18 protein-coding genes are annotated in these 51,506 nt (G+C 40.9%); 16 read left to right on the top strand and 2 right to left on the bottom strand.

The window, feature by feature from the left end; translation table 11 throughout:
• Positions 1–26: 26 nt before the first annotated feature.
• Together HWQ38_RS35760 and HWQ38_RS35755 are read right to left on the bottom strand one after the other, a co-directional pair.
• Positions 27–1,148, bottom strand: a complete 1,122-nt coding sequence (locus tag HWQ38_RS35760) for a PepSY domain-containing protein (RefSeq protein WP_292803797.1) — start codon at positions 1,146–1,148, stop codon at positions 27–29.
• 31 nt (positions 1,149–1,179) lie between these two features.
• A complete protein-coding gene (locus HWQ38_RS35755) occupies positions 1,180–3,858 on the bottom strand; it encodes a TonB-dependent siderophore receptor (RefSeq protein WP_292803794.1) in 2,679 nt (892 codons plus the stop codon).
• An 803-nt stretch (positions 3,859–4,661) separates the two neighbouring features.
• On the opposite strand from HWQ38_RS35755, the gene HWQ38_RS35750 reads away from it, so the two are divergent.
• From HWQ38_RS35750 to HWQ38_RS35675, 16 genes are all read left to right on the top strand, one after another.
• Positions 4,662–6,767 carry an acylase gene (locus HWQ38_RS35750; RefSeq protein WP_292803790.1) on the top strand — a complete coding sequence of 702 codons (2,106 nt, stop codon included), beginning with the start codon at positions 4,662–4,664 and terminating at the stop codon, positions 6,765–6,767.
• Positions 6,768–7,470: 703 nt separating this feature from the next.
• On the top strand, positions 7,471–14,100 hold the full coding sequence (locus HWQ38_RS35745) for a non-ribosomal peptide synthetase (protein WP_292803787.1): 6,630 nt from the start codon (positions 7,471–7,473) through the stop codon (positions 14,098–14,100).
• A 73-nt stretch (positions 14,101–14,173) separates the two neighbouring features.
• On the top strand, positions 14,174–18,805 hold the full coding sequence (locus tag HWQ38_RS35740) for a type I polyketide synthase (RefSeq protein WP_292803784.1): 4,632 nt from the start codon (positions 14,174–14,176) through the stop codon (positions 18,803–18,805).
• A 69-nt stretch (positions 18,806–18,874) separates the two neighbouring features.
• On the top strand, positions 18,875–20,434 hold the full coding sequence (locus HWQ38_RS35735; RefSeq protein ID WP_292803781.1) for a condensation domain-containing protein: 1,560 nt from the start codon (positions 18,875–18,877) through the stop codon (positions 20,432–20,434).
• A gap of 37 nt (positions 20,435–20,471) precedes the next feature.
• A complete protein-coding gene (locus HWQ38_RS35730; protein ID WP_292803778.1) occupies positions 20,472–21,482 on the top strand; it encodes a TauD/TfdA family dioxygenase in 1,011 nt (336 codons plus the stop codon).
• A 22-nt stretch (positions 21,483–21,504) separates the two neighbouring features.
• A complete protein-coding gene (locus HWQ38_RS35725; RefSeq protein WP_292803775.1) occupies positions 21,505–26,145 on the top strand; it encodes a non-ribosomal peptide synthetase in 4,641 nt (1,546 codons plus the stop codon).
• Positions 26,142–27,548 carry a condensation domain-containing protein gene (locus tag HWQ38_RS35720; RefSeq protein ID WP_292803772.1) on the top strand — a complete coding sequence of 469 codons (1,407 nt, stop codon included), beginning with the start codon at positions 26,142–26,144 and terminating at the stop codon, positions 27,546–27,548. The genes HWQ38_RS35725 and HWQ38_RS35720 overlap by 4 nt, the downstream gene beginning before the upstream one ends.
• A 107-nt stretch (positions 27,549–27,655) precedes the next feature.
• Positions 27,656–28,540, top strand: coding sequence for a cupin-like domain-containing protein (locus HWQ38_RS35715; protein WP_292803769.1), 885 nt, complete (start codon positions 27,656–27,658; stop codon positions 28,538–28,540).
• A 135-nt stretch (positions 28,541–28,675) separates the two neighbouring features.
• The gene (gene ectB / locus HWQ38_RS35710; protein ID WP_292803766.1) at positions 28,676–29,932 is read left to right on the top strand and encodes a diaminobutyrate--2-oxoglutarate transaminase; all 1,257 of its coding nucleotides are present in this window, start codon (positions 28,676–28,678) and stop codon (positions 29,930–29,932) included.
• Between the two features lie 54 nt (positions 29,933–29,986).
• On the top strand, positions 29,987–32,767 hold the full coding sequence (locus HWQ38_RS35705) for an amino acid adenylation domain-containing protein (protein WP_292803763.1): 2,781 nt from the start codon (positions 29,987–29,989) through the stop codon (positions 32,765–32,767).
• A 30-nt stretch (positions 32,768–32,797) separates the two neighbouring features.
• On the top strand, positions 32,798–37,426 hold the full coding sequence (locus HWQ38_RS35700) for a type I polyketide synthase (protein ID WP_292803760.1): 4,629 nt from the start codon (positions 32,798–32,800) through the stop codon (positions 37,424–37,426).
• Between the two features lie 198 nt (positions 37,427–37,624).
• Positions 37,625–38,689, top strand: a complete 1,065-nt coding sequence (locus HWQ38_RS35695; protein ID WP_292803757.1) for an LLM class flavin-dependent oxidoreductase — start codon at positions 37,625–37,627, stop codon at positions 38,687–38,689.
• A 59-nt stretch (positions 38,690–38,748) separates the two neighbouring features.
• On the top strand, positions 38,749–42,225 hold the full coding sequence (locus HWQ38_RS35690; RefSeq protein ID WP_292803754.1) for an amino acid adenylation domain-containing protein: 3,477 nt from the start codon (positions 38,749–38,751) through the stop codon (positions 42,223–42,225).
• Positions 42,226–42,438: 213 nt separating this feature from the next.
• Positions 42,439–44,082 (top strand): aminotransferase class V-fold PLP-dependent enzyme, encoded by a 1,644-nt coding sequence (locus tag HWQ38_RS35685; protein WP_292803751.1) that lies wholly within the window; start codon positions 42,439–42,441, stop codon positions 44,080–44,082.
• 73 nt (positions 44,083–44,155) lie between these two features.
• A complete protein-coding gene (locus tag HWQ38_RS35680) occupies positions 44,156–48,817 on the top strand; it encodes a type I polyketide synthase (RefSeq protein ID WP_292803748.1) in 4,662 nt (1,553 codons plus the stop codon).
• Positions 48,818–48,846: 29 nt separating this feature from the next.
• A partial coding sequence (locus tag HWQ38_RS35675; RefSeq protein ID WP_292803745.1) for a type I polyketide synthase occupies positions 48,847–51,506 on the top strand: 2,660 nt, incomplete at its 3' end.

Below are 51,506 nucleotides of genomic sequence, written 5' to 3'. Positions count from 1 at the left end.
TATTTGAATTTGCTTCCCAATTCTTATTAGCAATTAAGATGCGTTCGCCCTGGTTTGCCCTGATAGCGGTAGCGATACATCACAAGGCTAGTGATGAACAAAATCAGTGGTGTAAGTCCAACGAAGACGTAGAGAATGCGCGTTGGTAATCCGCCAAAAGTACCAAAGTGCAATGGTGTAAAGGAGTCAAAAATTTGGTCGCCAAGAGATAGCTCCAATGTATTTTTTACTTGCACCAGATCACCTGTATACTGATCCAGCCATAAACGACTGCGACCAAAAGATTCTGCTTCATGGGGTAATTTCTTAGCTATATTAAAAGTTGCCTCTGGGGTCGTGGGCAAGATAATAAAAGTAGTCAGACCATCTGGTAGAGCCGCATCAGCTTTCTCGATAATCTGTCCAAGCTGCAATGGTGTCCGACTAGGCAAAGGTTGAGAAACGGGATCAGGTGGATTGGGAGTTAAGGTAAGTGCATAAATGATCGGTTGTGTGAGATGCTCGAAATTCCAACAGAATCCAGTAAAACCTGTTAATCCCAGGAAGATGGCTGCGATAATACCTATGACTTTATGAATATCAAAATTCACTCGCTTTGGATGTGCCTTCAACTTGATTTTGAAACCAGGTATCAGCTTTTTCCAACCAGGCCACAGCAATATCCCTGTAATACTGAGGAGGAATGAAAGTAGACCCACTATGCCTAGAATTAGCCCTCCGATTTCGCCAGCTAGGAGTTGCTCATGTAATTTTGTGATCAAAGTCCTGAAAGTGTGATCGCGGATGCGACTGCCCATAATCGCACCCGTATAGGGATTAACATTGACCTCTGTAATTTCTCCTTTAGGGGATCTGAGCAAAACTTGATGTGGGGCATTTGCTGCTAATGGGGTGCGAATCACAATAGCTTGAAACTCTGGCCGATCTTTATAAGCCGCCTCCACAGTATATAACTCTGACTCAATGGAAACACGTTGCCCTTGGGGAATTACCTGTCCAATCTGCTGAGAGAGTAGGAAGAGGTCGATTTCATCTGCAAACACCAGCAGACTACCTGTTAAGCCTACAATCACAAGTAGCAGTCCTACAGCTAGACCGATGTAACGGTGTAGCTGAAAAGCAATCTGACGTAATTTGAGTGACCTCATAGAAAATGCTCCCACACTATTCCTGATATGATCAGAACTCCCAGGAAACCGTTCCTTGTACCGTCAGGGGATCTCCTGGATAAACGCTGAGGTCACGTTGAGCTGATGCATAATAATCAATATCGAACAGATTTCTAATGTTGAGCGCTACTCGGAAATTATTTCGCTTATAAAAAACAGCAGCATCAGTGCGTAAATAGCTGGGTAACTCGAACGTATTTGCCAAGTCTCCCTGACGATCGCCAACGTAGTATAGTCCTAAACCAAACCCTAAACCCTGCAAGTCACCTTGAGAAATTTTATAGGTCGTCCACAAGGTAAAGGCGTGTTTCGGTACATTATTCAGGATGTTGCCAACAAGCTCAGAGTCGGTATCTTTTGTGACGCTAGCATCAGTGTAGGCATAGCCCCCAATAATGCTCAATCCGGGCAAAATTTCTCCACCAATATTTAGTTCAATTCCTTGACTTTTTTGCTCGCCTGTTTGAATGGAATAGCCAGGATTGTCTGGATCGTCAGTCAGCACGTTAGAACGAGTCAGATTGTAAAACGCTAGTGTTGCCGAGACTTTATCACTCAAATCTGTCTTGATACCTACCTCATATTGAGTGCCTTTTTCTGGCTGGAATAAACTTTTATCAAAGGTTGTACCAATAACTTGTTGAAATGAGCGGCTATAGCTGGCGTAGAGCGAAATTGCGGGGATGGGCTGATACACAATCCCAACGCGAGGACTGAAGGCTTCGTTTTGTTGAAAATCATTATTCGACGAGTCTATAAAGTCTTTATATGTTTGATTAACAATATCGAAACGACCGCCTAGCAGTAACTTGAGATTATTGAAGAGCGCGATTTGGTCTTGAAGATAAAAGCCTAACGAGTCCGATGTCGTTTCATCATTAGATGGGTCCCCAATAATTGCTCCTAGCGTCTGAGTATATACTGGGTTGAACAAATCAAGTGGCGCAATGGAACGATTAATTTGTTGACCCCCAGCAGCCTCCCTAGATAAACTAAAGCCAGCTACTATTTGGTGCTGAATGCTGCCCGTCTTAAACTTGCCAACAACGTAATTATCTAAAGAGTAAGTGTTATCGTAGCCTCCTGCTGGGAACGTTCTCACAGTTCTTGACAATAAGCGGCCATCATCTGACAGAGAGGTGGGAAGGATATATATCCGATTATTGGGGTAGGTCAAAAGCGAAGCTTGAAAAGCATTTCGCACTTGCCAATCTTCGCTAAAGCGATGCTCCAAATTATAACCAACTCGCAAGACATTACGGTTATCCCCTGACTCGGAGACATCAAAAGGTTCTCCAATATTGCGATTCCGGGGAATTTGACCATTCGGATTAGAAAGCACAGTCCCTCTAGCTGGCAAACCTGAATCATCTGGTTGCTGAGTTGCTAAGTATTCAGATTCAAATGATATCTTTGTATTCTGATCAATTTGCCACGTTAAGACGGGTGAAACAAAGTAACGCTGTCTTTCAAAAAAATCGACGAAACTTGCTGAAGTTTCCGCAGCTGCGTTCAGGCGATATAGCAGTTTTTTATCCGAAGTTAATGGCCCAGATAAGTCTAAAGAACTCCGATAAAAATCAAAACTGCCAACTGAAGCTTCCACTGAGTAGTAAGGCGAACTTAGGGGCTGTTTTGTGACTAAATTGACAGTGCCTCCGAGGGAACCTTGACCGTACAGAACCGAAGCAGGCCCTTTGAGAACTTCAATACGCTCTAGGTTGGCAGTCTCAGAAGGAATACGGCTACTTGTTCTTTCACTCAGACCATCCCTCAAAATAGCATCACTGTTAGGGGTAAAGCCTCGGATGATCGGTACATCGAATACATTACGGGTCGTAGCAGCCGGTTCTTGGATACCACTGACGTTTCTTAACGCATCACTGACGCGGGTTATCTGTTGTTCTTCAATCAACTGTCGAGGGATAACTTGAATCGACTGGGGAATATCGCGCAGAGGAGTGTCAGTCTTGGTAGGAGTTGAGGAATCTTCTACACGATATCCATCTTGTTCACCCGTCACTACCAATTCAATTGGCTCATCTGATGGTTTATTTGGCTGTGTCTGACTTGCTGGCTGATTTGGTTGAGGTGTTGGTTGTGCTGATGCTTGGCTAGAAGCAGCCGCACTCGCAACACTAAAAATCAACCCCTCATTCGGACTGTCAAACAACTCAACAGTTGGGACACCCGCTTCACCCGTCACTGTCACGCGGATAGTATTGGCATCAAAATTAGTGACTGTTATCCCAGTAATACCTGCAATTGGTTTGTCTGAGCGAAATGTAAATGCCTCGCCACCGGGTAAACGTAGTTGCGCGTTAGGAATATCAACAATAAAGCTATTAACTGCACTACGATTTGTGATTTGCAACTGTTCCCCAAGGGAAGTTTGTAAAATTACCTCGACACCTTTGTTAGTGGGATTAGCTTTAACTCCGGTAACTTGCACAATCTTTTGAGCCGGTGTTGTCGGTGTTGGTGTCTGCACAAGTATTTGGGCGTTGGGAATCGGACGTTCTATCTTAGGGATTTGCCGAATCTCTGCTGTCGATTTCACGGGCTGTACTCTGTTCGACAGAAATACTTGTTGAGAATAACTTGTGGTAGTACTATCTGGTGTTTGCTTTTGAAATTCCTTTGTTGATATTTCTTCGCTTCTAGTGGGATTTGTGCCGAATGCAACCATTGAACACGTCAGTAATATACTGGAAACAAGCCACTCTAACTTCATTATTTTTCTCTTCAGATCCATCAGACTGTAATTAATTGCGCGAACCCTTAGAAAATTATTGAAAACTATTTACAGTAATTTAGCAAGCCTATTGAAAATAATTAATCAAAAAATCATCCATCCAATTGTTGAGATTATCTTATTTATGGACTAGTGAGGAACTGCGTTGAACGGGTTCCCCATCGTAAGAGGTTAATCGCGGATTTGTCACAAAATGTAACAATAGCTGCTAAAATCATATACAGTAAGTATTTCAGCAGTTATAAAGTATGACCCCAGCAACAACTTTCCCATTTTTGAAAAAAGAATAAAGATACCGTTTTAGCTTTGATATTATTTGTCAACAAAGTGGTATCGTTAGATCAACTTAAATCTGCTTTGTCAAAGTCACTTGCGTGCAGCTTTGCCTTGTTACCGAAAAGGTTACTGGGGACTAGGAACTAGGTACTGGCCATTGGGGGGACATGGAGGACAAAAGGGAATTATTGAAAAATTCACTTTCTGATCTCTTCTCAATCCCCAATCCCTCACTGATGAATGGCACTAAGTTAAAATACAGCCCTTGCCCTGACTGGTTAAGAGCCTGGAGGCTCCGCGTCCTTTTTCTTGACCAGAGGTAGAACCTCTGGGAATACATTCCCAGCCTGGAGGCTAGGAATGAGGGAACACAAGCCTTTGGGCTTTTCTTAGTCCCATTTCCCTGACTGATCAATAGCTGTTTCAGTAACCAAGCGTTACATCTGTAGATGGTGGTGTTAATGAGAATTGATATTTTATTCAGGGTTTACAAAAGAAAATCAATACGCATTTTACCCTTAATACTCAGTTTGATACTGGTTTTGTTTGTAGGCAGCCGCACTATAGCGGTACCAACAAAATCCACAGAGATATTATGGGATAGCTATGGTGTGCCGCACATCTACGGAAAAGATGACCAGAGTACATTTTATGCCTTTGGTTGGGCACAAATGCAAAGTCATGGAGATTTGCTTTTGCGTCTCTATGGTCAAGCACGGGGACGCGCGGCCGAATATTGGGGAGAGAAATACCTGGATTCAGATCGTTGGGTACAGACTGTGGGAGTACCAGAACGCGCTCGTTCTTGGTACAAGGCACAGAGTCCAACTTTTCGCACTTATCTTGATGCTTTTGTTACTGGGATCAATGCTTATGCAAAACAAAATCCTAACTTAATTGATGATGAAGTTGAGGTGGTGCTACCAATCAAGGCAGAAGATGTCATGGCTCACTTACATCGGGTACTCAATTTCACCTTTGTGGTCAATCCTGAGCAAGTATTAGACCTGAGCAAAGAAAAGTTGCAAGCAGGATCTAATGGTTGGGCGATCGCACCAACTCATTCTGCTAGTGGTAAGGCAATGCTGTTGGCAAACCCCCACTTACCTTGGTCAGATTTATTTTTGTGGTATGAAGCCCAAATCACCGCACCAGAAATTGATGCTTATGGAGCAACACTTGTTGGTATTCCCGTATTAGCGATCGCATTTAACAACAACTTAGGTTGGACTCACACCGTTAATACCTATGATGGTTGGGATGCTTATAAACTCACACTCGCAGGTAATGGGTACCGCTTTGATGACAAAGTTCGTAACTTCCAGAACAAAACCCTCTCCTTAAAGGTGAAGCAGAAAGATGGCTCCTTGCAAGAGCAACCATTAGTAGTGAAAAGTTCTGTCCACGGGCCTGTAATCGTCGAGAAAAATGGTAAAACCGTAGCGCTGAGAGTTGCAGGTCTTGACCGACCAGGTGTACTCCAGCAGTGGTGGGATATGGCACGAGCAAAAAACCTTGCCGAGTTTGAAAAGACACTCCAGCGCTTGCAATTGCCAATGTTTACGGTGATGTATGCCGATAGAGAAGGGCATATTATGCACCTATTCAACGGTCAAGTTCCAGTGCGCTCCTTTGGTGACTTTAAATATTGGGAAGGCATCATCCCAGGAAATATATCTAAAACCTTGTGGACAAAAATTCATCCTTACCAAGATTTACCGCGCATAGTTGACCCCAAGAGTGGCTGGTTGCAAAATACAAATGACCCACCTTGGACAACTACATTTCCAGCCGCCATTAAAGCAGATAATTACCCGCCTTACATGGCACCTCATTTGATGAGTTTCCGCTCCCAACGTTCTGTAAGGATGTTGGCTGAAGATAAAAAAATCTCTTTCGATAAAATGGTTGCAGACAAGTACTCTACCCGTATGGAACTGGCTGATCGGATTTTGGATGATTTAATTCCGGCTGCACGCAAGTACGGTGAGAACTTAGGGCAGCAAGCAGCTAATGTCTTAGAAACCTGGGATCGGCAAGCCAATGCAGATAGTCGCGGGGCGGTATTATTTGCCTTTTGGGTACAACAGATGGACTTAGATAAGATGTTTAGTAAACCCTGGAATGAAAAATCTCCACGCACCACACCCGATGGTTTAGCTAATCCTGAAAGCGCAGTTGCAACTCTGCAAGCAGTCGCAGCCCAGGTACAAAAGACTTATGGGGCGCTTGATGTACCGTGGGGCAAGGTTTTTCGGCTACGGTTGGGTGATGTGGATTTATCTGCTAATGGTGGGGATGGCAAGCTGGGAATTTTTCGTGTACTCAATTTTGCCCCAGGGGAAAAGCAAACGTTCCAAGCCGTTGGAGGCGATTCCTATGTGGCTGCAATTGAATTTTCCAACCCTATACGGGCAATGGCACTCACCAGCTATGGTAATGCAACTCAACCTGGATCGCCCCACATTAGCGACCAGTTACAGATGTTGGCCAACAAAAAATTGCGTCCTGTGTGGCGCGATCGCTCAGATATTCTTGCCCATCTAGAAGAACGTAAAATATTCTGAGCTTCGTCTAGTTGAGAAATATAGCAACGGACATTCATCAAAAACTCCACCCACTCAAGGGAATGGAGTTTTTGGGCATGGGGAAGAAGTTACCAATGCCCTATGCCCCAGGGTTGGGGGGAGCAACCTCGACCACCCACGAGGGGATGGAGTTTCCCGCCGCTTTCAATGAATTGCCCCTACAGCGTGTAGTTTTGCGTAAGTCCTATATATATGTAAACTCGGTAAAATACTCGCAAATGATAATTAATACCTATCATTAATTGCTTGTCAAATGCAACTTATTCCTATTAGAGTGACATATATGAGCTAATTAAGAATTATTTGCAAAGTTAATGAAAAAGTTGGATTACCATATATATGTCAGGTGGGTAGGCGTAGCCTAACCCAGGTCTTACCCTGAGCCTGCGCCGAAGGGCATCGCCAAAAAGTAGTTGAGAAATCTAGCCCAAAGCCTTGAAAGGCATACCTGCTATTTTGGCTTTTCTGCCAATGGGTAAGTCCTATATAAAGTCTCCTGAAATGATGGTGAATACTTCTAGAGAATTGACTCACTGAAAATATTGATAGTTTACAGAGACGCAAAGATGGGGAGATTATGAACCACAGAGATTTGATTCTTGCCATTCGCCGGATCAGTCTCAAGATTTAAATATGGTTTAAATTTTGTTTACGTGCAGCTTAAAGATGCTTAAGGCAGAAAATGACTAAAATTTTCAATAGCATACAAGAAATTCCTCAACACTATGCGACTGTCGTTGATCTTCTGCGCGATCGCGCATTGCAACCGGACAAACAAGCATTTACCTTTCTCGAAGATGGAGAAACCCAAGAAGCAACATTCACCTACTATGAGTTGGATCGGCGTTCTAGAGCGATCGCATCTCAACTCCAAGCCCTTGATTTAAGTGGTAAACGCGCCATACTGCTCTATCCTCCTGGATTGGATTACTTGAGTGCTTTTTTTGGTTGTCTCTACGCTGGGGTAGTAGCGGTTCCAGCTTATCCGCCTCAAAATCAACGCAAAATACCCAGACTACAGGCTATTAGCACAGATACACAAGCAAGGGTCGCTCTCACCACAACAGCAATACTGCCCACATTACAATCAATATTTGTTCAAAAAACCAACCTGGGAAATTTAGACTGGCTGACTACCGACAACTTGACACAAGGTATAGAAGATTCTTGGCAACAACCTGTAATCAATGCAGATACCTTAGCCTTTCTGCAATACACGTCAGGTTCAACAGGAACACCAAAGGGAGTCATGCTCAGTCATGGCAATCTGCTGCACAATGCCGCCGTGACTTACCAGTTGATGGAACATTCACCTGAGAGCCAGTTTGTTTCTTGGCTTCCTGTATATCATGACATGGGACTGATTGGTGGAATTTTGCAACCCTTGTATGGTGGTTTTCATTGCGTCTTCATGTCTCCAGCATCTTTTTTGCAAAGTCCATACCGTTGGTTGCAAGCAATTTCTCGCTACAAAGGCACCACGAGCGGTGGCCCCAACTTTGCTTATGAACTATGTATTCAAAGAATTACCCAACAACAAAAAGAAGCGCTTGATTTAAGTAGTTGGAGTGTGGCTTTTAATGGCGCTGAACCAGTCCGGCAGGATACTGTAGAGCGATTTGCCGCAGCCTTTGCTGAGTGTGGCTTTCGTCGTGAAGCCTTTTACCCCTGTTATGGTATGGCAGAAGCAACTTTAATAGTTTCTGGTGGAGTCAAAAAAGCTTTACCTGATATCATAACTATAGAAAAATCTGCTCTCTCAAACAACCAGGTAATAGAAGCTAGTGCTGAGAGTGAACATACCCAGACCTTTGTCAGTTGTGGTCAAGTCGTACCTTTACAACAGATAGCGATCGTCAATCCTGAAACATTAACTCGTTGTCAAGCTAATGAAGTAGGAGAAATTTGGGGATCAGGGCCTAGTATTGGTCAGGGTTATTGGAATCGTCCTCAAGAGACAGAGCAAACATTCCACGCTTACCTCAAAGACATACAGGAAGGTCCATTTCTACGTACTGGTGACTTGGGCTTTTTGCACAATCAAGAACTCTTCATCACAGGTCGAGCCAAAGACTTAATCATTATCCGAGGTCGCAACCTCTACCCACAAGATATAGAGTTAACTACAGAACGTAGCCATTCATCATTACGTTCAGGTAGCGGTGCAGCCTTCTCGGTCGAAGTTGGCAATGAAGAACGACTGGTTGTAGTTCAAGAGTTAGAGTTTCGCGCTAAACCAAATCTTGAGGAAGTCATTGCAGCAATTCGTCAGGCAGTTGCCGAAGAACATGAAGTACAAGTCTATGCAGTGATTCTAATTAAACCAGGTAGTCTTCCGAAAACTTCGAGTGGCAAAATTCAACGCCGTGCAACAAAAGCCGATTTTCTCGCAGATCAACTGAAAATCGTTGGCAGCAGTATTCAGAAAAGTATTGATATTGATATAGATGGAAACGAGAATCGGTTGCAGCGCGAAGCTCTGTTAGCGATCGCTCCCCAAGAGTCTCAGCCGCTATTAGAGTCTTATCTTCAAGAACAGATAGCGCGAGCGTTTGCAATCCTACCAGATGAAATCAACCCTCAACAGCCATTAAGCTCCTTGGGACTCGATTCTCTAAAAGTTTTCCAGTTAAAAAACCGAATTGAAACTGACTTGGAAGTTACCATATCCGTAGCTGACTTTTTTGAAGGATTGAGTTTGCGATCGCTCTCCACCAAGATACTCGCTCAAATCACAGCAGAGGCTTTCACCCCCTCAGAATCTCTTAGTCAAATCCAGCAAGCCGGAATTTATCCCCTATCTCTTGGCCAGCAACGATTATGGTTCCTCGACCGATTGGAACCAGGGAATCCAGCTTACAATATTTCCTTAGCTGTGAATCTTAAAGGTAAGCTTGACGTTCCCTTATTAGAACAAAGTTTAAACGAAATTATCCGGCGACATGAAACTCTTAGAACCACCTTTACCACAGTTAACGGAGAACCGATGCAAATTATTGCTCCTTCTCTAAAATTATCTTTATCAGTAATAGATCATCAAAAAAATATTGAATCACAGGGCGATGCCGCAGTTCGCCAACTCTTGACTCAAGAGAGCCAACGACCTTTTGACCTAACGCAGGGGCCATTGTTACGTACTCAACTTTTGCGGCTAGCAAACCAAGAGCATATTTTTTTGCTTGAGATGCACCACATAATCTCTGATGGCTGGTCTGCTGAGGTATTTTTACAAGAGATAGCATTACTGTACAAAGGATTCTTAACCAGAAGTTCTTCACCTCTGCCGTCAGTCTCTATCCAATACAAAGACTTTGCACACTGGCAGCGACAATGGTTAGAAGGGGAAATTCTGCAAAATCAACTCTCTTATTGGAAGCAACAACTTGAGGGTATGCCACCCGCATTACAACTACCCACTGACCGACCACGGCCGGCGGTGCAAACTTCACACGGCGCTCAACAATCTATCGAGTTGTCCGAAGCAGTCATTAAGCAACTGAAGATGATCGCTCGTCAACAGGGTATAACTTTATTCATGTTGCTATTGGCAGCATTTCAGACTTTTCTCTACCGTTATACAGGACAAGATGATATTGCGATCGGAACACCGATCGCTAACCGTAATCGTGAAGAAGTGAAAGGGTTAATTGGCTTTTTTGTCAATACCTTAGTGTTACGTGCAGATATGAGCGGCAACCCGACTTTTGACGAGTTGCTGACGCGGGTAAAAAAGGTAGCTGTAGAAGCCTATACACATCAAGATTTGCCCTTTGACCAACTGGTAGAAGTAGTGCAACCAGAGCGGGATATGAGTCGTACACCGCTATTTCAAGTCATGTTCAATGTCCAGGATTACTCGCAGTTACCAGAAATGCCTGGTTTGGCATTGAGCCTGTTAAAAATAGAAACCGAAACAGCACAGTTTGATTTGAGCCTGTCTATTGAGATTACAGAGCAAGGAGTGGCGGCATCATATTATTACAATACTGACCTCTTTGATGCTGTCACCATTACCCGAATGCTCAGGCATTTTCAGAATTTGCTCTCAGGCATTGCGGCTAATCCTCAAGCTCGGCTATCCGACTTACCACTTTTGAGCGCAGCAGATCGTCAGGATTTACTAGAACTTAGTCGCAATCAATCCCTAATTCCTTCCCAATCCGAACAATGCATTCATCAACTGTTTGAGTCACAGGTAGAGCAAACACCAGATGCGATCGCAGTGGTATTTCAAAACCAGCATTTAACCTACAGAGAATTAAATCAGCAGGCGAATCGACTAGCACACCACCTCAAAACCCGCAAAGTCGGGCCAGAAGTTTTAGTTGGAATCTGCATAGAGCGCTCTTTAGAGATGGTGATTGGACTCTTGGCGATCCTCAAAGCCGGAGGAGCTTATGTACCTTTAGATCCGGCCTATCCAAAAGAACGTCTGGCTTTAATCTTGAGAGATGCTCAGGTGTCAGTCCTTGTGACTCAGCAATCACTGCTGGCTGTTCTGCCGGCGCTGGAGTCACAAGTCGTGTGCGTTGATACAGACAAGAGCACGATCGCCCAAGAAAGTCAGGAAAATCTTCTCAATCAGACGCAACTAGAAAACCTTGTCTACATTATTTACACCTCTGGTTCGACGGGAACTCCCAAGGGCGTGACGATTCAGCATCGCTCTTTAGCCAGCTATGCCAAAATTGCCTGTTTAGAGTATGGACTACAAGCAAGCGATGCTGTTGGCGGAGCGTCTCGTAGAGAAGGCGGGCAAAGCGATCGCGTGCTGCAATTCGCTTCCATCAGCTTTGATGCTGCTGCTGAAGAAATCTTTCCCTGTCTAATCTGCGGTGCTGCTCTCATCCTGCGTACAGATGAGATGCTAAGTTCGATACCTCGATTTTTACAGCAGTGTCGTGATTGGGGGGTAACTGTCCTTGATTTACCTACCGCCTTTTGGCATCAAGTTACCTCTGAATTAGCAACAGCAAATTTGGCACTTCCCGATTCCTTGCGATTGGTGATTATTGGCGGGGAAAGAGCCGACAGAAAACACCTGACAACGTGGCAGCAGCAAGTTGGTCAACGAGTCCGCCTTGTCAACACCTACGGTCCTACAGAAACAACAATTGTGGCTACATTCTGTGACTTATCAGGATCGACAGCCGAGGAAGTGCCGATTGGCAAACCCATTCCCCAAGTCCAAACTTATGTCCTCGACCCTTCTCTACAACTCGTGCCTGTAGGAACTCCTGGCGAATTGTATATTGGAGGTGTCGGTGTTGCTCGAGGCTACCTCAACCGACCAGACTTAACAGCAGAAAAGTTTATTCCTAACCCCTACAGTTCAAAATCTGGGGAGCGTCTTTACAAGACAGGTGACTTAGTTCGCTACCTAAGTGATGGCAACCTCGAATTTATCGGACGCATTGATCATCAAGTCAAGATTCGGGGTTTCCGCATTGAATTAGGAGAAATAGAAGCCTTACTGAATCAACACCCAGGTGTTCGAGAAGCCGTGGTCGTTGCTCACAGCGATTGCTCAGTCCATCAGCGCTTGATTGCTTATGTCGTTGGGCAATATCAGCCGGAAACAGTAGAAGCCTTAGACACTCAGCAAACCTTGCAGTGGCAAACTGTCTTTGATAGCCTCTATAAAAAGTTTGATGCCACTCAACATTCCGGCTTCTATATCAAAGGTTGGGAAAGCAGCTACACAGGGGCATCTATTCCAGACGAAGAAGTGCGCGAGTGGATGGAGCAAACCACCGGTCGCATCTTGGCTTTGCAGCCTAATCGGGTTTTAGAAATCGGTTGTGGAGGTAGCGGCCTGATGCTTTTGAGTATTGCCCCTCATTGCCAGCAGTACTGGGCAACAGACCCTTCACAAAATGCCCTGCAAGTTCTCCAACAGCAGTTGGACACTCTAGAGCAGCCATTAGCAGGAGTCACACTCAGCCAGAGAAGCGCTTTAGATTTTGAAGATGTGGCAGAGAATAGCTTTGATACGGTGTTAATTGTCTCTGTGGCTCAGTACTTCCCAAGCATTGACTATTTGCTACAGGTTCTGGAAAAGGCAGTCAATGCTGTAGAACCAGGTGGCTTCATTTTTCTAGGAGATGTTCGCAGTCTCCCCTTATTGGAAGCATTCCACGCCTCAGTTCAACTTTATCGGGCATCAGAAACTCTCTCAAAAGAAACCTTGCAACAGCGTGTGCAAAAACAGTTGTTTGGGGAAAAACAATTAGTCATCGATCCCGCTTTCTTTACTGCCCTCAAACAGCATCTACCTAAAATTAGTCATGTTGATATTTTGCTAGAGCGTGGTTGTTCCCAGAATGAATTAACCAAATTCCGTTATGATGTGATTCTGCATGTGGACGATAAAGCAGCTCCGACAACGGAAATCACCTGGCTCGATTGGAACAAAGAAGATTTAACCCTATCCTCAGTCCGGCGCATCTTAGGAGAAACTGCGCCCCAATTTTTAGGTCTTACGGGTGTACCGAATGCCCGTGCGATCGCAGACCTTCAGCTCGTGCAGTGGTTGGCAAATAGTGGGGCAACAGAAACTGTAGGCGAGATCAAGCAGGTTTTAAGCTTTCTTGAAAATCAAGGCGTAGAGCCAGAAGTCTTCTGGGCATTAGAAAAAGACTTCCCTTACTCAGTCCAAATTACTTGGTCAGGTAATGGTGCAGGCGATCGCTATGACGTGATCTTCAAGCGCTCTACACCGAATGCTGCTCGATGTTTCTGTTTGCCTGCTGCTGTACCTCCTTCGTCCCGTCTTTGGCACGATTACGCTAACACTCCTTGGCAAGGAAGTTTAGCGCGTGAACGAGTACCTCAACTCCGAGATTTCCTCAGAGAAAAACTACCTGAATACATGGTGCCAACGGCTTTTATATTCTTAAACGCGCTCCCTTTAACCCCCAATGGCAAAGTCAATCGTCGCGTCTTACCGTTGCCAGAAAGTTACTCTACCCAAAAAAACCTTTATGTGGCTCCCGAAACAGAGCTACAGCAGACCATTGCTAGTACGTGGCAAACAGTACTCAGTATCGAGAAAGTTAGTATTAACGATAACTTCTTCGATCTGGGCGGACATTCTTTACTGATCTCTCAGGTAAACGCGCAACTACGAGAAAAATTACAACGCGATATCTCAGTGGTAGAAATGTTTCAATATCCTAGTATCAGTTTGTTGGCGAAACACCTTAGTCAAGAACAGCAAGAACAACATTCCTTTAAAGAGATTCATCATCGATCTGAAAAACAGAAATTGGCTCTAAACCGACAAAAGCAAACTCATAAGTCACGTAAATAAGTAGAAAGGCACGATATCAACAGCAAAAATTGGCTATCAGCAGACAAAATAAATCGGCATTAAGGATAAATTTATGAGTATTTCAGAAACGCCAAATTCTCTAGAAGGAATAGCAATTATTGGCATATCAGGACGTTTTCCAGGTGCTAACAATATTGAAGATTTTTGGGAAAATTTACGCTCTGGAGTAGAATCAATATCTACTTTCACGAATGAAGAATTAATTGCCTCTGGAATTGATCCAGAATTACTTAGTAATTCTAATTATGTAAAAAAGCTTGCTATATTAAAAAATATAGATTTATTTGATGCTTCATTCTTCGGCTTGAATCCCAAAGAAGCAGAAATTACAGACCCGCAGCATCGTTTATTTTTAGAAAATGCATGGGAAGCATTAGAAAATGCTGGCTATGACTCCCAACGTTGCGAAAGTCGGATTGGAGTTTATGCTGGTTCTAGTTCAAATAATTATTTATCATTGGATTTAAATAGCGAGCGCACTGGATTGGCTAGCATTTTCCAAAAGGGAATTGGCAACGAGAAAGATTTCCTGGCGACTCGCGTTTCCTATAAATTAAATCTGACAGGCCCAAGTCTGACAGTACAAACTGCCTGTTCTACTTCCTTAGTAGCTATTTCTTTAGCTTGCCAAAGTCTATTAAATTACCAATCCGACATCGCTTTAGCAGGTGGAGTATCTATTCACATTCCCCAAAAAACCGGGTATTTGTATGAAGAAGGGGGTATTTTATCACCCGACGGTCACTGTCGTGCCTTTGATGCCAAAGCTAAGGGAACAATTATTGGTAATGGTGTAGGAATTGTGGTTTTAAAGCGGTTGGCTGAGGCGATCGCTGATGGTGACAATATCTATGCTGTAATTAAAGGTAGCGCCATCAATAATGATGGTTCTGGTAAAGTTGGTTACACAGCACCCAGCGTTAACGGACAAGCAGATGCGATCGCAGAAGCACTTGCTTTAGCTGGGCTAGAACCTGAAACAATTAGCTATGTAGAAGCTCACGGGACAGGAACTATCTTAGGCGATCCCATTGAAATTTCTGCTTTAACAAAGGTTTTTCGTGAAAGTACAAATAGAAAGGGCTTTTGTGCCATCGGTTCAGTAAAAACAAATATCGGTCATTTGGACGCAGCTGCTGGGATTGCAGGACTGATTAAAACAGTTCTAGCCCTTAAACATCAGCAGATACCACCCAGCTTAAATTTTGAGCAACCTAATCCCCAAATAGATTTCGCCAATAGTCCTTTTTACGTTAATACAACGCTCACAGAATGGAAAACCGGACTTACCCCTCGTCGGGCTGGAGTCAGTTCCTTGGGTATTGGTGGGACTAATGCTCATGTAATTCTGGAAGAGGCACCAGCGTTACCAGCTTCCAGTTCCTCTCGCCGTTGGCAGTTATTGGTACTTTCTGCCAAAACAGACTCCGCTTTGGAAACTGCAACAGCAAATCTGCTTCAATACCTCAAGCAACATCCCGATATTACCCTGGCGGATGTGGCGCATACGTTGCAAGTAGGACGCAGGGAATTCAATCATCGTTGCGTATTGGTGTGCCAGGATATCGAAGATGCAACCAGCGCCTTACAGCAGCCAGATCCTCAAAGAGTTTTCACTCACTTACTCGAAAGTGGCGATCGCTCCATCGCGTTTATGTTTCCTGGACAGGGCGCTCAATATGTGGATATGGGTAAAGAACTATACCAGACTGAGCCGATTTTTCAAGAACAGGTGGATCTGTGTTGTGAATTGCTTCAACCTGATTTAGGTTTGGATTTGCGATCGCTCATTTATCCGAGCGAGTCTGAGTCAAAAGGCACAGCAGAAAAACTACAACAAACTGATATTACTCAGCCAGCACTATTTGTGATTGAATATGCTCTGGCTCAGTTATGGATGTCATGGGGCATTTCTCCCCAGGCGATGATCGGGCATAGTATTGGGGAATATGTCGCCGCTTGTTTAGCTGGTGTTATGTCTCTTGGCGATGCTTTGGGGCTGGTGGCGGCTCGTGGGCGACTGATGCAACAACTACCATCTGGTGCTATGCTCTCCGTACCACTGCCAGAGGAAGAAGTTATACCTCTGCTGAATGAAAAATTATCCCTCGCTGCCAGCAATGCACCAGCATTGTGTGTGGTTTCGGGAACTGATGATGCTATAGATGCATTTCACAACAAGCTCCAAGATATAGAGTGTCGTCATCTATATACTTCCCATGCTTTTCATTCCCCAATGATGGAATCCATCTTGGAGTTGTTCCAAAATAAAGTTAGTCAAATCAAACTACATCCTCCAAAAATTCCTTTTGTTTCCAACCTCACTGGCACTTGGATCACCGCAGAACAAGCTACAAATCCAAATTACTGGGCAAAGCATTTACGGCAAACAGTTCGCTTTAGCTCAGGTATCTGTGCATTGCTTGAAGAGCCAAATCGCATCCTCCTAGAAGTTGGCCCTGGGCGGACTTTGTGTACTCTGGTTAAACAGCATTCTCATCAAGCCGCAAGACAAGTAGTATTACCTTCTCTACGCCATCCCAACGATAAAAACTCAGATGTAGCCTTCTTACTCAACATTTTAGGACGGCTCTGGTTGGCAGGAGTTTCAGTAAATTGGTTTAATTTTTATGCTCAGGAACGACGTTACCGCGTGCCTTTACCTACTTACCCGTTTGAGCGTCAGCGTTACTGGAAAGAACCGGAAGCACAAGTTGCCGGATTCACTCAAAAGCAAAGCAAACTGGGTAAAAAGTCAAATATTACAGACTGGTTTTATGTTCCTTCTTGGAAAAGAGTTCCTCTAGTCAAAACAAGAGAGATTCCGTCTGGTTGTTACTTGGTATTCCTTGATGAGTGTGGGATAGGTACACAAATTATCCAACGCTTGCGGCAATCTGGACATGATGCGATCGCTATTCAAGTGGGAGAAGAGTTTAACCAACTTGATAGCAATACTTACACTATCAATCAGGCTCGGCAGCAAGACTATAACGCCTTGATTCAAACATTGAAAGAACAAGGTAAAACACCGAATGCGATCGTCCATTTGTGGGGGATTACTCAATCGCCACCTCAGTCATTGGAAACCATCCAAAATCTAAGTTTTGATAGTTTGATTTACTTAGCGCCAGCTTTTGGACAGCAGCTAAGTAATTCTATTCAACTCTTAGTTGTCACTAATCATCTATACGACATCACTGGCGATGAACAGTTATCTCCTGAAAAGGCTATAAGTTTAGGTCCATGTAAAGTTATACCTCAAGAATATAGCCACATTACCTGTCAGCTAGTTGATGTAGTGTTGTCTGAATCAGGAACAAACCAAGTTGTAGAACAGTTGATTGCAGAACTAACAGCATCAGACAACTTAACGATTGCCTACCGTCACAATCATCGCTGGGTTCAAACTTTTGAACCAGTTTCTTTACAAAAAGCTACCACAAGCAAAACACATTTGCAGCAACGGGGAGTTTATCTAATTACAGGTGGGCTGGGAGGTATAGGCTTAGTACTTGCTGAATACCTTGCCAAGACGTTACAAGCCAAGCTGATTCTAGTCGGACGCTCTGGATTACCTGCAAAAGAACAGTGGGAACAATGGCTGACAACTGATGATGCTGATGATACTACTAGCTGTAAGATTCAAAAAGTCCAACAGTTAGAAGCACTAGGGGCTGAAGTACTGGTATTATCTGGTGATGTGACTAATCATGAGCAAATGCGTAGTGCGATCGCTCAATCATTAGAACACTTCGGTGAGATTCATGGTGTTATCCACGCCGCCGGAGTTGCTGGTGGTGGCATGATTCAACTCAAAACACCAGAAATTGTTGAGAGTATTTTTGCGCCCAAAGTCAGAGGGACATCAGTACTAAATGATGTCCTTAAGGATGTAAATTTAGACTTTTTAGTTCTCTGTTCATCCCTGACCTCAATCCAAGGAGGATTAGGACAGGTAGACTATTGTGCTGCTAATGCATTTTTAGATGCTTTTGCTCACCGCAATACTTCTAGAAATGGTCAATTCACAATGTCAATCAACTGGGATGCATGGCAAGAAGTCGGTATGGCGGTGAATACTACCGTTCCTGACGAACTCAAAAAGTGGCGTGAAGAAAATGTTAAAAATGGGCTTTTATCTGTAGAAGCTGTGGATGCTTTTAGCCGAATATTGGAGAATTCGCTCTCTCAAGTCGTAGTCTCAACCCAAGATTTACAAGCCGTCATTGACGAAACTAATAACTTCCTTGTATCAAGTTCTCTTAGCCAACAATCAGAGAATAATAGACAATTATCTGCTACCAGACATCCGCGACCTCTTCAAGGAAATACTTATGTCGCTCCCCGCAATCAGATTGAGCAAAAAATTGTAGATATCTGGCAAGAACTCATAGGCATTGAAAAAGTGGGGATTTACGACAACTTTTTTGAGTTAGGCGGACACTCTTTACTCGCTGTTCAAACTATTTCCCGCCTCCGGGAAACCTTCCAAGTAGAATTGCCCCTACGTTCTTTATTATTTGATAACCCTACTGTTGCTGAACTGACTACTGTCATTCAGGAAAAACAGTTGAAACCAGAACAAATGGATGAGATAATTCAGATGTTAGCAGAGGTAGAAAATCTTTCAGTCGCTGGAATTAAAGAACTGCTTGCTAAAGAATCACAAACAAGTTTTTAGGATCATTTCAAGATATTGTCTATGTAAGTGTTTCTCTCACAACAAAAAGCATGAAAATATCTAACTTTTATGAATGATATTTCTCAAAGAATTGCTGCTCTTTCTCCAGAACAACGCGCACTATTTGAACTGCGTTTGAAACACAAGGGTTTAAGTTCCGTCAATAGTAAATCAATTCCAAAACGACAAGATCCAAGCTGCTTCCCCTTGTCTTTTCATCAGCAACGGCTGTGGATTCTTCACCAATTAGATCCACACAGCCCTGTTTACAATATGCCCATTGCCATATCATTCGAGGGACTCCTGAATGTGAAAGCACTCGAACAAAGCCTTAATCTAATCCAGCAACGACACGAAGTACTGCAAACCTGTTTTAAAACAGTGGGAGGGCAACCCGTGCAGGAGAAAGTTAAAGTTTCGGATTTGATGTTGAGACTGCCTGTGATTGACCTGCGAAAGTTATCAGAAAGTGAGCGGCAGCAGTCGGTACAATATTTTGCAAAGGAAGAAGCCCGACAACCTTTTGACCTGTCACAGGGAATACTATTGCGAGTTAAGCTGCTGCAAATCGCTGAGGCTGAACATGTTCTGTTATTCACGATGCACCACATTATCTGTGATGCCTGGTCTGGTGATGTGATTATTCGAGAACTGACAGCACTTTACGAAGCTTTTTGTCGTGAAAAACCCTCACCACTCAAGGAACTCCCCATCCAGTATGCAGATTTCGCTGTATGGCAACAACAGTGGTTGCAAGGAGAAATACTTGATACTCAGTTGGGCTATTGGAAGCAGCATCTGGACGGTGCTAAGACTGCGCTTTTACCAACAGATCAACCACATTCTCAGGTAGAAAGTTCTGCTGGCAGAAGGCACTTTTTCGCACTTTCTCCAACACTGTCCAAATCCCTCAAATCTCTGAGCCAGCAGCAAGAAGTCACTCTCTTTATGACTTTACTAGCGGCTTTTAATACGTTGTTGTATTGGTACACTGCTCAAGAAGATATTCTTGTCGGTTCTCCCGTTGCTAACCGCAATTTTAGTGAGATAGAAGAGCTAATAGGCTTCTTTGTTAATACCTTAGTATTACGTATTGATCTTTCAAATAACCCCAGCTTTAGAGATTTACTGCAAAGAGTGAGGGAAGTCGCTTTAGCTGCATACGCTCACCAAGATTTACCTTTTGAAAGACTAGTTGCAGAATTACAACCAGAACGGAACCTCAATCACACACCCCTATTTCAGGTATGGTTTGTCCTCCACAATACCCCGATTTCAGTACTGAAGTTTTCCGGACTAAAACTTAGTCTTGTAGAGACTGAAAGCGGAATGGTACGGCATGATTTGAAGCTCGATATTTCAGAAACATCAGAGGAACTAAAAGGTTTCTTTGAGTACAAAACAAACTTGTTTCGTGCTACTACTATCGCTTCTATGTCGGAACTTTTTGAAATTATTTTAGCCACAGTTGTTGCACAGCCTGATATCAAGTTGAGTCAACTGGTGGAAATTCTTAATGAAGCTGAAAAACAACAGCAAATACTTAAAACTCAAGATTTTCAAACAGTGCGTCGTCATAAGTTAGGACAGGTAACGCGCAAAGCAATTACTGGCAATGGTCAGATTTAGAAAAAATAGTTTTAATTACAACTGACGCCGAAAACAAATGAATTTAAAATCAGGTAGACGAAAACCAATCATTGTGTCGCCAGAAGAACTCATAAAAACAGAGTTTATTCTGCCAGAACAGCATTTACCATTAATTATTAAACCTTATGTCAATGGCATAAACTTGATAACCTGGGTAAACAACAATCGGGATTGGCTAGAAGCTCAATTATTCCAATATGGAGGAATTCTTTTTCGTAACTTTAATATCAAAGCCGTTGAGGAATTTGAACAGTTAATTAAAACTATTTCTGGAGAATTAATTGAATATTCTTATGGGTCAACTCCTCGCAGCCAAGTAAGTGGTAATATATATACATCAACTGAATACCCCGCAGAAGAATCAATTCCTTTACACAATGAAATGGCATACGCCCGAAGCTGGCCAAAAAAAATATGTTTTTTTTGTGTAAAGGCGGCAACAGAAGGCGGGGAAACACCAATTGTTGATAGTCGAAAAGTATTTCAACAGCTCGATCCAAAAATCAAAGAGCAATTCATTCTCAAAAAAGTTATGTATGTCCGTAATTACGGACAAGGACTTGATTTACAGTGGCAAAATGTCTTTCAAACCACTAAAAAACTTGAGGTAGAAAGTTATTGTCGTCATGCTAATATCGAGTTTGAGTGGCAAGATGAAACTAATCTCAAAACACGTCAAGTCTGTCAAGCTATTGCTACTCATCCGCGAACTGGTGAAATGGTGTGGTTCAACCAAGCACATTTGTTTCATATTTCCAACTTAAAAACAGCAGTCCGCGATTCTCTACTTTCGGTGCTAAAAGAAGAAGATTTACCACGCAACGCTTTATATGGTGATGGTTCTAAAATTGAAACATCAGTAATCGAAGAAATTAATCAAATATATCAACAAGAATCAGTAACGTTCTCCTGGCAGGAAGGAGATATTTTAATGCTCGACAATATGCTAGCTGCTCATGGACGTAAGCCGTTTATTGGAGATAGAAAAGTGCTTGTAGGTATGGCAGAGCCGTATTGTGCGTCATAAAAATTAGTGATGGATGGTAAATATGCAAAATTCTGCTATAGAAGGATTCCAAATTTCACCTCAACAAAAGCGTTTATGGCTGTTGGCACAAGAAAGCGATCGCCAAGCCTATCTTGTTCAGTGTGCAGTCTTAATTGAAGGAGATATCAAATATTCAATTCTCGAAGTTGCCTTACAAAAAATTGTTGATAGACACGAAATTCTCCGAACTAACTTGCAGGCATTAAAGGAAATGAACATTCCTTTACAGGTTATCCATGAGAATAGTTCGGTATCTATTAATTACTACAATTTTCATGATCGAGACTTAGAAAAACAACAAGGTGAAATTGCTAATTTATTTCAGCTATATAAACAGATAAATTTTGATTGGCAGAATGGTAGTGTTTTAGATATAAGTTTAATTAGTTTCTGTCCAATTAAAAATATTTTAATGCTGGGTCTGCCATCTTTTTGTGCAGATATAATATCAATTAATAATTTGGTGCGAGAAATAAGTGATACTTACACTGCTTGTTTGCATCAACAACAATTACCAAATGAACCTTTGCAATATGCAGATATTTCCGCATGGCAGATTGAATTATTTGAAGGAGAAGATACGGAAATTGCTAGAGAGTATTGGCGCAAGCAGAATATTTCAAATTTGTTGAAAGGAAAGTTACCTAGAGAAAAATCTCTGCCCACCAACATCGGCTTTCAACCCCAATTTATTGATATTCACTTCCATCCAGATATAGTAGATAAGATTCAAGCACTGGCACAGACAAATGCTGTGAGTGTGGCGACAGTCTTAATGGCTTGCTGGCAGATATTAATTTGGCGTTTGCTCGACAAGTCGGAGATGGCGATCGCAATTTGCTGTGACGGCAGAAATTATGAAGAATTAAAGCCAGCAATTGGATTACTGGCCAAATATCTCCCTGTCGCTGCTGATTTCGATGAAAATGCGACATTTGCGGAAATATTGCCACAAATTGAGAAAAAGATTAGCGAGGTTTATCAATGGCAAGAGACTTTTAATTGGGAACAAGTTGTCTCTAGTAATGGGAAGAGTCAAGAATTGTCATTTTTCCCATTTGCTTTTGATTTTGGATTGCAGCCTACTAAGTATTTGGCTGATAATGTCACATTTTCTATTAATAAGCAGTACGGTTGTATTGAGCGATTCCAAGTCAAACTCTCCTGTTTGCATGGGGATGATTCTCTAACAGCAGAGTTACACTATGATGCCAACTTATTTACTCACCAAGATATGGATTGCTTGGCAGCACAATTCAACTCTGTGTTAGCTAGTGCAATTAATAATCCCACAAACAAGATCGCCCAACTAAACATCCTCAGCCCAGATCAGCGCCAGCAACTACTATTTGAATTTAACAAAACCGAAACCAACCACTTCCAACATCAATGCATCCACGAGCTATTTGAACAGCAGGTAGAGCGTTATCCAGAACAGGTAGCTGTTGTTTATGAAAACCAGCAATTGAGTTACGCCCAGCTTAATAGCCGTGCCAATCAACTTGCCCACCATCTACAAACCGTAGGCGTTGGTTGCGAAACAATTGTGGCACTGTGCGTCGAGCGATCGCTGGAAATGATCGTTGGTCTTTTGGGAATTTTGAAAGCGGGTGGAGCCTATCTTGCTTTAGATCCTTTACTACCAGCTGAACGTTTAGCTTTCATGTTGCAAGATGCTGATTCCTCCCTGATTTTGACCCAACAGCACTTAACTCAACTGTTCTCTAAAACACAAGCGCCGATCATCTGTCTAGACACCGATTGGGGTGTAATTGGTCAACAATCAGATGAGAATTTGCAAAAAGTTGCAACTCCAGAAAATTTGGTTTATGTAGTTTACACTTCCGGCTCCACCGGCAAACCCAAGGGTGTGGCTGTTGAGCATCAGCAACTCCTCAACTATTTATATAGTATTCAAGAGAAATTAGATTTGCCTGCTAATGCCAGCTTTGCAACCGTTTCCACCTTTGCTGCTGATTTAGGTAATACAGCGATATTTCCGGCTTTATGTACAGGGGGATGTCTTCACGTCATCTCCCAGGAACGGGCAACTAGTCCAGAGGCTTTAGCAGATTATAGCGATCGCCATCCTATCGACTGTCTTAAAATTGTTCCATCTCACTTAGATGCTTTGTTAAGTGCCTCCCAACCTGAAAAAATCCTACCTAAAAAGCGCTTGATACTAGGTGGAGAGGCGCTAAATTGGAAATTAGCTGTAAAACTCCAGCAATACGCACCAGAGTGTCAAATCTTCAATCACTATGGGCCATCAGAAGCAACTGTGGGGGTTTTAACCTTCATGTTTGAAGGTGAGCCAATGGGGGATAAATCTGATTATGTGCCCATCGGTCGTCCACTCACAAATACCCAGGTCTACATTCTGGACAATTATCTGCAACCTGTACCTCTGGGAGTGTCTGGAGAACTTTATATTGGCGGAAATAGTTTAGCGCGGGGCTATCTTAACCATCCAGAACTGACGAGGGAGCGGTTTATTCCCAACCCCTTCCAAAGAAGCAGAGGAGCCAAAGAAGACAATTGCGATCGCAAAGCGTGTACAAAGTACTCTCGCCTCTACAAGACTGGAGATTTAGCTCGTTATCTCCCTGACGGCAACATTGCATTCTTGGGACGAATCGACGACCAAGTTAAAATTCGTGGCTTCCGCATCGAACTTGCTGAGATTGAGTTAGTATTAAGACAACATCCTGCTATCCAAGAAAGCATTGTATTAGCACGGCCAGACAATTTGGGTAACAAGCGTCTCATCGCTTATTTTGTCTCAAATCAGCAATCTGAATCTGCGGTTAACGACCTGCGGAACTTCCTCAAAGAGAAACTGCCGGAATATATGCTACCGGCTGCTTTTGTGCAGATCAAAGCATTGCCTCTAACCCCCAACGGCAAAGTAGACCGTCAAGCATTGCCTAATCCTGAGAGTGTTAAACCAGAGTTAGCCGGAAAATTTGTCACTCCTCGCAATCCCATTGAAGAAGCGATCGCCAAAATTTGGTCTGGGGTGTTGGAACTTGAGCAGGTAGGAATTTATGACAACTTCTTTGAACTGGGTGGAGATTCGATTATTAGTATTCAAATCATCGCCAAACTCAACCAAGCAGGTTTACAACTAACCCCCAAGCAGTTATTTCAGAACCCGACTATTGCGGGATTGGCTGTGATTGCAGGTACAGCCTTAACTCTAAAAGCTAAACAAGAAACTGTAACAAGTTCATTTCCTCTGACGCCAATTCAGCACTGGTTTTTGGAGCAGCATTTAGACAATCCACACCAATGCAATCAGTCCTTACTACTAGAAGTACCAGCAGAAATTGCCCCAGATATACTGGAGCAAACAATACAGCAATTGCGATCGCACCATGATGCCCTACGCTTGAAGTTTATCCCTGATGAATCAGGTTGGCAGCAAGTGAACGCTGGAGTGGATGAACTTAAAGCCGTACCTTTTTCCTATGCAGACTTATCAGCATTGTCAGTAAGCCAACAAGCGATCGCCTTTGAAACCACTGCTACTCAACTACAGACGAGTCTGAACATTACAGAAGGTTTGCTCATGGGTGTGGCGCTGTTTAACTTCGGTGTCAACCAGCCACAACGCCTGCTGTGGGTTATTCATCATCTAGCGGTGGATGATATTTCTTGGCGAATTTTGCTGGAAGATTTTCAGCAAGTGTATCAGCAGTTGAGTCAGGGAGAGTCAGTTAAGCTACCCGCAAAAACAACCTCCTTTCAGCAATGGTCTAAGTTTCTTCAAGAGTATGCCCAGACAGTTCAGTTTCAGCAAGAGTCAGACTATTGGTTGCAAGCATCTGATGACTCCATTTCACCTGTACCTATAGATGATCCCGACGGTGCTAAAAGTGGGGCATTAAATGATAGTGTATTAGTCTCTTTGAGTATTGCAGAAACTCAAGCATTATTGCAGGATGTACCAGTAGCTTATCATACCCAAATCAACGATGTACTGCTGACGGCATTAGTACAAACTTTTGCCCAGTGGACAGGTAGCAAATCGGTGTTATTAGATTTGGCAGAACCTGGACGAGAGTCCATCACTGAGGATATCAACTACTCACGGACAGTTGGCTGTTTTACAACTATTTTCCCAGTACTATTAACTTTGGCAGGAATTTCCCACTCAGGGGAAGCTCTCAAAGCTATCAAAGAGCAACTTAGGAGCGTCCCTAAGCATAGCATTCGTTATTTGAGCAACTCCTCCGTAACCGCAAAACCGCAAAACCTTCTCCCCACTGCCCAGGTGAGCTTTAATTACCAGGGTCAGGTTGACCAGATTCTCCCCAATGCATCTCTATTTAAAGTTGTCAACCAAAACTTCATTAGCAACCCCAGTCCACAAAGCAATCAACTAAATATCAACAGTTTTGTGCTTGGCTCTCAACTGCAACTCAAGTGGAATTACAGCACAGAAATTTATCAGCGAGCCACGATTGAACAGCTGGCTGCGAAGTTTGTGGAGAAATTACAAGCACTTATTGCCCATTGTCAATCTGCTCAAACCGGAAGTTATACACCTTCTGACTTTCCGAATGCAAACTTCAGTCAAAGTGACCTCGATAAATTGCTAGCAAAAATCAATCGAGAAAATAAAAAAACAAGCAAATGAAAACAGAAAATATTGAAGATATATATGAACTCTCACCCATAGAAAAGGGTATCCTCTTCCATAGTTTATACACTCCTGAATTTGGAATCTATTTTTTCCAGATGCCTTTTGTATTCCGTGGGCATCTAAACCTTACGGCTTTCGAGCAGGCTTGGCAGCAAGTTATCGAGAGACATACCATCTTACGTACTGGCTTTTATTGGGAAGACATTAACAAGCCACAACAAGTAGTGTATCGGCAAGTAAGAGTGCCTCTAGAGCAGCAAGATTGGCGGGACATAGATTTAGAATCACAACAAGAACAATTAAAGTCTTTTCTGGAGAGCGATCGCAAGCGGGGTTTTGATTTGTCTCAAGAATGCCTGATGCGCCTGACTCTCATCTGCCTCAGCGAAGACTTTTACCAATTTATCTGGAGCAGACATTTTCTGATCATAGATGGGTGGTCAGTACCATTAGTGCTGAAAGAGTTTGTTCAACTTTACGAAGGTCTTTGCCAGGGTGAGAATGTATCTTTAGTACCCAGCATTCCTTACAGAAAATATATTGATTGGTTGCAAAAGCAAGACATAGCCAGTGCTGAAACTTTCTGGCGGCAAACACTTAGCGGCTTAAAAACTCCCACTTTCCTAAAGTATCTAGATGTAGAAAATTTGTCTAGCCAGAAAGAAATATATGAAGAACAACGAATTTATTTATCGCCAGCAACCACAGATGCACTGCAATCTTTAGCACGGCAACATCATCTAACTCTGAGTACGCTATTTCAAGGAGCCTGGGCTATACTTCTTAGTCGTTACAGTTGTGAAAACCAAGTCGTTTATGGGTGTACTGTTGCTGGTCGTCCCATAGAATTAGTCACAGAAGAGCCAATTATTGGGCTGTTTGTCAATACTTTACCTGTATGGGTGAATGTGAATCCTGAACAATCTCTACTGGTGTGGCTAAAACAACTTCAAGAACAACTAGTTGAGATGCGTCAGTATGAATGGACTCCATTAGTAGACATTCAAGGATGGAGTGAAGTGCCACGAAGTCTACCCCTGTTCGAGAGTATCTTAGTTTATGAAAATGCACCAATAGATCGGGTTTTAAGAGACTGGCAGGGAAGTCTTGAGGTTGAGAATGCAACGATATTCTCGAATTCAAGTAGCTTTTATAAAACGAATTATCCCATAGCGATCGCTGTATATCCTGGCTCAAATTTTTGTATTGGCATCGACTATGATTTCCGCCGTTTTGACACTGCCACAATTACGGGAATATTGCAGCATTTTGAAATATTGCTCCAAGATATCGTCACTCATCCTGAAGCAAACTTGAAGGACTTGTCTTTACTGACATCAAAGCAACAGCATTTAGCTTCAAAATTAGAAAAAGAAGTTGCCTTTAATTTTGTTTAGAGCAATTACATAACTAAGATTACACTAAAAAAACTTGGAATTCTAAGTGTTGTCAGTTGTCTCTTTTGTTCAGCCTAAATAAAGTTATCAAAAAACCAAAGCAATTTATGATCGTTTCCACCGAAATAGAACGTCGATATAAACTTTCAAATGATGAATTTCAAAGAGAATATGTTCAAAAGGGAAAACCAGTCATTATCTCAGGTGTTATTGAAAGTTGGGATAGCTTTGAGAAATGGTCACTAGAATATTTTAAAAATATTTTTCCTAGTCTGAAAATTTATGCAAAAAAATTTAGTAAGACTGAAGGAATCGACTTAATTAGAGTTACTATAGAAGAATACGCAAAACTTATCAGTTCTTTTGAAAATAATCCTGATAATAATGACTTACCACCTTATTGTCATGATCTACCATTATTTAGTTTAATCCCTGCACTAATAGAAGATGTTCAACCGTTTCCTCTAAATTATTTGCCAAAATGGTATCATTACAAATGGTGGCGTTACTGTCAATTTTTCATAGGTTCCTCTAAAAGCATTACCCCACTACATTTTGATTGCCTTCTGACTAACAATATTTTTTTTCAAATTGTTGGACGAAAACAATTTACTCTACTACAGCCGGAAGATGCAAAATATTGTTATCGTCAAGGTTGGCGATGGTTTCTGATTGATCCAGAAAAGCCAGATTTTAATAAATATCCTCAATACAAATATGCAAGGCCAATTAAATTTATCGTAAATCCTGGCGATATTTTATATATGCCTCCTGGGACACTGCATCATGTTAGAAGTTTAGATACATCGATTTCTTTTAATATTGATTGGCACACCGAAAAAAGTGTCTTAGATGCTCTAGCAGCCAGTATGCGTGGAATGCCAGCAAAAAACTCATATTACAACTTGTTATTACTATTGGGATTAGTCTTTAAAATCCCGCCACAGATGATTTTTAGGTTTTATAAGTCTTATCTCAATTATGTTTCTTAAATAAGTTGAGAATGATTGATTTTAATTCATTAATTCAGACTCACTTTTAGTGGTTGCACAAGAATTTATTCTAGTCAGATCGGATTGAAATTCTTAAAATACTAAGACTAAAGTATCTCCAAGAGAGTAACGATCATGAATATTTTTGAAGAACGTGAATCGAAAGTCAGAAGTTATTGTCGTAATTTCCCTGATATATTTCATCGAGCTAAAGGGTCTATAGTTTATTCGGAATCAGGTAAAGAATATATTGATTTTTTTGCGGGAGCGGGAGCGTTAAATTATGGACATAATAATAACTATATAAAAGAAAAGGTTCTGTCTTATTTAGCTGCCGATGGCATTGCTCATGGTTTGGATATGTATACATCGGCCAAAGAGAAGTTTTTGACTAGGTTTTCTGAGGGAATATTAACTTCAAAAAAACTAGACTATCATATTCAGTTCTGTGGGCCGACTGGAACCAATGCCGTTGAAGCTGCTTTAAAATTAGCTAGAAAAATCAAAAAAAGGCCAGGAATCTTCTCCTTTATGGGGGCTTATCATGGCATGACATTAGGTAGCTTATCGATTACCGGCAATACCGCCATTCGCTCTGGGGCAATTGGTACATCCAATAGTGTCACCTTTATGCCTTATCCTTATGGATTTATGGAAAGCTTTGACACCATAGAATTTATGGAATCGGTATTGAATGACGTAAACTCTGGGATTGAAAAACCAGCAGCCATAATATTTGAAACTGTGCAAGCTGAGGGAGGAATTATTGTAGCACCAATTGAATGGATACAACGACTAAGAAAGTTGTGTGACAAACATGAAATTTTATTAATTTGTGATGATATTCAAGTCGGCTGTGGTCGAACTGGGTCTTTCTTCTCTTTTGAACGAGCAGATATAGTCCCTGATATGATTGTACTTTCAAAATCTATCAGTGGTTACGGGTTTCCAATGTCTCTATTACTAATTAAGCCCGAATTAGATATCTGGGAGCCTGGTGAGCATACTGGCACTTTTAGAGGCAATCAGTTGGCATTTGTGGGGGGAACAGCAGCTTTAGAGTATAGAGAAAGTAGCAATCTTGAACAGGATGTCAAAGTTAAAGAGTCATTTTTAAAACATTTTTTAATAGAGAACATAGCACCAATCAATGAAAATATAAAAATCAGGGGAATTGGAATGATTTGGGGTATTGATGTTGCTAATTTTGGCGATAGTAGTTTTGCTAAAGAGGTGACATCACGTTGCTTTGAACTAGGTTTAATAATTGAGACTGTAGGTAGGAATGATACTGTTATCAAAATTCTGCCTCCTTTGACAATTGAAATGATGACCTTGCAAAAGGGATGTTTAATCATTAAGCAAGCTTTTGAGGACTGTTTGTCAAAATGAATTTTTGATGACTAATTAGATGTGGCAATTCAAAAAAGTCTAAGGTGATAAGTGATGATTTCAACTCAAATTAGAGAGAACTTGATAGCTGAAGATTTATTTACCGAGAAGATTTTTTGGTTAAATCAATTATCTGGAGAACTACCAGAGACAAATTTTATTACAGATTATTTCAGACCTCCTATTTACGCAGGTAATAAAAATTCGCTCAGTTTTGAATTATCAAGTGACTTGTCTCAAGCAATTTTGAGTTTGACTAAAAACTCTAATTTCTCTACCTACTTAGTACTGCTCACGGCAGTTAGTATATTTTTACAAAAGTCTACCAGGAATAATGATGTAATTATCGGCTCACCGATTTATCAACCAGAAGCTAGTGATGAATCTTTAATTAATAAACTGATTCCTCTGCGCTTGAATGTGACTAATCAACTTCTATTTAAAGATTGTCTACTCCAAATTAAAGAAAGAACAATAGAAGCATACATTCATCAAAATTATCCTTTAGATGACTTAATGCAATTGTTAAATATCCCAAACAATCAAAATCGCTGCCCTATTTTTGATATAGTAGTTTTACTAAAAAATATACATCGGTTCCAAAATATAGCAGGTTTAAAAAATGATTTAACATTTGCTTTTGAAATCCAAGGAAATTTAATTAAAGGCCAATTGCATTATAATACGGAGTTGTTTAGAGAACAGAACATTAGAAAAATTATAAATTATTTGACCAATATAATTGAAAATCCAGCTAAAAATTTATATCTAAGAATATCGGAAATCCCGATTTTAAATGAATTTGACAGACAACAACTATTAGAACAGTTTAACGATAATGCTAAAAACTACCCAACAAATCAGACAATTCATACTTTATTTGAAAAACAAGTAGAACAGACACCTGATAATATTGCTGTTGTTTTTGAGCGCACCCACTTCACGTATCGACAACTCAATGAAAAAGCCAATCAACTTGCTAGATTTTTGCGAACATTAGGAGTGAAAAAAGGAGAGTTCATTGGAATTCTAAAAGACCGGGATATCAATTTTGTTATAGGTATACTTGCTATATATAAAGCTGGTGGAGCCTATGTTCCGATTGATAGTACCTATCCGCTAAATAGAATTGAATACATGATAGCTAACAGCGAAGTCAGAGTTATTTTAACCGACTCTTCCTGTTTCACCAGTTTGGCGGGTTTAATTGAAAATTGTCCGCACTTAGAAAGTTTAATTTGTTTAGACATTAAACTTCAGCATCAAGAATTCTTTAACCAAGTCAAATTTAATATTTTTGATCAGCGCGATTTTGATGATTTGTTGAAAGAAAACTTAGGAGATAGTAATGTAGCAACCGACCCAGCTTATATGCTTTACACTTCCGGCTCAACTGGATTTCCTAAAGGGGCAATTGTGAGACATGATGGAGCAATTAATCATATATATGCTCAATTCGATGAGTTAGAATTAACTGAAGAATTTGCTTTTCTACAAAGTGCCCCTTCTTCAACAGATATTTCTGTATGGCAATTTTTAGCACCACTTTTAATTGGTGGTAGGACAGTAATCGTAGATATTGAAACGGTTGCGCTTCCTGAGAAACTGTTTAAAGTCCTTCAAGAACAAAAAATTACTGTTGTTGAGTTAGTACCAGCCTTATTTAAAGGATTATTAGACTATACTTCTCAATTGTCGAATTACCAGAGAGTATTAGCTGACCTTAAGTGGATGATGATAGTTGGAGAACCAGTACCTGTCAGACAGGTAAATCAGTGGTTGAATTTGTATCCATCAATCAGAGTTGCTAATGCTTATGGACCGACTGAGGCTGCGGATGATATTACTCAGTTTATAGTTGACAAGCCTCTACCGGATAATCAAAGAACAGTTCCTATTGGTAAACCCTTAGCAAATTTAAATATTTATATTGTTGATTCAGAAATGAATTTAGTGCCAATTGGTATTCCTGGCGAGATTTGTGTCTCTGGAATTGGCGTAGGTGATGGATATTGGAAAAATGAAGAAAAAACCAACTTCAGCTTTGTTCCCAATCCATTTGCAATTGCTATGAAGATATTGCCAGGAAACCGCAAAGATTTAATCTACAAAACTGGAGATTTAGGAAGGTGGCTACCCGATGGCAATATAGAGTTTTTAGGACGTATTGACCACCAGGTAAAAATTCGCGGTTTCCGCATCGAACTGGGAGAAATTGAGGCACAAATCGCACAACATTCAGCTGTACGGGAAGCAGTGGTTATAGCTTACAAGGAAGAATGGGGTAATCATCAATTAGTTGCTTACGTAGTTGCCAATACAGGACTTACCCTGACCATGAATGAATTACGTAGCTTTTTGACAGAAAAGTTACCTGATTATATGCTACCTTCTGCCTTGGTGATTCTGGAAAATTTACCATTAGCACCTAGCGGCAAAGTAGACCGTAAGGCGTTGCCTAAACCAGATATGCGCTCAGAATTGGAAACTACTTATGTGATGCCTCGAAATGAGGCGGAACGTTTAATTGCTAGTATTTGGCAGCAGGCACTTAATCTAGAGAAGGTAGGTATCCAAGATAATTTCTTTGATCTTGGTGGTCATTCTTTAATCATGATTCAGGTTTTGAGTAAATTACGGGAAATATTGAAAGTGGATTTGGCAATAGTTGACCTGTTTAAATATCCGAGCATCAGTTCTCTATCACAGTATTTAAGTCAAGAAGCAAAAGATGATTTTTTTGCTGACGATAGTAATGAACAAAATGAAAAGCTAGAAGCTGGTAAAGGTCGCTTAAAACAACGCCTAGCACAAAGAAAAAAACAGAATACATAAAATACTATTTTAATAAAAGGGTAAAAAACAATGGATAAATCTGTAGATTTGTTGAGTCAAAAAACAGGGCTAGAAATAGCTATTATAGGCATGAGCGGTTGTTTCCCAAATGCTCAAAATATTGAGCAATTTTGGCAAAACCTTCGAGACGGAATAGAGTCAGTTCATTTCTATAACGATCAAGAACTAAAAGATTTAGGTGTAGACCCAGATTTAATCAGCAATCCTAATTATGTAAAGGCAGAGTGTATAGTCGAAGACATAGACTTGTTTGATGCCTCATTTTTTGGCATCAATCCGAGAGAAGCTGAAATCATGAGTCCCTCGCACCGCTTTTTTTTAGAGTATGCGTGGAAAGCTCTGGAAAATGCGGGCTATAACTCAGAGGTCTACAATAAGCCGATTGGAGTTTACGCTGGTACTAGTGCAGGTAGTTACTTATTTAACATTTATTCTAATTCCGAAATTGTCGCCTCTGCGGGTGATAAACAAATAGAAAAAGGAAATTCTCCTGACTATATCACCACATTTGTTTCTTACAAATTAAACTTGCAAGGGCCAAGTTATGCGGTGCAAACCACTTGCTCAAGTTCTTTAGTTGCTGTACATTTGGCCTGCCAAAGTTTGCTGAGTGGTGAATGTGATATTGCTCTAGCTGGAGGAGATTCAATATCAAATGCTGGTGGTTATTTGTATCAAGAGGGAGGGATTGAATCTCCTGATGGACGTTGCCGTGCCTTTGATGCTAAGGCGCAGGGAACCTTGAAAGGAAAGGGTCTAGGTATTGTAGTTTTGAAACGATTAGAGGAAGCGATCGCAGATCGAGATACGATCCATGCAATCATTAAAGGTTCTGCAATTAATAACGATGGCTCGTCAAAAGTTAGCTATACAGCTCCTAGCATAGATGGTCAAGCGAAGGTAATTAGAGCGGCTCAAGCTATGGCTGAAATTGATTCTGAGACAATTACCTATATTGAAGCTCATGGAACTGGAACTTCTTTGGGAGATCCCATTGAAATTGCCGCCCTAACACAGGCTTTTCGCGCTAGCACTCAGAAAAAAGGATTCTGTGGTATTGGTTCGGTCAAGACTAATATTGGGCATTTAGATGCTGCTGCCGGGGTGACAGGTCTGATTAAAACTGTCCTAGCACTGAAGCATAAACAGATACCTGCTAGCTTGCACTTTCAACAACCAAATCCTCAGATTGATTTTGCCAACAGTCCTTTCTACGTTAATACAAAACTGTCTGAGTGGGATACCAACGGCACTCCTCGTCGAGCAGGAGTCAGTTCTTTCGGTTTTGGTGGGACGAATGCCCATGTAATTCTGGAAGAAGCCCCAATGGTTCAATTTTCTACTCCTTCTCGGTCTTGGCAGTTGTTGTTGTTGTCTGCGAAAACGAGTTCGGCACTGGAAACTGCAACGACAAATCTTGTTAGCCACCTCAAGCAACATCCTGATTTAAATCTAGCTGATGTAGCCTATACTCTTCAGGTGGGTCGGCGAGCATTTGACCATCGCCGAATGCTAATATGTGAGAATTTTGATGATGCAGTAGAAGTTTTAGAAACCTTAGATTCACAACGGCTGTTTACTCACTATCAAGAACCTTGTAACCGACAGATTATATTTATGTTTCCCGGTCAAGGTTCACAGTATGTAGATATGGGTCGAGAATTATACGAGACTGAAACAGTATTTCGGAAACATATCGATGAGTGCTGTGAGATACTCAAATCTCATTTAGGCGTTGATTTACGCACTATTTTATATCCAGACAAAGAACAGGTTGGAGTAGCTGCACAGCAATTACAACAAACTCATATTGCCCAGCCAGCGTTATTTGTTATTGAGTATGCCCTAGCGCAATTGTGGATAGACTGGGGTATATCTGCGGCGGGAATGATTGGTCATAGTATAGGCGAGTATGTAGCAGCAACACTGGCGGGTGTATTTTCTTTAGAAGATGCTTTGGTACTGGTTGCAGGTCGTGGACAACTAATGCAACAACTTCCAACTGGTGCTATGCTTTCCGTTGCGCTTTCTGAGGAGGAAATACAACCTTGGCTGAATCAGGAACTAACTCTTGCCGGAATTAACGCATCATCATTGTGTGTTGTATCAGGTGGTGTAGAAGCGATCGCTAAATTGCAAAGTCGTTTAACACAACAAGCTATAGAGTGTCGTCCATTGCATACTTCCCATGCTTTTCATTCTCCCATGATGGATGCGATCGTGGAACCATTCACCAAGCTTGTGGATAAAGTTAATTTAAATCCTCCGCAAATTCCTTTCATCTCAAACCTGACAGGAACTTGGATTACTGCTGCTGAAGCAACCAATCCTAGCTACTGGGCAAAACATCTGCGATACACCGTGCGCTTTGCTACAGGCATTGCTGAGTTAATTAAAGAACCAGAGCAAATATTGTTGGAAGTTGGGCCTGGGAGAACTTTAAATACTTTTGCCAAACAACAAACTCATGAGTCAATTGTCCTGAGTTCAATGCGCCATCCAAAAGACCAACAATCGGATGTGGCATTTTTACTCAACACCTTGGGGCGTCTTTGGTTAGCAGGAGTACAGGTAGATTGGGATAGGATTTATGCGTTTGAGCAAAGGCAGCGAATTCCATTACCGACATACCCTTTTGAACGCCAGCGTTATTGGATTGAGCCAAACAAAAGCAACGATATCAATCATCGTCCAACTAAACTCAGCAAAAAACCAAATATTTCCGACTGGTTCTATCTTCCTACCTGGAAACAAGTAAAGTTACTTGAACCTTTCCACAAAACAAAGTCAACAAAGCAAAAGCAGTGCTGGCTAGTTTTTCTGGACTCGTGTCAATTGGGTTCACAAATTGCCCAACAGCTAGAGCAACAGGGTCAAGAAGTGATTACTGTAACCGTAGGAGAAGAGTTTAGCCAACTGAGCGATCGCGCCTTCGCAATCAATCCTCAATGCCGACATAACTATGATGCCTTATTTCAAGCACTGCGTGCAATAGAAAAAATTCCACAAACCATTGCTCATTTTTGGGGCATTACCGCTAACATTGAATCAGAAATTTCCAGCTTTGGACAGCATCAAATCGGTTTTTACAGTCTACTTTACATAGCACAAGCACTCAGTAAACAGAACATTACGACCTCTGTTGAAATCATGGTCGTGACTAATAATCTGTATGATGCGATCGGACAAGAGAAATTGATTCCAGAAAAAGGGACAGTACTAGGACCTTGTAAAGTCATTCCCCAAGAATATCCAAATCTTACCTGTCGTAACATTGATATCATCATTCCTGAATCAGGAAACTTCAAAGAAAACCAAATCATAAAGCAACTCATGGTAGAATTCACAGCCCAGTCAAATGACTTGGTTGTTGCTTACCGTAGTAGTCATCGATGGATACAAATTTTTGAGTCTACCCAAATTCCAGAAGTTGTCGAAGAAACAACTAGACTTAAAACAGGAGGAATTTACTTGATTGCGGGCGACTTCGCCGGAAATCTTGGTTTAACCTTTACAGAGTATCTAGCTCAAACAGTACAAGCTAAGTTGATCCTGATTGGGAATATAGCCCTGCCCCAAAGAAATGAATGGTCTGAATGGTTAGTAACTCACAATGAAGAAGATGCAATTAGTAATTACATCAAAAAAATCCTAGCGTTAGAAGAGTTAGGTACAGAATTGCTAATTATTGAGGCTGATGTTGCCAATGTTGAACAAATGCAAGCGGCAATTAATCAATCCTATGAGTACTTTAATCAAATTAATGGAGTGTTTTATGTAACACCAATGGGTAATGAAAAGTCAACTTTCTCTATTCAAGAGATTAGTCAAACTGAAAGTGAATCGCTATTCCACTCCAAAGTTTATGCACTTTATGTACTAGAAAAAGTTTTGCAAGGGAAAGAACTAGATTTTTGTCTGGTGCAATCCTCATTATCTTCTGTGGTGGGAGGACTGGGACTTGTTGCTTATTCTGCTGCTAATCTCTTCACCGATGCCTTTGTTAACAAACTTAATCAGAAAAGCTTTGTTCCGTGGTTCAGTGTCAACTGGGATGCTGTAAAGTATGAACAGGAACCAGAAACAAATATTGCATTTGGAGCAGATTTGAATGAATTGGTAATGACCCCCAAAGAAGCGTGGGATGTTTCTCTCCGTGTTTTATCAATGGGTTCAGCAGGTCAATTCATTGTTTCGCCAGGAGATTTACAAATTAGGCTCAACACATGGCTGAAGCGAGAATCTCTAAAGCATCCAAACAATTCCCAAGATATACTGTCGCAGCATTCCAGACCAAATCTGCAAACAGCATATATAGATTCTAGTAACGAGATTGAGCAAAAGATTGTCAGTATTTGGCAAGAGCTACTTGGTATCGAAAAAGTTGGTGTTAACGATAACTTTTTTGAATTGGGAGGACATTCCTTACTAGCGGTTCAGGTGACTTCACGTTTGCGAGAAATTTTTCAAGTGGAATTGCCCTTACAAAGTATTCTTTTTGATGCTCCAACTGTAGCTGGACTCGCTGTACTCATTGCCACAAAGCAACCCCAACAAGAAGAATTTTCAGAAATTGCAGCTTTATTACAAGAAGTTAAAAACCTGTCGCCCGAAGAAATTCAACAAGAACTAGTATAGCTATCGAGTTGAATAAACTTGAAAAGCTGATGAAATCAACAGTATCTTTTCTGTCTTTTAGCATTAGTAGTATAGCAATCCTATCTGAGTTTTAATAAATAGAATATTTATGGATCATTTAGGATTGCTATATTGAGTGTTGCTAATAACACAATCAAAAGTTTAATATTTTTTTTGCATGAATCGAGGATTTTAATCATGGATTTTAGCTTATTTTATTTTTCTGGTGATGGTCTAACAACTCAAGCAAATAAGTATAACTTATTAATAGAAAGTGCCAAGTATGCAGATAAAAATGGATTTTCAGCAGTTTGGACTCCTGAGCGTCATTTTCATTCATTTGGAGGACTTTACCCCAACCCTTCACTAACCAGTACAGCTTTGGCAATGATTACTAAGCGAATTCAATTACGCTCTGGTAGTCTGGTAATGCCACTGCATAATCCAGCACGAGTTGCAGAAGAGTGGTCTGTAGTTGATAATCTCTCAAATGGTAGAGTTGCTCTTGGTTTTGCTTCTGGTTGGACAGTAGACGATTTTGTACTTTCTGGTGAGAGCCATGCAAACCGCAGAGAAGCAATGTGGCGGGGAATTCAAACAGTCCAGCAGCTTTGGGAAGGTGAACAAGTCGAACTCAAAGATGTTACTGGCAAACTTTTCAAAGTGAAGACATTTCCACGACCAATACAGCATAAGCTACCTATTTGGATTGTGTGTAAATCAAACGCGACATTTGTTGAAGCTGGCAAAATAGGTGCTAACATATTAACCTATTTGTTGGAAGGGACTTTAGAAGAAGTAGCCCTACAAATATCTTTATATCGTCAATCTTTAGCTAAACATGGTCACGATCCTCAAGCTGGGAAAGTAGCAATGATGTTACATACTTTTGTAGGAGAAGACTATAATATGGTAAAAGAAGAAGTGAGAGAACCTTTTTACAATTACTTGAAAGTGCATATTGATCTGCTAGAAAATCTTGCCAAAAATGCTGGTCTGCAAATCAACTTAGAAAAGTTTACAGAAGCAGATATTAATAGCCTTTTACGATTTGCTTATGAAGGTCTGCTCAAAGGCAAAACTCTCATTGGCTCAAAAGAAAGCTGTATGCAAATGATCAAGCAAATACAGCAAGCTGGTGTTGATGAAGTTGCATGTCTGATTGACTTTAATCCCAATTTTGACTCTGTTATGGCGAGTTTGCCTCACCTGAAAGAGTTAAAACATATGTGTAATCAAGAAAAAATGGCATCGTTGAGATAAATCCTTAATTGTTCTGAATAGTCGATTTCTTGAGTATTAGTTAATGTGGATATGTACTAATGAGTAATTTTTATCAACAAATTGCTGCTCTTTCTCCCGAACAAAGAGTATTACTTGAGAAGCGGCTCAAGCAGAGAGGTTTGAGTCCTCTAACAAATCCAGAAATATCTAAAATCGAAATATCTAAAAGAAAAGATTATAATGAGTTGCCTTTGTCCTTTGCTCAACAGCGACTATGGTTTTTTCAGCAATTAAACCCTGATAATAGTGCTTACAATGGGATGAGTGCCTTGGGTCTTAAAGGTCAGATGAATGTAACACTGTTAGAAAAAGTGTTTACTGAAATTGTCAGACGCCATGAAAGCTTAAGGACAACTTTTATTACCAATTCACAAGGACAACCAATTCAGGTAATTGCTTCCAGCCAGCCGATTATATTACCAATAATTGATCTTCAGGGAGCGCCTAATCAAGAAGAGGAAGTTCAAAGACTAGCTAGTGTACACGTTCAGCAACCCTTTGACCTGACTAAGCCATTATTGCGGATAACTCTTCTCAAGTTATCACAGACAGAGTATGTGCTGTTTTTTATAATGCATCACATTATTTCTGATCGTTGGTCTGACGGCGTATTTGTGCGGGAAATGAAAGTCCTTTATGAGGCTTTTGCTAATGAGCAACCTTCACCACTAGCGGAACTACCAATTCAGTACGCAGACTGGGCAATTTGGCAGCAACAATATTTGCAAGGAGAAGTATTAACAACCCAAATAGCTTACTGGAAAAAACAGCTTGCTGATCTTACTGTGTTAGAACTACCCACCGACAGACTTCGGCCATTTATTCCAACTTATCAAGGTGCTATTCAGTCCTTTGAGTTATCTAAAACCCTATCTGATGCACTCAAAACCATGAGTGCGAAAGAAGGGGTGACTTTGTTTATGTTACTACTAGCAGTATTTAAAGTTTTATTGCATAAGTATACTAATCAGAGTGATATTGTTGTTGGCACCGATATTGCTAACCGTAATCGAGTTGAAACAGAAGGGCTAATTGGTTTTTTAATCAACACTTTAGTGTTGCGTACTGACTTATCGGGAAATCCTTGTTTTCGCTCTTTACTCCATCGGGTGCGTGAGGTAACTCTGGGGGCTTATGACCATCAAGACCTCTCGTTTGATAAGCTAGTAGATATTCTGAATCTAGAGCGAAATATAGCCCAAATGGTACCTTTGTTGCAAGTCAAATTTGATCTGCAACTGGCACGCGTAGAACCATTGGAGCTTTCAAATTTAACTGTGAGTCCCTTGAGTTTTAACAATGGAACAGCAAAGTTTGAGCTACGCTTCAACTTGTTGGAAACAGATCAAGGACTAACGGGAAAAGTTGAGTATAGTACTGATTTATTCGATATTGCCACCATTATGCAGATGGTGAAACATTTTCAGACTTTACTGGAGGGCGTTGTTGTTCATCCAGAATATAGACTTTCAGAGTTGTCGCTCTTAACAACAATTGAGCAAGAGAAATTACTTGGAGAGTGGAATAATACTGAGGTTGAATATCCGCAAACCTGTATTCATCAGTTGTTTGCAACTCAGGTGAAGCGCACACCGGAAGCTGTAGCAGTAGTGTGTGAAAATGAGCAGTTAACCTACAAAGAACTCAACGCTAGAGCGAATCAACTAGCACATCACCTGCAAAAGCTAGGTGTAGGAACAGAGGTGTTGGTGGGAATTTGTGTGGAGCGTTCGTCGAAGACGTTGCCGAAGGCATCGCTCCACACGATCATCGGACTATTGGGTATTCTAAAATCAGGTGGTGCATATATACCCCTTGACCCAGCTTATCCCCAAGAGCGTTTAGCTTTCATGTTGCAGGATGCTCAAGTACCAATAATTCTGACTCAACAACATTTGGTAGAGAAACTTCCAGAACATCAAGCACAAGTAGTTTGCTTGGACACTGACTGGGATAATATTGCCCAAAATAGCCCAGAGAACCCTGTCGTAAACTCTCAAGCGAATGACCTAGCATATATTATCTACACCTCTGGTTCGACTGGCAAACCCAAAGGAGTTTGTGCTTCTCATCAAGGTGCAATTAATCGTTTTTACTGGATGTGGCAGACTTATCCATTTACCTCTGAAGATATTTGTTGCCAGAAAACATCCTTAAACTTTGTAGATTCAGTGTGGGAAATTTTTGGAGGCTTACTGCAAGGAATAAAGACAGTAATTATCCCCGATCAAGTCGTGAAAGCCCCAAAAGAATTTGTCACCACTCTTGCTAATAATCACGTCACAAGGTTGGTAGTTGTGCCTTCATTGCTGCGTATATTATTAGATACGTACAACGATTTACAGCTACGACTACCTAAGTTAAAGCTGTGGATAACTAGTGGCGAGGCACTCTCCATTGAACTGTTGCAGCAATTTCGCCAGAACTTGCCGACAAGTACTTTGTTAAATCTTTATGGTTCATCAGAAGTTGCTGCTGATGTTAGTTGCTATTGTATTGAGCCGCAAACGCCAATACCTTTGCGTGTAGCGATTGGTCGGGCGATCGCCAATACAAAAATCTATGTGCTAGATCAGTATCTACAACCTGTACCGATGGGAGTGCCTGGTGAATTGTATATCAGTGGTGCTGGACTAGCTAGAGGTTATTTGAACCAACCAGAGATGACAAAAGAGCGATTTATCGCCAATCCCTTCCCAAAGAATGGGAAAGCGAAAGAAGACCAATCCTGGAATTGCGATCGCAAAGCGTGTACGAAGTACTCTCGCCTTTACAAAACTGGGGATTTAGCTCGTTATCTCCCCGATGGCAACATTGAGTTTCTAGGACGAATCGACGACCAAGTTAAGATTCGCGGTTTCCGCATTGAATTGGGAGAGATTGAAGCAGTACTCGGTCAACATCCAGGGGTGCAAGAAGCCGTAGTTATATCTAGGGAAGATGAACCCGGAAACCAACAACTAGTGGCATATATAGTTTCTCATCTACAGCAAACACTCAGCGTTAGTGAACTTAATCGCTTGCTGAAAGAGAAACTACCTGATTATATGATGCCAAAATCCTTTGTGATGTTGGAAGCTTTACCACTACTGCCAAATGGTAAAATTAATCGTCGGGGATTGCCATTACCTGACCAAATACGTCCCGAATTGGCAGCTACTTATCAGCCACCCCAAACGGAGATTGAACATAGCATTGCTAGTATTTGGCAAGAAGTTCTTCACATCGAGGAGGTAGGAATTAATGACAATTTCTTTGAACTCGGTGGTCATTCATTACTTTTAGTTCAGGTTCATAACAAATTACAAAAAATATTTCAGCAAGAATTTACCTTGTTTGAAATGTTTCACTATCCAACCATTAGCTACTTAGCTCAATATCTTAGTCAGCAGTCAAGTGAACAACAGTCTCTTGCAGAACATTCTCATCGACCTGAAAGTAGGCAAGCTTCCATACATCGCCGAAAACAAGTTAGGCAACAACATCGAACAGTTACAAAGCCAAAAGACACTTAATTTCCATAAAGTGAATCAGATGTATAGTAATCCTAAATGAGTTGTGAAAAATATTTTTTAATCGAACCACAGAGAGATCATAAAGAGAGGTTTTCAGAAATGATTTAGGACTGCTGTAGCAAGTTTATCAATTAGTCATTGATGGTTAAAAAAAATCAATGGTAGTATTCACTAAAAAATGCCATAAAAGACCAAAATAATCTAATTAAAAAAATGACAATAAGCAAACAAGATATCCAAAAACAAAATTACTTTTTTGAAACCGAGCAATCTTTGCAACCTGGAATTGAAGAAGAAATAATCGAATTGTTTACTTCATCTGGGAAAGCAAATCCTCACGATATAGATGGTTTGGTTGATAAAATATCGCAAAACTTTTTAAGCATAAGTGATGCCAACACGGATATTGAAATAGATTCTTTATTAGGTATTTTTTCTAATAGTAAAATACCTGTGAAACCTGCTAATTTTCAAAGGTATCTCAAATACTTAACTAACAATATTATTGAGCATTCAATACATACATCTTCGCCTCGATTTATTGGTCATATGACCTCTGCACTTCCCAGCTTTGTACTTCCTCTTGCCAAACTGATGACGGCAATGAATCAAAATGCTGTTAAAATAGAGACAGCTAAATCCCTCAGCTTCTGTGAACGAGAGGCTTTAGCAATGATGCATCGACTGATTTACAACTTTTCTGATAATTTCTATGCTCAACATATTCAAAATAGCCAGAGTACTTTAGGAATCTTGCTTTCTGGTGGTACAACTGCTAACATTACAGCCCTCTGGTGTGCCAGAAACAATTCTTTGGGAGCAAAAGATAGGTTTGGTGGCGTAGAAAAAGAAGGCTTAACAGCAGCCCTAGATTTCTACGGCTATAAAGGAGCAGTAATTATTGGCTCTGAGTTGATGCATTTCTCTTTTGATAAAGCTGCGGATTTGATGGGCATTGGTATACAAGGTTTGATTAGAATCCCTACTAACTCTAACAATCAAGTTGACATACAAGCACTACGCGAAGCTGTTGTGAAATGTCATGCTCAGAAATTGCTGATTATTGGTATTATAGGCGTTGCCGGCACCACAGACTCAGGTGGAGTAGATGCGATCGCGGAGATTGCAGAGATTGCACAAGCAGCTAAAGTTCATTTTCATGTAGATGCTGCCTGGGGTGGGCCACTGATTTTTTCTGAACAACATCGACATAAACTTGCTGGTATTGAACGCGCTGATTCAGTAACCATTGATGGACATAAACAAATGTATCTGCCGATGGGCATTGGGATGGTTTTTTTCCGCGATCCCGATCTGGCGAAAGCAATCGAAAAGCAAGCAGCCTACACCATGCGTAAAGGGTCATTTGATTTAGGGAAACGTGCTTTAGAAGGTTCTCGACCAGGTATGGCTTTATTCTTACATGCTGGGCTAAATCTGATCGGATTAAAGGGATATGAATTTTTGATTGATGAAGGAATTCGGAAAACTCAATATATGGCAGATAAGATTTGTACTATGCCCGAATTTGAGTTGTTAGCAAAACCTGATACTAATTTACTTATATATCGCTACATTCCAGAGTCATTGAGAGAGCTTGTTGTTAAAAATAATTTGACCGAAATCGATCATCAACTAATTAATCAATTTAATGAAAAGATCCAGAAGATTCAGCGCCAAATTGGTCGGACTTTTATCTCGCGGACAACAAAAACTACTATCTGTTTTGATCAGGAAATTCCGATTATTGCTCTGCGTGCAGTCATCGCTAATCCACTCACTACTAAAGAAGATATTGACGCAGTTTTAAGCGATCAAATTCAGATTGCTGCCGAAATATCAACGGTAAATTTTTAGAGATTTGAGTGAGAAAATAGACCAGTTTTAAAGAATTGAATTGGTAGTTTTTTAGATTCAAGGCTGACGCAAAATGCTAGATAATTTTAACAGCTTAAATGAGCCAGACGAAATAGCTATTATCGGTATGGCAGGACGTTTTCCGGGAGCGAAAAACGTGGATGCGTTTTGGCAAAACATCCGAAATGGTGTAGAGTCTATTTCTTTTTTCACTAATGAGGAATTAGTATCTGCTGGCATAGACTCTACGGTGTTGAATGACCCCAATTATATTAAAGCAAGCGCTGTCATAGAAGACATAGAATTATTTGATGCTGCATTCTTTGGCTTTACTCCTACAGAAGTAGAAATCACAGATCCCCAACATCGTCTTTTCTTAGAATGTGTTTGGGAAGCTCTAGAAAATGCCGGCTATGACTCGGAAACTTACAGTGGTCGAATTGGTCTTTTTGGTGGTGTCGCTGTCAGTACTTATTTATTATCTAATTTATATTCTCACAGCAATTTGTCAGAATCAGTTGACAATTTTCAAATTTCTATTGGAAATGATAAAGATCACCTATCTACACAAATTTCCTACAAATTGAATCTTAAAGGGCCAAGCATCAATGTGCAAACTACCTGTTCTACATCGTTGGTAGCTGTTCATTTGGCTTGTCAAAGTTTGCTGAATGGTGAAAGTGATATTGTTCTAGCTGGTGGCGTAGCAATAAAAGTGCCACAAAAAGTCGGGTATCAATATCAACAAGGAGGGATTAACTCTCCTGATGGACATTGTAGAGCTTTTGATGCTGATGCACAGGGAACTGTTTTTGGTAATGGTTTAGGTGTGGTAGTGCTGAAGCGGCTAGAGGATGCTGTAGCCGATCGCGACTTTATTCATGCGGTAATTAAAGGTTCGGCTGTCAATAACGATGGTTCTCTCAAGGTTGGTTACACAGCTCCCAGTCTTGAAGGTCAAAGAGAAGTCATTTTAGAGGCGCTGGCCTTATCTGGAGTTGAACCGGAAACTATTACATATATAGAAACACATGGGACTGGAACTCCCTTAGGAGATCCGATTGAGATTGCGGCTTTAACACAGGCTTTTCGTGCTAGCACAAACAAAAAAGGCTTTTGTGCGATCGCATCAGTGAAAACTAACATCGGACATTTGAATACTGCTGCTGGTGTAACTGGCTTAATCAAAACCGTCCAAGCCCTGAAGGATAAACAAATACCCCCCAGTTTGCACTTTCAGCAGCCTAATCCCCAAATAGATTTCGCCAACAGCCCCTTCTACGTCAATACCAAGTTATCAGAGTGGAATACTAACGGAACTCCTCGCCGCGCAGGTGTTAGTTCTTTTGGTATTGGTGGGACTAATGCCCATGTTGTTCTAGAAGAAGCTCCAGCTGTTGCACCCGCAAGCGATTCACGCCCTTGGCAATTGTTACTGCTTTCAGCCAAAACTAGTACAGCGCTGGAAACTACCACAGCTAATCTGGCTGCTTATTTCCAGCAACATCCTGATATTATCCTGCCGGATGTCGCTTACACTTTACAAGTGGGTCGTCGAGCTTTTGACCAGCGTCAGATGATAGTTTGTCGTGATTTAGATGATGCAGTCAAAGCGCTGACTACTTTAGATCCAGAAAAAGTTTTCACCCATTACCAAAAACCCAATCATCGTCCCGTCATCTTCATGTTTTCTGGGCAAGGGGCGCAATATGTGGATATGGGGCGAGAACTGTATGAGGTAGAACCGACATTCCGCAAATATGTTGATATCTGTGCCGAAATTCTCCAACCATTGCTCAATCTTGATATTCGCCAGATACTCTTTCCGAAAGCACAAGAAATTGAAGTTGCCACACAACAACTGCAACAAACTGCAATTACCCAACCAGCACTATTTGTGATCGAGTACGCCCTTGCCCAATTATGGATGTCATGGGGAGTGCAACCGATGGCGATGATTGGTCACAGCATCGGGGAATATGTCGCAGCCACAATTGCAGGTGTGTTTTCCCTAGAAGATGCTTTAACGATTGTGGCAAAGCGGGGAAAACTGATGCAACAGTTGCCTCAAGGGAGTATGCTGGCAATTGCATTACCAGCAACAGATGTACAATTTCTTTTAGATGCACAGCCATTGGTGGAACTCGCAGCGATTAACAGTCCATCTGCGTGCGTGGTTTCTGGTACTGTAGAAGCGATCGCTACATTCCAAAACCAATTATCATCACAAGGAATTGAATCTCGCCTGTTGCACACATCTCATGGATTTCATTCTCTGATGATGGCACCGATACTGGAAGCATTCACTTCATTTGTGAACAAAGTCAAACTCAACCTGCCGCAAATTCGCTTTATTTCTAATCTTACTGGTAGTTGGATTACTGATCAGCAAGCTACAAGTCCTAACTACTGGAGTCAACATCTGCGGCAAACTGTGCAATTTTCTGCTGGAATATCGCAACTGTTAGAGCAATTTGAAGGTGTTTTCTTGGAGGTGGGTCCTGGACGGACGTTAAGTACATTAACAACGCAGCATCTCAAACCTGATGCCAAACAACTTGTGCTGAATTGTTTACGCCATGCTAAAGAACAACAATCGGATGTTAGCTTTTTGTTGCACACATTAGGTCGGGTGTGGTTGGCTGGTGTAGAAATAGATTGGTCAGGATTTTATACTCACGAAACACGTTATCGTCTACCTTTACCTACTTATCCCTTTGAACGTCAACGATATTGGATTGAACCCAAAAAACAACGAATTGACGATCATCCTACTCCAATATCACCTAGCAAAAAAAGCGATATTGCTGACTGGTTCTACATCCCTTTCTGGAAACCATCTTTACCACCAGTACAGTTTTCACATGAAGAATTAGCAGTTAACAAATCTTGGACTTTGGTGTTTATCGATGAGTGTGGTTTAGGTAGAAACTTAGTCAAACAACTAGAACAACAAAACCATGATGTCATAACTGTAAATATTGGTGCAGAATTCACAAAGTTAAATGAGTATGAATATATCCTTAATCCTGAAAAACCTGATAATTATGATGCATTAATCAAGGAATTGATCGTACAACAGAAGTTACCCAGAAATATTGTTCATATATGGAGTGTCACACCTACATATGAACAGAAATTAGAACTGGAAGAAGTTGAACAAGCTCAAACAACAGGATTTTATAGTCTGTTATTTCTTGCCCAAACTTTAGGAAGACAGGAAACTATCGAGCAAATAGAAATCACAGTCATTTCTAACAACTTACAACCAGTCACAGGAACTGAAATACTTTGTCCAGAGAAAGCAACTTTACTTGGACCGATTAAAGTTATATCTCAAGAATACTCAAATATTAGTTGTCGTAGTATTGATATTATTCTTCCTATCAGTGAAACTTGGCAAGCCGAAAAACTCATAGAACAATTGCTAACAGAATTGACAGTTGCCACCTCTGACAAAATAATTGCCTACCGAGGGATTAATCGCTGGGTGCAAACTTTTGAACCAGTGCGCTTTGATGCAGCGAAGATAGGAAAACCGCGATTAAAGCAAAGGGGAGTTTATCTAATTACAGGTGGACTTGGAGGTATTGGACTTGTTATAGCAGAATACTTGGCTCGAACTGTACAAGCAAAACTTTTGTTAATAGGACGTTCAGGTTTGCCTAACCGAGACGATTGGGAACAATGGTTGCTGACTCACGATGAAAATGATAATACCAGCCGCAAGATTCAGAAAGTGCAAGCACTGGAACAGTTGGGTGCCCAAGTGTTGGTGGTGAGTGCTGATGTGACTAACAGTGAACAAATGCAAAATGCGATCGCTCAAACTAATTCAAAATTTGGTCAGCTAAATGGTGTTATTCACACTGCTGGAGTTCCTGGAGGCGGTGTGATTCAGCGAAAAACTTACAAAGAAGCTGAAAGTATTCTGGCATCCAAAGTCAAAGGTACATTAATTCTTGATTCTCTTATTAAAGATATCCAATTAGATTTCTTTATCCTAGCATCATCCATGAATTCAATTCTCGGAGGATTTGGACAGGTAGATTATTGTGGAGCGAATGCTTTTCTTGATGCCTTTGCTCAATGTAATACTTCAAAAGATGGCAGATTAATCATAAGTATAAATTGGGGTGCTTGGCAAGAAGTTGGGATGGCAGTGAATACAACAGTGCCACAACAAATCCAAGAGTTGCGTACAGAAAATCTTAAACAAGGAATATTACCTGATGAGGGCATAAATGCGTTAACACGTATTCTAGGAAGTACAATACCCCAAGTTTTAGTATCTCCGTCTGATTTTCTCAATTCACTAGAACAGGACAGTTTTGATCGCAAAACACGCGTACTAGAATTTTTAGAAAATGTCAGTGAATCAAATTCAAAACATCCCCGACCAGATTTGAGTAATGATTATGTTGCACCCAGCAATAAAATTGAGAAAAAGCTTCTTGACATTTGGCAAGCAATTTTGGGAATTGAACGCATAGGAATCTATGATAATTTCTTTGAATTGGGTGGTGATTCACTTATCGGTATTCAAGTTATTTCTCACCTAAATAAAGAATTTGATTTAAATATTTCTGTAACCAAACTTTATGAATGTCCGAATATCTACTCTATGTCCAAAACTTTATTTCCTGAAGAATCTCAGAAAAATACTTTTGAACAAAGGCTAAATCGAGGACAAAAAAGAAGGCAGATAAAACTACAAAATAATCTAGAAGAATAAAATCACCTAAATTAATTTAACAAAAAAATATGACTATCAATACGAAAATTGAACAAAACATAGATTTAGACATAGCATTAGTGGGAATGTCTGGTCGGTTTCCTGGGGCAAAAAATATTGATGATTTTTGGCATAATTTACAAAATGGAGTTGAGTCTGTTTCATTTTTATCCAATGATGATTTACTAGATTTAAATCTTGAAGAGACTGTTTTAAATAACCCAAATTATGTTAAAGCCGCACCTTTACTGGAAGATATTGAGAGTTTTGATGCTAGATTCTTTGGTTTTAGCCCTAAAGAAGCTGAAATAATGGACCCCCAACATCGGCTTTTCATGGAGTGTGCTTGGGAAGCTCTTGAAAAGGCTGGATATGACCCAGAAATTTATCAAGGATTGATTGGTGTTTATGCTGGTATAAGCACAAACTCTTATTTTTTACACAATATTTATCAAAATTATAATTTAACGAATTTAACAAATTTATATTCTCTTAATAAAGATTTTTTGACTACAAATATTTCATATAAATTAAATCTCAAAGGGCCAAGTATCGGTATCCAAACTTACTGCTCTACTTCATTAGTTGCTGTACATTTAGCCTGCAAAAGTCTACTGGATGAAGAGTGTGATATTGCTTTAGCAGGTGGGGTAACAGTCAAAGTTCCACAAAAGTCAGGCTATTTCTATCAAGAAGGGGGAATTTTTTCGCCTGATGGTCATTGTCGGGCTTTTGATGCTAAAGCGCAAGGTACTATTTTTGGCAGTGGGGTGGGAATTGTCGTTTTAAAAAGATTAAAAAATGCGATCGCAGATAGAGACTACATTTATGCAGTTATTAAAGGTTCAGCAATCAACAACGACGGTTCTTTAAAAGTTAGTTATACAGCACCTAGTGTAGATGGTCAAGCAGAAGTAGTCGTAGAGGCTTTAGCAAATGCTGGAATAGATGCTGATGATATCTCGTATATAGAAACTCACGGAACAGGAACAGCTACTGGCGATCCGGTAGAAATCGCAGCGCTAACTAAGGCTTTTCGTAACTTTACTAACAAAAATGGCTTCTGCTCTATCGGTTCAGTAAAACCAAATATCGGACATATAGATACAGCGTCTGGTGTAGCAAGTCTCATCAAGACTGTCTTAGCATTGAAATACAAACAAATACCTCCTAGCATAAATTTTGAAGTTCCGAATCCTCAGATTGATTTTGTTAACAGTCCCTTCTATGTCAATACTAAACTTACCGAATGGAAAACTAAAGACACTCCACGTCGCGCTGGAGTTAGTTCTTTGGGATTTGGTGGAACTAATGCCCATGTCATTCTGGAAGAAGCCCCTGAAATTAAACATTTTGAAGAATCTAGACCTTGGCAAGTGCTGTTATTATCAGCTAAAACTAGTTCGGCACTTGAAACTGCAACTGCAAATCTGGTCGCATATTTAAAACAGCATTTGGATATAAATTTAGCTGATGTGGCTCACACATTACAAGTAGGTCGCAAGGCTTTTAACTATCGCCGAATGTTGGTATGTCGAGATATTATGGATGCAGTAACCACCTTGGAAATACAGGATCAAAAACGGGTTTTTACTGTACACCAAGAGTATAGAGAACAGCCTGTTATCTTCATGTTTTCTGGGCAAGGGGCGCAATATGTGGATATGGGGCGAGAACTGTATGAGGTAGAACCGACATTCCGCAAATATGTTGATATCTGTGCCGAAATTCTCCAACCATTGCTCAATCTTGATATTCGCCAGATACTCTTTCCGAAAGCACAAGAAATTGAAGTTGCCACACAACAACTGCAACAAACTGCAATTACCCAACCAGCACTATTTGTGATCGAGTACGCCCTTGCCCAATTATGGATGTCATGGGGAGTGCAACCGATGGCGATGATTGGTCACAGCATCGGGGAATATGTCGCAGCCACAATTGCAGGTGTGTTTTCCCTAGAAGATGCTTTAACGATTGTGGCAAAGCGGGGAAAACTGATGCAACAGTTGCCTCAAGGGAGTATGCTGGCAATTGCATTACCAGCAACAGATGTACAATTTCTTTTAGATGCACAGCCATTGGTGGAACTCGCAGCGATTAACAGTCCATCTGCGTGCGTGGTTTCTGGTACTGTAGAAGCGATCGCTACATTCCAAAACCAATTATCATCACAAGGAATTGAATCTCGCCTGTTGCACACATCTCATGGATTTCATTCTCTGATGATGGCACCGATACTGGAAGCATTCACTTCATTTGTGAACAAAGTCAAACTCAACCTGCCGCAAATTCGCTTTATTTCTAATCTTACTGGTAGTTGGATTACTGATCAGCAAGCTACAAGTCCTAACTACTGGAGTCAACATCTGCGGCAAACTGTGCAATTTTCTGCTGGAATATCGCAACTGTTAGAGCAATTTGAAGGTGTTTTCTTGGAGGTGGGTCCTGGACGGACGTTAAGTACATTAACAACGCAGCATCTCAAACCTGATGCCAAACAACTTGTGCTGAATTGTTTACGCCATGCTAAAGAACAACAATCGGATGTTAGCTTTTTGTTGCACACATTAGGTCGGGTGTGGTTGGCTGGTGTAGAAATAGATTGGTCAGGATTTTATACTCACGAAACACGTTATCGTCTACCTTTACCTACTTATCCCTTTGAACGTCAACGATATTGGATTGA

The sequence above is a fragment of the Nostoc sp. NMS7 genome (genome assembly GCF_017115085.1).
Lineage (GTDB): Bacteria > Cyanobacteriota > Cyanobacteriia > Cyanobacteriales > Nostocaceae > Nostoc.
The sequence above is the reverse complement of the archived record's forward strand: the minus strand, read 5'-3'. Positions and strand labels throughout refer to the sequence as shown.

Bases quoted from the DNA above. Each gene is read 5' to 3' on its own strand.
- HWQ38_RS35760 (WP_292803797.1), bottom strand. From the start codon at position 1,148: ATGAGGTCACTCAAATTACGTCAGATTGCTTTTCAGCTACACCGTTAC.
- HWQ38_RS35755 (WP_292803794.1), bottom strand. From the start codon at position 3,858: ATGGTTGCATTCGGCACAAATCCCACTAGAAGCGAAGAAATATCAACA.
- HWQ38_RS35750 (WP_292803790.1), top strand. From the start codon at position 4,662: ATGAGAATTGATATTTTATTCAGGGTTTACAAAAGAAAATCAATACGC.
- HWQ38_RS35745 (WP_292803787.1), top strand. From the start codon at position 7,471: ATGACTAAAATTTTCAATAGCATACAAGAAATTCCTCAACACTATGCG.
- HWQ38_RS35740 (WP_292803784.1), top strand. From the start codon at position 14,174: ATGAGTATTTCAGAAACGCCAAATTCTCTAGAAGGAATAGCAATTATT.
- HWQ38_RS35735 (WP_292803781.1), top strand. From the start codon at position 18,875: ATGAATGATATTTCTCAAAGAATTGCTGCTCTTTCTCCAGAACAACGC.
- HWQ38_RS35730 (WP_292803778.1), top strand. From the start codon at position 20,472: ATGAATTTAAAATCAGGTAGACGAAAACCAATCATTGTGTCGCCAGAA.
- HWQ38_RS35725 (WP_292803775.1), top strand. From the start codon at position 21,505: ATGCAAAATTCTGCTATAGAAGGATTCCAAATTTCACCTCAACAAAAG.
- HWQ38_RS35720 (WP_292803772.1), top strand. From the start codon at position 26,142: ATGAAAACAGAAAATATTGAAGATATATATGAACTCTCACCCATAGAA.
- HWQ38_RS35715 (WP_292803769.1), top strand. From the start codon at position 27,656: ATGATCGTTTCCACCGAAATAGAACGTCGATATAAACTTTCAAATGAT.
- ectB (WP_292803766.1), top strand. From the start codon at position 28,676: ATGAATATTTTTGAAGAACGTGAATCGAAAGTCAGAAGTTATTGTCGT.
- HWQ38_RS35705 (WP_292803763.1), top strand. From the start codon at position 29,987: ATGATTTCAACTCAAATTAGAGAGAACTTGATAGCTGAAGATTTATTT.
- HWQ38_RS35700 (WP_292803760.1), top strand. From the start codon at position 32,798: ATGGATAAATCTGTAGATTTGTTGAGTCAAAAAACAGGGCTAGAAATA.
- HWQ38_RS35695 (WP_292803757.1), top strand. From the start codon at position 37,625: ATGGATTTTAGCTTATTTTATTTTTCTGGTGATGGTCTAACAACTCAA.
- HWQ38_RS35690 (WP_292803754.1), top strand. From the start codon at position 38,749: ATGAGTAATTTTTATCAACAAATTGCTGCTCTTTCTCCCGAACAAAGA.
- HWQ38_RS35685 (WP_292803751.1), top strand. From the start codon at position 42,439: ATGACAATAAGCAAACAAGATATCCAAAAACAAAATTACTTTTTTGAA.
- HWQ38_RS35680 (WP_292803748.1), top strand. From the start codon at position 44,156: ATGCTAGATAATTTTAACAGCTTAAATGAGCCAGACGAAATAGCTATT.